This window comes from Bacteroides ovatus (assembly GCF_001314995.1).
GTDB classification, from domain to species: Bacteria; Bacteroidota; Bacteroidia; order Bacteroidales; family Bacteroidaceae; genus Bacteroides; species Bacteroides ovatus.
In genome coordinates this window covers 1,153,428-1,211,098 of the sequence record NZ_CP012938.1, presented here as the reverse complement: position 1 = coordinate 1,211,098, position 57,671 = coordinate 1,153,428, and the positions used below count along the sequence as shown (strand labels likewise).

Genomic DNA, 57,671 nt, shown 5'->3' with positions numbered 1-57,671 from the left:
TGGAATTGAATTTTCCTGTTCCCAGGAAAAGACGGGAGTTAAATTCGCGTCCCGCAATTACTAACTTTTCCATTCTATATATATTATAAATTAAATTACTGATTGTACATCATTGCTTTACGCATGATTCAGGATTCTATGTGTTTCTTCTACCGGATTATCCGCTCCGAGAATGGTTCCCGACAGGGCTATCCCGTTTACTCCTGTGTGAAGTATGGCAGGAATATCCTCATAAGTGATTCCTCCAATCGCTACTACGGGGATTTCGATATTCGCCTCTTTCATCTGTGAAAGGATGGAGGAATAGCCTTTCAATCCCAGTACAGGGCTTAAATTCTTTTTGGTGGTAGTAAACCGGAAAGGACCGATGCCAAGATAATCGGCACCGGCACGATAGTGCTGTACAACATCTTCGAATGTATTTGCAGTGCCGCCGATAATGAAAGCCTCTCCAAGAATTTGGCGGGCCTGGTCGATAGGCATATCCTTTTTGCCCAGATGCACACCGTCCACTTCCAGCTTTCGCGCCAGTTCAACGTGATCGTCCAGAACCAGGATTGCTTCGTGCTCTTTACAAAGCGGTTTCAGTTGCAGGGCTACTGCCTCCACTTCTTCGAGAGGAGCCTCTTTCATGCGTAGTTGGATCCATTTGCACCCGCCTTCGAGTGCCATACGTGCCGATTCGAGGTACGAGTACCGTTCGGTCTGATGCGTGATAAATTGTAGACTGACCATTCCCTTATCCTCCGCAAGCAGCTTTGATAATCACCAGGTTATCGTTCTCATGCAATATGAAACCCTCCCATTCGGTACGGGGAATCATTTTGTTGTTTACGGCGATAGCAATGCCTTGAACCGGAAGTTCGAGCTGTGCTGTCAGTTGTGTAAGGGTAGAGTCGGGAGTAATTTCCACCTCTTTGTTGTTCACTTGTACTTTCATTGTCCTATCAGAATAAATAAGTTGAAAGTAAATACAAAGAGCGTGCTTGAATGGAAAGGCGATAAGAAGAAACACAATCCCTACGTCAGTACTAACTGCCTCAGGTTCCTAGGGTATAATCTCAGCCCCTCATGGGGCACCCCTTTGTCTTTACGGGGGCAAAGTAAGTGAAAAAGAAACAGAAAAACACTAAATCAGTCGATTTTTTTTCATTTTTCTGTTGATTCCTGTTTTTTGATAGGATGAGAAAAGATAAATCGGGCACCATTTTTGTAATTCTTGTCAATCCAGATATCACCTCCCATATATTGGATGGTCAGTTTGCAGATAGCCAGTCCCAATCCTGTACCCTGTACGAACTCATTCAGCTTTTCGAAACGTTGGAATACCAGCTCCTGTTTATCTTCGGGAATTCCGGTGCCGGTATCAGTTACCGAGAACAGCATACATTGCTTTTCTTCGTCCACTTCATAATCCAGCGTAATGCTTCCTCCGGCAGGAGTGAATTTCAAGGCGTTGTTCAGCAGATTGATAATAATCTGTTGCAGGCGCAAGGGATCTGTGTAGAGCATGTAAGGCTCTTTAGGCATTTGCAGTTTGATGTCTACATCCATTGTCTTGTTCCGGTTGGTCAGGGTAATCATATTCTGGCAATGGTTCACCAGCTCACACCATTCATATTTGAATTGTAGCTTTCCTGATTCCAGGCGTGATATATCCAGTACATCACTAATCAGTTGGAGCAGCAGATTAGAGTTGGTCTGGACAATATCTGCGTATTCTTTCAGTTCGTTATTCTGCTCTACCGAACCGATAATCAGGCTGGAGAAACCGACAATAGCATTTAGCGGAGTTCGTATCTCGTGGCTCATATTCGAAACAAAGGCACTTTTCAGCTGATTAGCTTCTTCGGCGCGCTCTTTAGCATCACGCAATTCGACTTCAGACTCTTCCAGCTTCTTTTTATCTTCCCGTAGTTGTTTCGTAGTTCTTTCAAGGTGATTCTTCAGGATTTTAGTCCGGTAATAGTAATACAGCGAAATCATTAGACTTCCTACTAATACGAGAAATATAATCAGGATGAATTGTACTTCTGTCTTATAGGCCACAAAGAACGGGATGGGCTGATTGATTACCATTGAGTTAACAGGTAACTTCTTGTTTCCAAATCCCCATTCCTTTAGTTTCTTCGCATCAAATTTATATCTGTTGGGTAAGATATTGATGCTGCTGATACCCGTTTCCTTTTGGTCTAAAAAGCGGTAAGCATATTCTCCCATGCTTTTTCCCACTCCTTCATATTGCGGGACATATCCTCCGATAGCCCAGTAACCTATTGCGGTAGAAGTCATGCTGAACATAGGCAGGAGAGGATTGGCTTTGGAAAAAGCATAAACGGAGTTATTCATGTAAGTAATACCCCGGTTATCGATTCTCCAGATGCCAAGCAACATGACTGTGTTTCTGGGAAGATTGCGCAATTGACTGGCAGCCATATCGAGTGTATGGATGCGGCCATCGACGTAGGTGATAGACAACTGTGGGAAATGTTGCAGGTTTTTCTTGAACCATGCCAGTTCGGCAAGTCCGTTGTATGTGTTATCCGATACAAATACAAGGTGTTCTGTTTCCGGATAGAAATCCTGTATCATTTCAATATCTTTTTTAATGTCATATTCGTATGTGCTACAATATCTTACGTTGTATTCCTTCATGCGTTCCATTAAGTTAATGCTTTCGGGATTATAGCTTCGGATGTCGGTCGAATCCTCCGGAATACGTATTCCGTTGCGTGACGCCATTGCACAGAAAACAGGAAGCTGCTTGTACTTTTCATCTTCGAGATGAAGGAAACTGCTCCATGCTTCACCACCCAGGAGAATAACTAATTTGGCTTTCGGATGTTTGTCGAGAATATCAGTTAATGTTTTTTTCCATTGATGCGCCTGCATTAAGTCTGTTGCATTCATATTTTCTACCATGGTCGAATATCTTCCTCCCAATTGGGTGTAGGTTTCTACAAATGTGCTGATGTTATCGTAGGTATATTTAGTGTCAGAATTATAAGAGGTGATAAACAGGATTTCTTCCTCAGATTCTTCTGTGGTGGCAGCATTGCCGAAAAGGGGGAGGAAAAGGAGTACAGCAATGGAGACAATAAATCGTATTTTTTTTCTTTTATACAGTATCATAATTGTTTGTTATGTTGTTTTATGAGTTGCAAAAATACAACTAATGCATCTGATATACAATAAAAGTCTGTTTCTTTTTAATCTGTAAAAAAGGTCGCTGTGAAAAACACAACGACCTTTTCCATAAGTATAGTTTAGCTTGTAAATTTGATTACATTCTTTTTTCAACCACATCCCAGTCGATGATATCCCACAGGGCGTTTACGTGGTCGGCACGGCGGTTCTGGTAATCCAGATAATAGGAGTGTTCCCAAACGTCAAATCCAAGAAGTGGTTTCAAACCGGCACGTACCGGATTGCTGCCGTTCCCCTCTTTAGTGATTTTCAGTTTACCGTCTTTATCTACGGATAGCCAAGCCCATCCTGAACCAAACAATCCGACTGCTGCTGCATTGAATTCTTTCTTGAAGTTTTCAAAGCTGCCAAAGTCACGTTTGATGGCTTCTCCCAGTTTACCGGCCGGTTCTTTCTTCGAAGGTTTCGGGGCAAATTGCAGGAAGTACAGGTTGTGGTTCAATACTTGTCCGGCGTTATTGAATATAGCTCCATCCGGTGCGGCTGCAACGATTTCTTCTACCGTTTTACCTTCATATTCTGTTCCGGGCACGAGGCTATTCAGATTATTTACATACGTTTGTAGATGTTTTCCGTAATGGAAATCTATTGTTTGCTGACTGATTACAGGTTCCAACGCATTGTTAGCGTAAGGAAGTTTAGGCATTTCGTAAGTCATGGTCATCATAATTAAAGACATTAATATAGTATTCATAATGTTACAAGTTTTAATCGGCTTGTTATACTATAATAACAGAAGCCCTTTGCAAAATGTTCACAGCATCTTACTTTATTTGTAAATGTACTGTATACGTTCCACTTCTTTCGGATGCTCACGGTCGGTCCGGCAGATCCATTGGCCCGTATTATCATATTCATAATAAGAATTGCTATCGATCTGGTTTCCGTATTTATCGTACAGGCAGGTCAGGCATCCCGATGTTTTCTGGTTATTGCCTAAAATCCGTTGGTAAACGATTTGTGTCAGATAACCGTATTTATCGTATTCATAAGCATCTTTTTGTGAAATAATCTGATCCGAAGAATTTGCAAAAAGCAGGTTTTGATGTTGGGATGAAATCAATCTGCCTTTATCATCATATTTGTTTGCGGTGTACGCCTGAAGTTCTCCATTCTTATTATACTCTTTGGTTTCGGTCAATAACCCCTGTTTATTATAGGAACTTATGATGACTCTTCCATCTGTATACTTGAGCGAATCACTCTCGATACTTCCGTCCGTACCTATACGGCGTGTCCGTCGGTAGAGATCCGTTTTGGTTTTCGGATTCGTTTGCACTTCAAAGATGCAGTGACCTTGCGGATCGTATAATCTGTTCGTTTGTATTTCATTGCTTGGCTGACCGTTCTTTACGGTAAGCGACAATGTAGAAATGAGCTGCCCCTTATCATCATACGAATAAGTGGTCGAGGTATTTCCCGTACTGTCATTTTCCGCAGACTTAATCAATCGTCCTCCATTATAGTATTTCACAGAAGTAGGAGTGGATATGATTGTTTGCAGAATAAACGGTGTCCGTAGTGCATTGGCCTGGTCACGAAATTCCTTATACCTGTGTGTGCAAAGAAAATCCTGCAGCATACTCAAAGATTCGGAATTGACAATGGCAGCTTTTAAAAGCTCAAAATCAGCTTTTTCACTAAGATATTCAAGGTCGTCCAGATGAGTACGTGCTGTAGAAGTCAGGTAAGGTGATTGCTTATACTCGTCAATAATCTGCCGGATGTCTGTTGCGTTTCCTTTCTCCCGGAGGCTGTCGATCCCTTGAAACAGAAAATCATCGTATAACGCGCGGACTTCCGGAAGGAATGGACGCGTATCTTTATCCGTGAAGAATTTCTGCATGTTGGCGTTATCAAAAAATGCCTTGAAATTCGCTGATGTCGGATTACTCTTTACAATCTGGTAAAGCCGTTTGTTTTCCGCAGTGTTGATTTGAGAGATAAATTTGCCGTTCGGATATTCCGTGATGTACGTTTGATAAATATTCAGCGTAGGTGTTTTCAGCATACCTTCCAGTAAAGCCATTTCACGGATGTCCCGCACCTTTTGCAAGATGGCAGAATCTCCCGGATAACCGCTTGACTGGATACTGTCCATCAACGTCTTGCTAAAAGGAATTTGATCTTTCGAAGCATCCAGAATGGAGATAACGGCCAGTTCTGCTTTGTTTTGTACGTTGGAAAGTTGTATTTTCTCTTCTTCACAGATATTGGGAAAATAAGCTTTCGTTGCCCTTTCGTAGCATCCGAAATAGTTGGTGGCAGCCTGTTCGCTTTGCTCGTTCCACAATCCGTTGAGCACATCCAATAATGCCAGTTCCTCGGCATAATAGGTTTGTGTCTCGTCATCTATCTTATCACGGTTTTTCTGCCATTTGTCGGCGTCATTATCGTTCAGATACCTTAGCAGCTTTTCCAGGCGGCTCTGCTTTTGTGCCATTGCCTGTGGAATGCAGGCGACCAGAAACAAACTCAAAATAATCGATAAAAATATACTTCTTTTCATTGCTTTTTGGTGTTAGGTTAAAATAGTTAGTGATGAAAATTCATAAAAATACCTTCATTCTCGAATGAATATTATACTTTTGTATTGAGAACAAATTTGAATGCCAAGGGTTTGTTAAAAATCCACATTGTTTTTATAATGCTGTTATGAATACCAATTATATAGATGAATTGAACGAGAGTCAGTGTGCTGCAGTGACTTATAATGACGGTCCTTCGCTGGTGATAGCCGGTGCAGGTTCGGGGAAGACGCGCGTATTGACTTATAAAATCGCTTACTTGCTGGAACAGGAGAACGGCTACAATCCGTGGAATATCCTTGCACTGACCTTTACGAATAAGGCGGCGCGCGAGATGAAAGAGCGTATTGCGCGTCAGGTAGGTATGGAACGGGCACGTTATTTGTGGATGGGGACTTTCCATTCCATCTTCTCACGGATTCTTCGTGCCGAAGCAACATTTATAGGGTTCACTTCCCAGTTCACCATCTATGATACGGCTGATAGTAAGAGCCTGCTTCGTTCCATAATCAAAGAGATGGGGTTGGACGAGAAAACTTATAAACCGGGAGTGGTACAAGCGCGTATCTCCAATGCCAAGAATCATCTGGTCACTCCCACGGGGTATGCTGCCAATAAAGAGGCTTACGAAGGAGATATGGCTGCCAAGATGCCTGCTATCCGTGATATCTATACTCGTTATTGGGACAGATGCCGTCAGGCGGGAGCGATGGATTTTGATGATTTATTGGTATATACCTATATTCTGTTTCGTGACTTTCCAGAAGTGCTGGCACGTTATCGCGATCAGTTCCGTTATGTATTGGTGGACGAGTATCAGGATACGAATTATGTGCAGCATAGCATTGTTCTGCAACTGACTAAAGAAAATCAACGGGTCTGTGTAGTGGGAGACGATGCGCAAAGTATCTATTCTTTCCGTGGGGCGGATATTGACAATATTCTCTATTTTACAAAAATCTACCCCAATACGAAAGTTTTTAAACTGGAGCAGAATTATCGTTCCACACAAACCATTGTTTGTGCTGCCAATAGCTTGATTGAGAAGAATGAACGCCAGATACGGAAAGCCGTGTTTTCGGAGAAAGAAAAGGGGGAACCTATCGGCGTATTTCAGGCGTATAGCGATGTGGAAGAGGGAGATATTGTAGCTAATAAGATTGCAGAGCTACGACGGGAGTATCGCTACGGATATGCTGATTTTGCCATCCTGTATCGTACGAATGCACAAAGCCGTATTTTTGAAGAGGCTCTTCGGAAACGGAGTATACCTTATAAGATTTACGGAGGACTTTCGTTCTACCAGCGAAAAGAGATAAAAGATGTGATTGCTTATTTCCGTTTGGTAGTGAATCCGAATGATGAAGAAGCATTCAAGCGAATCATTAATTATCCGGCTCGTGGTATTGGAGATACGACAGTCGGGAAGATTATATCGGCGGCTACCGATCATGGCGTAAGTCTTTGGGCGGCACTCTGCGAACCATTGAGTTACGGACTGGATATAAATAAAGGAACGCATGCAAAACTGCAAGGCTTTCGTGAATTGATAGAAGGTTTCATTGTCGATCAGGCAGATAAGAACGCTTATGAAATAGGAACGAATATCATCCGTCAGTCCGGCATTATCAACGATGTCTGTCAGGACACATCCCCCGAGAACCTAAGCCGTAAGGAAAATATAGAAGAGTTGGTGAATGGAATGAATGACTTCTGCGCTTTGCGGCAGGAGGAGGGTAACCCGAATGTGTCTCTTACCGATTTCCTTTCGGAGATTGCATTGCTTACCGATCAGGATTCCGACAAGGCGGATGATGGGGAAAAGATAACGTTGATGACAGTTCATTCGGCTAAAGGATTGGAGTTTAAGAATGTATTTGTGGTCGGTCTGGAAGAAAACCTGTTTCCCAGTGGGATGGTAGGAGATTCTCCCCGGGCACTGGAAGAAGAACGTCGTTTGTTCTATGTAGCTATTACTCGTGCGGAGGAACATTGTTATCTGTCTTTTGCCAAAACCCGTTTCCGTTATGGAAAGATGGAATTTGGAAGCCCCAGTCGTTTCTTGCGTGATATCGATGTTCATTACTTGCAACTGCCGCATGAGGCAGGAGTGAGCCGTGCTGTCGATGAAGGTGCAGGACGTTTCCGTAGAGAGATTGAAGGAGGATTCACCCGTTCAGCTTCTCCGTCGCGTGCCCCTTTCGGAAGTACATCTTCCGAACAGCGTGAACGTCCGAAAGCACAGATCATTGCTCCCAGCGTACCGAGGAATTTGAAGAAAGTTAGTACTGTTAGCCCAAGTAGCGGTGCACAGGCAACCTCTTTCACTTCAGCATCGGTAGCAGGAGTACAGGCCGGACAGATGATAGAGCACGAACGTTTCGGATTGGGTGAAGTGATTAAAGTAGAAGGAACGGGAGACAATGCGAAAGCAACTATTCATTTTAAAAATGCGGGAGACAAACAACTATTATTACGTTTCGCTCGTTTTAAAGTGGTAGAATAAATAATAACACTAAATAGAGAGACTCATGAAGAAACAACTAACAGTAATTTTGCTTTCCGCTTTGATTTTGAGTGGATGTGCGTCGGGGCGTATGGGAAATCCGGGAGCTATCATGGCAGGTGCTTCTATCGGAGGTAGTCTGGGAAGTTCGATAGGCGGACTTATCGGAGATAATAATCATGGCTGGAGGGGCGGTTACCGTGGTTCTGCTATTGGGAATATTGTGGGAACCATTGCCGGTGCGGCTATTGGAAACGCGTTGACGGCGCCGAGACAAGAGCAAATAGAGGAAGATGCGTATATTCCTGAAGTGAGGGAAGTCCGTGTGCAAAAATATAAGAAGCAGCCGGTGCAGCAGCCTATTTCTCAACTGAAGTTGCGCAAGATCCGTTTTATAGATGATAATCGCAGTCATGTGATTGATGCGGGAGAAAATAGCAAGATAATTTTTGAGATTATGAATGAAGGGAGAAATCCTGTTTATAATGTAGTTCCTGTGGTAGAAACGGTGGGGAAGGTGAAGCATCTCGGCATTTCTCCTTCTGTGATGGTGGAGGAAATTCTTCCGGGTGAAGGCATCCGTTATACCGCTTCCATTCACGCAGGTGAAAAATTGAAAGACGGTGAAGTGACATTCCGTGTCGCAGTGGCGGACGAGAATGGAGTGATTTGTGATTCGCAAGAATTTACCCTGCCTACACAGCGCGGAAACTAGAAATAACAGCCCGAATATCCGGTTTAAACATAGTGACGGTATATGCCTGGAATAGTGACGCTATCCTAAGCATATACCGTCACTATGTTGGTGGGATAGCGTCACTCTTTTCGGAGTATCTTTTTCTTTTCATAAGCAGTGCTGACTCACTTTTTCTGCAATAATATTATTTCTGTCATGATGTATAATTATTAGGGCATCTATTAGTATCATGAAATCGTAATATTATTATCTTTGTTGGTAAATGATAAAAACCTGAAAAACAGGAGGAAAAAGATAATGAATAAATTTTATTTTATCTTATTGTTGTGTTTGTTTTCATCCTGTAGGATAAACAAGACAAACCATGTAGAAACATGCAAAACTGAAAATGACAGTACAGAACAGTTCTATGACCAGTCGGAGGGTATGGAAATATTGGATACACTGGGTAAGGTTTATGGTAATGAACCTCATATAGCCGGGTTGTCTTTGGAAACTCCCAACTGCCCCGACTTTATTGAAGGTATCTATTTTGATAAAGCTACTCTTGTTTTTCAGGTCACAGGAGATACAGTCAAAGCACGGCAGATATTGGAAAAGGCTTCCGGAAGTAAGAATTTCAGGCTGGAACTTATGGGTGGTAGTAATTACTCGCAAACCCAGTTGCTCGCTATCCAGAAGGAGTTAAATAAGAAAATGGAAGAGTCGGGATATGAGAATATAAAAAGGAATGTAACGGGATATGGTGTAGGATTGCGACATATAGAAATCCGTCTGATTGTGAATACTCCCGAAAAACAAAAAGAATTCCGGGAGAAGATTATGGACTCGCCTGCTTTTCAATTTAGTGGTGTGACAGAGCCGATTATCAATCAAAAAGTGGGTGTGAACCATATAAACGGTATTTATATCCGTCCCGAATATCCGGTTTATTCTACAGCTGCAGAACAGGTAACATTCATTCTCAATAACTACAGCGGTGGAACAATAGAATGTGGAGAACGTTATTATGTTACTTTTGAAGATGAAAAGGGGATCTGGTGGGAATTGCCTATGAATACCGCTTTTGTTAGCATAGCTTATGTTATACAGGATAAGAGAGAACGGGAGATGAGGGCTTCGCTTTATCCGGATGTGCATCCGAATAAAGCCGGACGTTACCGTTATTTTTACGAGGTGACCATCAACAGGAAACCTGTCTTGATGATGGCTGAATTTAGATTGTCGGACAATGAGAAGGAATGGAAAGAGGCAAAAAGAACGCCTTTACCCGAAGGATTGTTGACAATGAAGCAGGACAACACTCATCAGACGGTTGGGGAACAGGTGGAAGAACTGGTTTATGATATGGTGGAGGTTATGCCGGAATTTCCAGGAGGTGTACGCGCTATGCTTGATTTCATTAAGAAGAATATTCAGTATCCGGAAATAGCTCGCAAAAATGGCATACAGGGGAGGGTGATTGTAGGAGTTGTGGTTGATAAGAATGGCTCTGTAACCAATCTGACTATCCTCAAAAGCATTGATCCTTATTTGGATAAAGAAGCTATCCGTGTTATCAGGCTTATGCCGAAGTGGAAACCGGGGACACAGATGGATAAACCGGTGAAGGTTAAATATGCTATTCCCGTAAGTTTTAAACTTGCCGATTAAAGATAACAAATTCCGGAGATAAAACTAGGTTGGAGAAGTTGCTTTCATACCGAAATAAGACTATACCTAAAACCATACCTAAAGCTATGCTTTAGCATCTGTAAAGCGTAGCTTTATCTAATCTAAAGCTACGCTTTTCATAGTCTTACCAATTATTTCCGGCGTTACTGCTATTGACCAGCATCTCTACCCGCTGTCTGTATGTATTTGCTCCTTCAGCGATATTCTTTCCCGCATCCGCTGTTCCCATTCCATAAACAACGATAGGAGTCTGCCACACCATACCTGAATGGATAGCACTGCCCTGATAAGGGCGTAAAAGTTCGTCCATAGTGAAACCATTCCTTCCTCCGCTGCGGTAAGCATCGAATTCAGATCCGGTAGTTGTTACCACTGTCAGCGGTTTACCGGCGACTGCCGGAGTCTTGGATAGGAAAGTAAAGACTTCATCCTGCCATTTCTTTAGTAATGACGGTGCAGACATCCAATAGAAAGGAAACTGATAGATCACAGCAGAGGCATCAGAGATGATTTTACTCCATTCGTCTACATTGAAAGCGATGTCAGGCGATAATTCGTAAAGGTTGAATACGGCTACTCCTTCAATGTCACCAACGGCATCAATTAATGCCTTGTTTGCTTGAGATCCTTTCATGTTTGGATGTGCCAGCAGGATCACTACTTTTCTTAAATCTTTATTCATATTCAATCAGGTATTTAGGATGATATAACTACTTATAGATTATAAAGGTGTAAAAATAAGAAAAAGTTCGCGAAAACCAATATCTTAATTAAAAATAAAACAATCCCTCTTTGCTTTTGAATTTGTATTTTTGCATCCACGTTCGTAAGGCGTTATTTTAGATAATAATTTATATATGATAGATTTTAATCAGTTCCCTTCTCCTTGTTACATCATGGAAGAAGAGCTTTTAAGAAAGAACCTGTGTTTGATAAAAAGCGTGGCCGACAGGGCGGGAGTGGAGATTATTCTTGCTTTCAAGTCATTTGCCATGTGGCGCTCTTTCCCCATATTCCGTGAATATATAGATCATTCTACGGCAAGTTCGGTGTATGAAGCCCGTTTGGCATTGGAAGAGTTCGGCAGCAAGGCGCATACATATTCTCCTGCTTATACGGAACAGGATTTCCCGGAAATCATGCGTTGCAGCAGTCATATCACATTCAACTCAATGCAGCAGTTTGAACGCTTCTATCCGATGGTGGTTGCAGAAGGAAGTGGCATCTCTTGTGGTATCCGCGTAAATCCTGAATATTCGGAAGTGGAAACCGAACTTTATAATCCATGTGCACCCGGCACACGTTTTGGGATAACAGCCGATTTGTTGCCCGAAGCATTACCGCAAGGTATTGAAGGCTTTCATTGTCATTGTCACTGTGAATCTTCTTCTTATGAGCTGGAACGTACATTGGAACATCTTGAAGCTAAATTTGCCCATTGGTTTCCACAGATTAAATGGTTGAATCTGGGTGGTGGACACCTGATGACTCGTAAGGATTATGATACCGAACATTTGATAAGACTGTTGCAAGGATTAAAAGCACGCTATCCTCATTTGCGCATTATCCTGGAGCCCGGTTCGGCCTTTACCTGGCAGACGGGAGTGCTGACTTCCGAAGTGGTGGATATTGTGGAAAGTCGTGGTATCAAGACGGCTATTTTGAATGTTAGTTTCACTTGCCACATGCCGGATTGTCTGGAGATGCCATATCAACCTGCCGTGCGTGGTGCAGAGATGGGAAATGAAGGAAAATATATTTATCGTCTCGGAGGAAATTCCTGTTTGAGCGGTGATTATATGGGACTGTGGAGCTTCGATCACGAGTTGCAAATCGGAGAGCGTATCGTGTTCGAAGATATGATTCATTATACGATGGTCAAGACAAATATGTTTAACGGAATTCATCATCCTGCCATTGCCATTTGGACAAAAGAGGGGAAAGCTGAAATATACAAGCAATTTTCTTATGAAGATTATCGTGACCGAATGAGTTGATAATCAAAATGATTGTTTTGCGGTAGGTGCAAAGTGAACAGATTTCTGTGAAAAAAGTAGGCAGAATGTTTGCATGTTTACGGAAAATCCCTACCTTTGCAACCGCAAACGAAAAAATGCGGAAATAGCTCAGTTGGTAGAGCATAACCTTGCCAAGGTTAGGGTCGCGAGTTCGAGTCTCGTTTTCCGCTCATGTTTCTTTGAAATGTTGGAACAATAATCTTTGCCCAGGTGGCGGAATTGGTAGACGCGCACGTTTCAGGTGCGTGTGTCGAGAGGCATGCAGGTTCGAGTCCTGTTCTGGGCACAAAGGTTAAACTTTAAAATTATGGAGAGGTGGCGGAATTGGTAGACGCGCTACTTTGAGGTGGTAGTGACAGAAATGTTGTGGGAGTTCGAGTCTCCTCCTCTTCACAGTTTATGAAAGTGAAATGCGGAAATAGCTCAGTTGGTAGAGCATAACCTTGCCAAGGTTAGGGTCGCGAGTTCGAGTCTCGTTTTCCGCTCTTGTTTCTTTGAAATAATGGAACTAAGTTTTGCCCAGGTGGCGGAATTGGTAGACGCGCACGTTTCAGGTGCGTGTGTCGAGAGGCATGCAGGTTCGAGTCCTGTTCTGGGCACCCATCTTTCAGATTTCTGAATGACGAAATTTAGTTTGCGGAAATAGCTCAGTTGGTAGAGCATAACCTTGCCAAGGTTAGGGTCGCGAGTTCGAGTCTCGTTTTCCGCTCCATATAAGATGAGGTTGTCAGTCGATAAGATTGGCAACCTTTTTTTGTATAATATTGGAAGTTTACCGGACGATTGTATCGATAGATTGAACGGAAAAGCGTAATTTTGCAAACGAAAAAATCAATGTACTCCCCCCAAAAAAGAGCGTCATTGATTCACACAGACCTTTAATTAATTTAACTATTTGTGATATGTTAACACAGATTATTAATGCACGCATCCTCACCCCGCAAGGCTGGTTGAAGGATGGGTCAGTTCTTATTCGTGACAATAAAATTCTGGAAGTAACCAATTGTGACCTTGCAATTATCGGAGCCAAACTGATTGATGCCAAAGGAATGTATATTGTTCCGGGAGGTGTAGAAATCCATGTTCACGGTGGCGGTGGAAGAGACTTTATGGAAGGCACCGAAGAGGCTTTCCGGACAGCAATCAAAGCTCATATGCAGCATGGCACTACCAGTATTTTTCCTACTCTTTCTTCTTCTACCATTCCAATGATCCGTGCAGCCGCGGAAACTACAGAGAAAATGATGGCGGAGCCTAATAGCCCTGTGCTCGGGCTTCATCTGGAAGGACATTATTTCAATATGGCGATGGCAGGTGGACAGATTCCCGAAAATATCAAAGATCCCGATCCCGAAGAATATATTCCGTTGCTGGAAGAAACTCATTGTATCAAACGTTGGGATGCCGCACCGGAACTTCCCGGAGCCATGCAATTTGGTAAATATATCACAGCGAAAGGGGTGTTGGCTTCGGTAGGACATACCCAGGCAGAATTTGAGGATATACAGACAGCCTATGAGGCGGGATATACGCATGCCACTCATTTTTATAATGCAATGCCGGGATTCCATAAACGGAAAGAGTACAAGTATGAAGGTACGGTAGAAAGTATTTATCTGATTGATGATATGACAGTGGAAGTGGTGGCAGACGGTATTCATGTGCCTCCAACAATCTTGCGCCTTGTTTACAAGATAAAAGGAGTGGAACGCACTTGTCTGATAACGGATGCATTGGCTTGTGCCGCCAGTGATAGTCAGGTGGCTTTTGATCCGCGTGTGATTATCGAGGACGGAGTATGTAAGCTGGCAGACCATTCAGCACTGGCGGGAAGTATTGCAACGATGGATCGACTGATTCGTACCATGGTGCAGAAGGCGGAAATACCTTTGGAGGATGCCGTGAGAATGGCCTCCGAAACTCCTGCCCGGATTATGGGAGTACTCGACCGTAAAGGAACGCTGGAGCGTGGCAAGGATGCCGATATAATTGCTTTAGACAGAGACTTGAATGTGAGAGCTGTATGGGCGATGGGAGAACTGGTAGAAGGCACCAATAAACTGTTTTAAATCTAATAAATAACGAAAACTATGTTGACTCAAATAATAAATGGAAGAATATTGACCCCGCAAGGCTGGTTGAAAGATGGTTCCGTATTGATTTGTGATGGAAAAATATTAGAGGTGACCAACAGTGATTTGGCGGTTATCGGTGCAACGGTTATTGATGCCAGAGGGATGACGATTGTGCCCGGATTTGTAAGTATGCATGCACATGGAGGTGGCGGACATGATTATACGGAAGCAACGGAAGAAGCATTCCGCACGGCAACTACTGCACATCTGAAACATGGTGCTACCGGGATATTTCCTACATTATCATCTACCTCGTTCGAAAGAATCTACCAGGCAGTTGATGTCTGTGAAAACCTGATGAAAGAGAAGGATTCTCCTGTTCTTGGCCTGCATATCGAAGGTCCTTACTTGAATCCGAAGATGGCGGGAACACAGTATGACGGTTTTCTGAAAACTCCGGATGAAAATGAATATATTCCTTTATTGGCGCGTACGTCTTGTATCAGACGTTGGGATATTAGTCCCGAACTACCCGGTGCACATGATTTTGCAAAGTATACCCGTTCGAAAGGAATTATGACTGCTGTTACACATACCGAAGCCGAATATGATGAAATTAAAGCTGCATTTGCAGTAGGATTTTCTCACGCCGCTCATTTCTATAATGCGATGCCGGGTTTCCATAAACGCCGTGAATATAAATATGAGGGTACAGTGGAAAGTGTGTATCTGACGGATGGAATGACCGTGGAAGTGATTGCGGATGGCATTCACTTGCCTGCCACTATCCTGAAACTAGTTTATAAGTTGAAAGGCGTGGAGAATACCTGTCTTGTTACCGATGCTTTGGCGTATGCTGCTTATGAAGGGAATGAACCGATTGATCCTCGCTATATCATAGAGGACGGCGTATGTAAGATGGCAGATCATTCTGCATTGGCCGGTAGCCTGGCTACGATGGATGTATTGGTTCACACCATGGTAAAGAAAGCCAATATTCCTTTGGAAGATGCTGTGCGTATGGCTTCTGAAACTCCTGCCCGTTTAATTGGAGTGAGTGACCGGAAAGGGGCGTTGGCAAAGGGAAAGGATGCTGATATTGTGATTCTTGATAAGGAACTGAATGTACGATGTGTATGGTCGATGGGAAAGATTGTTCCGGGAACTGATATTCTGTTGCATAAAGAATAGTTGAAATAATCTCCAAAGAGGAGGGTCATAATGAATAATAAAACGCAGATTAACGCAAATTATCGCAGATTATTTCATTTATATTGATATATTAATCAATGACTTATAAAATTATTTCTGCGATAATTCGCGTTAATCTGCGTTTTGACACACTCCCTATTATAAAAGCCAATGTTCTGTATGATATCAAAAGTCCGGCAGTTTATCATCATCAGAAGTATCCCGGACTTTTAATGTATTTTTATTCTGAAAGTAAACTGGTTTCTATCAGTTCTTTCAATTGGTTTTTATTCATTGTACCTAATTTCATTGTCGGTTTGCCGTTCAGCGGGCAAAGTAGCAGGTTGGGAATGGTGCGGATTTTAAATGCACTTTCCAATTCCGGCTCCTGATCGACATCTACTTTATAAATATCTAATTTCCCTTCGTATTCTTTAGCTAGTTGGTCTAATATAGGCGATAAAGCTTTGCAATAGACGCACCACGGGGCATGAAAATCGACCAGGCAAGGTTTATTCCCTTTGAAGTTCCAGTTATCAGGATAAGATTGATAATCAGCTACCTTCTCTACAAAACTATCTTTGGTTAAATCTATTATTTTCATATATTCTATTTTTAATGGTTCATTTCATTTTCTCTACTGCAAAGATAGGGGAGTTGGGATAAAAGAAGGATAGCCATTTTTCCTGTTGTGTTTACAATTCTTCCTTCTATGGCTGTTTTCTAATCAAATTCTAATCTGATATGAGAGGCTTATAATGACTTTTTCCCGTCTCTCCGGTTACAGATTTGTAATTTTGCCGCGACAACTACAATAAGGTAATAAAGATAAATATAGTAATGAACAGAGTATTTCTAATTTCTTTTTTTCTTCTGCTGACAGGAGGAATATGCGCGCAACAGGCTACCACAGGAACATTAACGCTGAAAGAGGCGGAACAACGTTTTCTGGAACGTAACTTATCGCTGATAGCCGAACGGTACAACATTGATATGGCACAGGCACAAGTGCTGCAAGCCAAATTATTTGAGAATCCGGTAATCTCGTTAGAACAGAATGTTTATAACCGCCTGAACGGAAAGTATTTTGACTTTGGTAAGGAGGGCGAAATGGTTGTGGGAATTGAACAGGTAATTCGTCTTGCCGGACAACGGAATAAGCAGGTGAAACTGGAGAAAATCAACAAGGAAATAGCAGAATATCAGTTTGAAGAGGTGATGAGAACACTTCGTCAGGAGCTGAATGAGAAGTTTGTACAAGTCTATTTTCTCTCGAAATCCATATCCATTTATGAGAAGGAAGTGAATTCTCTGCAAGAGTTACTTGCCGGAATGAAACTGCAACAGGAGAAAGGAAATATTTCATTGATGGAAATGTCCCGTCTGGAATCTATGTTGTTCTCTTTGAAGAAAGAGAAGAATGAACGGGAAAACGAGTTGTTGACCCTTAGAGGGGAACTTAATGTCTTGTTAAATCTTCCGGGAGACACGATGGTTGAGTTATCACTGGATGAAGAGGTGTTGAAGCAATTGGATTTGTCTCAACTATCGTTCGCCGACTTGAAAGCGATGGTGAATGAACGGCCGGATCTCAAGATTGCCCGGAGTACGGTCAGTGCTTCCCGTGCAAATCTGAAATTGCAGAAATCAATGGCATTTCCGGAATTTTCGGTGAATGGTAGTTATGACCGTGCCGGAAACTTTATCAATAACTATTTTGCAATAGGAGTGAGCTTGTCAGTACCTATTTTCAACCGCAACCAGGGAAATGTGAAAGCTGCCCGTTTTAGTATCCAGCAGGCAGGAGCGGAACAGGAAAATGCGGCTAACCGTGCGGATATGGAGCTTTATACCGCTTATGCTTCACTGGATAAAGCAGTTCAGCTTTATCAATCTACCAATATGGAACTGGAACGTAACTTTGAAAAATTGATTGCGGGAGTGAATGAAAACTTTAAGAAACGAAATATCAGTTTATTGGAGTTTATCGATTACTATGACAGCTATAAAGAAACTTGTATTCAGTTGCATGAAATAAAGAAAGATGTTTTCCTGGCGATGGAAAACCTGAATACAACTATCGGACAAACTATATTGAACTACTAATATTCATAAATTATCAAAGACTATGAACTGGAATAAATTCCTTCCTTGCATATTGCTTACTACCGTATTGGGAGCATGCTCCGGTAAAGGAGAACAAACGAATGTTGAACCGGCTGCCTTATGCCTGACAGATAGCTTGTTGAGAATTGTATCTGTCGATACGGTTCACGTTCAAGAGGTGATTGACGAACTGACATTGAACGGGCGGGTCACTTTTAATGAGAATCAGGTGGCACATGTATATCCGATGTTTGGAGGTACGGTAACAGAATTGAAGGCTGAAATAGGAGACTTTGTTCGTAAGGGAGATGTGTTGGCAGTCATCCGCAGTGGAGAAGTGGCAGATTATGAAAAGCAATTGAAAGAGGCGGAACAACAATTATTGCTGGCACGCAGAAATATGGATGCTACGCAGGATATGTATGCTTCCGGCATGGCTTCGGATAAAGATGTACTTCAGGCGAAGCAGGAGTTGACAAGTGCCGAAGCCGAAGAAAGAAGAATAAAGGATGTTTTCTCTATTTATAATTTCTCCGGAAATGCTTATTATCAGCTGAAATCTCCCGTTTCGGGGTTTATTGTGGAGAAACAAATCAGCAGGGATATGCAGTTGCGTCCGGATCAGAGTGAAGTGCTGTTCACGATTTCGGGGTTGTCAGACGTATGGGTGATGGCGGATGTGTATGAAAGCGATATCAGTAAGGTTTCCGAAGGTGCCTCCGTACGCATTTCTACGTTGGCTTATCCGGATAAGATGTTTGCCGGTACGATTGATAAGGTGTATCATTTGTTGAATAGTGAAAGTAAAACGATGAATGTCCGCATCAAATTGAAGAATGAAGAATATTTGTTGAAACCGGGGATGTTTACGAATGTAAGTGTGAAATGTAAAGCGGATGGAACTTCCATGCCTCGTATTGATGCTCATGCACTGGTATTTGAAGGAGGAAAGAATTATGTGGTCGTGGTGGAGCCGGATCAGCGTTTGCAGGTGAAAGAGGTGGATGTGTACAAGCAGTTGAGCAAGGAGTGCTATATCCGTTCGGGACTTTCCGAGGGAGACAGAGTGCTGAATAATAATGTATTGTTGGTATATAATGCGTTGAATGCAGATTAAAAACAGAAAATAGTATGCACAAATTCATAGATAATATAGTGGCTTTCTCGCTGAAAAATAAATTCTTTATTTTCTTCTGTACAGCGATTGCCGTTATAGCCGGAGCTGTTTCCTTTAAACATACTCCGATAGATGCTTTCCCGGATGTGACGAATACGAAAGTGACGATTATCACGCAATGGCCGGGACGTAGTGCCGAAGAGGTAGAGAAGTTTATCACCATTCCTGTTGAGATTGCGATGAATCCCGTTCAGAAGAAAACGGATATTCGTTCCACCACTCTTTTCGGGCTTTCTGTCATCAATGTAATGTTTGAAGATCGTGTCGATGATTTCACCGCACGTCAACAGGTATATAATTTATTGAATGATGCCGACCTTCCGGACGGGGTAACTCCGGAAGTACAACCTCTGTATGGACCAACGGGGGAAATATTCCGTTATACGCTTCGTAGTGACAAGCGCAGTGTGCGGGAACTGAAAACGATTCAGGATTGGGTGATCGAACGTAATCTCCGTTCGGTATCCGGCGTAGCGGATATTGTGAGCTTCGGCGGGGAGGTGAAGACGTTTGAGGTAAGTGTGAATCCTCACCAGTTGATTAATTATGGCATTACCTCTTTGGAACTGTATGATGCGATAGCTAAAAGTAATATCAATGTAGGAGGAGATGTTATCACTAAAAGTTCGCAAGCTTATGTGGTTCGTGGAATCGGTTTGATTAACGATCTGGATGAATTGAGAAATATCGTAGTGAAAAACATCAATGGCACTCCGATTCTGGTGAAGAATCTTGCCGATGTACACGAATCCTGTCTGCCTCGTTTGGGACAAGTGGGCCGAATGGATGAAAATGATGTTGTACAGGGGATTGTAGTCATGCGGAAAGGAGAGAATCCGGGTGAGGTGATTGCCAACCTGAAAGATAAAATAGAAGACTTGAATCAGAATGTGCTTCCGAAAGATGTGAAGATAGTGGCATTCTATGACCGGGAGGACTTGGTGAATCTGGCGGTAAAGACTGTGACGCATAACCTGATTGAAGGAATATTATTGGTTACGTTTATTGTATTGATCTTTATGGCAGATTGGCGGACTACCGTGATTGTTGCTGTCGTTATCCCATTAGCCCTTTTGTTCGCATTTATCTGTTTACGGGTGATGGGAATGTCCGCCAATCTGCTTTCTATGGGAGCCATAGACTTCGGTATTATTATTGATGGGGCCGTGGTGATGGTGGAAGGAGTGTTTGTGGCTTTGGACAAGAAAGCGAGGGAAGTGGGGATGCCGGCTTTTAATGTGATGTCTAAAATGGGCTTGATCCGTCACACGGCAAAAGACAAGGCAAAAGCGGTTTTCTTCTCCAAATTGATTATCATCACTGCATTGATTCCTATCTTCTCTTTCCAGAAGGTAGAAGGAAAGATGTTCTCTCCTTTGGCATACACGTTGGGCTTTGCACTGTTGGGAGCTTTGATCTTTACATTGACATTGGTTCCGGTGATGTCTTCCATGTTACTGAAAAAGAATGTTCGTGAGAAAAATAACCGTTTTGTCCATTTTATCAATGTGAAGTGTTCGGCTCTTTTTGATTTATTCTATGCGCACAGGAAGCTGACTATCGGAATGGCAACCGTAATAGCAGGTGTCGGATTATGGCTTTTCTCTTTCCTGGGTACGGAGTTCCTTCCGCAGTTGAATGAGGGATCTATCTATATTCGTGCTACCTTGCCACAGAGCATTTCGTTGGATGAATCGGTGACTCTTGCCAATAAAATGAGAAAGAAACTATTAACGTTTCCGGAAGTGCGGCAAGTGCTGTCGCAAACCGGACGACCGAATGACGGTACAGATGCTACCGGATTCTATAATATCGAGTTCCACGTTGATATTTATCCCGAAAAGGAATGGGAGAGTAAGTTGACAAAACTGGAACTGATTGATAAGATGCAGGATGATTTATCCATTTATCCCGGTATTGACTTCAATTTCTCACAACCGATTACCGATAATGTGGAGGAAGCAGCTTCCGGTGTGAAAGGATCTATTGCGGTGAAAGTGTTTGGTAAAGATTTGTATGAGTCGGAGAAATATGCGGTTCAGATAGAGAAAATCCTGGGTACGGTTCAAGGGATTGAAGACTTGGGTGTGATTCGGAACATCGGTCAGCCGGAGCTTCGTATAGAGTTGAATGAACGCCAATTGGCGCGTTATGGCGTTGCTAAGGAAGATATGCAATCAATTATCGAAATGGCTATTGGCGGAAAATCGGCTTCACTGTTGTATGAGGATGAGCGGAAGTTTAATATCATGGTAAGATACAGCGAACAATTCCGTCAGAATGAAGAGGAGATAGGTAAGATATTGGTTCCGGCGATGGATGGAACGATGGTACCTATCAAAGAATTGGCAGATATAACGACGATTACGGGACCGTTATTGATATTCCGTGATAATCACGCTCGTTTCTGTGCTGTGAAATTCTCGGTGAGAGGTCGTGATATGGGTACGGCAGTTGCCGAGGCGCAGAAAAAGGTGAATGCTTCCGTACATTTGCCGGCAGGCTATTCTCTGAAATGGACGGGCGATTTTGAGAACCAGCAACGTGCCACGAAACGTCTGGCACAGGTTGTCCCTATCAGTATTGCTATCATTTTTATCATCCTGTTTATTCTATTCTCTAATGCGCGGGATGCGGGACTGGTATTGCTGAATGTACCGTTCGCTGCCGTGGGTGGTATTGTGGCTCTTCTGATAACGCAGTTCAACTTCTCCATTTCTGCCGGTATCGGTTTTATTGCCTTGTTTGGTATTTGTATTCAGAACGGGGTGATTATGATTTCCGATATAAAGGCGAATCTAAAACTCGGCTCGCCCTTGGAGAAAGCCACTAAGGAAGGAGTGCGCTCGCGTATCCGCCCTGTGATTATGACAGCGGCAATGGCAGCTATCGGTTTGATGCCCGCTGCCATGAGTCATGGAATTGGTTCGGAATCACAACGTCCGTTGGCGATTGTCATTATCGGCGGATTGATAGGAGCGACTTTCTTTGCCTTGTTTGTCTTTCCTCTTATTGTGGAAGTGGTATATGAACGAATGTTATATGATAAAAACGGAAAGTTATTGCAAAGACGTATTTAGTTCATTTCTATTCTGTGGAAAAAACGTTCATAGATTAAATTTGTAGTTTTCAGTAGGTAGAGAGAGAAAGGGATAAAAGAAGGGTGATTAAAAAATCACCCGTACTTTTGTTCCTTTTTCTATTTCTGAAGATATATCCAGCTTTGCATGATAAGCAGAAATGATTTTCAGGGTCAGGCTAAGTCCGATGCCTTGTCCGGCATAGTCCCGGGTATTACTGCCCCGATAGAAAGACTGGAATATGTGTTCTATTTCTTCTTGTGGAATACCGATTCCCCGGTCTTCTATATCAAGAATGACTTGTTGTTGCTCCCGGTAGAGAGTCACATTTACTTCTTTATCAGAATATTTGCAGGCGTTATCTATTATATTTTTTAATGCTATCTTCAACAGATATGGATTGGCTTTTACAGTCATCTGCGGGTCTGTCTCTTCCAAATGAAGATGGATTCTCTCATCAGAAGCTGTCAACTCTTTTAATATATCGGCCAAAATAATCTCTTCAATATTGTTTTTCAGGAGTTCTTCTTCTTGTCGTGAAAGAAAAAGAAGATGCCGGATCAGGCTGGATAACCGTTTGCTTTCCGAAGAAATTCGTTGGAGGGATTCAATGTATTCTCCCGTGCTTCTTTCTTTCAGCAGACTGATTTCACATTCTCCCTGAATGGCAGTAATCGGATTGTTCAACTCATGTGAAGCGTGACTGACAAAGGATTTTTCTGCCTTGAATGCACTGTCCAGACGGTCGAGCATGCTATTTAATGTCTTTATCATGTCCTCCAGTTCGTCATTATTACCAGTGGTCTTTAATCGGCGGTTCAGACTGTTGGCACGTATTCTTTTCAATTCCTTTAGTATGTGTTGCAGGGGAACCAGAATACGGCCGGAATATATTTTTCCGATAAAAAAGATCAGGACGGAACTGGCTAAGATGAGAAATATGGAAAGCAACAATAGGTGTTCCTTGATTTCTGTTCCGTAGGCATTCCGGGACATGACGAGTACGATAAAGTTTCCTTCATTATCCGGATAATAAAGGGCGGCTCCCAGTTGATCCTTATATTTGAAGGAGAAAGGGATGCTGTCCTGTCCTGCCAGCAGAAGAGCCTGCTGGTGTTGTGTGAGGTATTTATTCAGCGTATCATGCACTTCGGAGAGACTGTCCATATTTAAAAGAATCTCATGGGCTTCGGGCAGGAGTTCGTCATATTTGCGCTGGATAATCTGGTAGCTCTGTTCGTCTACTTCATCTTTTTCCCAATGCTTCTGTGCGGTCAGGTAGGCTTTTTCACGCAGGTAAGAAGCATAAAGTTTATTGATGTACTGCGTACTGAAAATATAAAATACAGCAATGATGATGACAGTGGTCAGTACACTGATTAATGTATAGAAGAGAGCTATTTTAGAACCTATTTTCATAGCCGGGATTAGTGTTGGTGAGTTTAAGTATTCATGATATATCCTAATCCTACGACTGTATGGATCAGCTTTTTATCAAAGTCACGATCAATCTTTACCCGGAGATAGTTTACGTAAACATCTACGATATTGGTATTGGTATCAAAATTCTTGTCCCATACATCTTTGAGCAGAGTGATACGTGAGAGGGCAACCCCTTGATGAGTCATGAAATATTCGAGCAGGCGGTATTCTTTAACAGTAAGGTCGATGTCTATGTCACCCCTTTTGGCTTTTCGGGTATTGCAGTCCAATATCAGGTTATCGCAAGTCAATAGATTGGAAGGGACTTCTTTGTTGCGTCTCAACAGGGCTTTGATGCGTGCTTCCAGTTCCTGGAAACTAAAAGGTTTGACGAGATAATCATCTGCTCCCGCATCCAGTCCTTTGACGATGTCTTCGGTTGTTCCTAAAGCTGTCAGCATGATTACCGGGATTTGATACCCGAACATTTGGCGATAAAGTCGGCAAAGCTCCAAACCATTTATTTTAGGCATGATAATGTCCAGTATTAAAAGGTCGAAAGGTTCGTCCTGAAGGATTTTCCAACCCGTATTCCCGTCATGGCAGACGGTTACCGAATGCCCGAATTCTTTTAATCCCCGTTCGATGAAAGAGGCGATATTAATTTCATCTTCAACCAATAGTATCTTTGCCATAATTCAGATTGTTTATGTGCAAAGATACTTTTTTCCTGGCATCCGGAGAAAGAAATCCGCCCTACATTTAAGTGTTTCTTCTTTTTGAGTTGTACTATATACAAACAATAGATATGCTATGAAAATAAATTATGTCATTGGAGCTTTTCTGTGTGTGCTGGGATGTTACGGGTGTAGCAGTCCGAAAACAGAAGTGAAATCGCCGGACGGTCATATCAAAATGGCTTTAACAGTAGACGACAACGGCAAACCGCTGTATAACGTTTTAGTAGGTGACTCATTGTTGATTGAAAATTCGACATTGGGATTTACGGAGAAAAACGGTATCGACCTGGGCGGAGGATTTCAGATAAAAAACACGACTTTCGACAGTAAAGATGAAACATGGACGCAACCATGGGGTGAAAATAAAACCAATAGAAATCATTATAATGAGATGGCGGTAAATTTGGTCAATAAAGATCAGGTGGAGTTAACTCTCCGTTTCCGTGTGTTTGATGATGGGGTAGGGTTCCGTTATGAATATAATGTGCCCGCAGCGGATTCCCTATTGATTACGGATGAACTGACAACTTTCCGTTTTCGCCAAGACGGTACATCATGGTCCATTCCTGCCAGTGCCGAAACTTATGAATTGCTTTATGCGCAACGTCCCATTTCCGAGGTGGAGACAGCCAATACTCCTTTCACTTTTAAAACTGCCGATGGTGTCTACGGAAGTATTCATGAAGCGGCATTGTACGATTTCTCGGAAATGACTTTGAAGCAGGCAGGAAACTATACGTTGAAAGCTGAACTTGCTCCATGGCCTGATGGTGTGAAAGTGCGTAAAGGTAATCATTTCACTACTTCCTGGCGTACTATTCAGATTGTTCCGGATGCCGTTAGTCTGATTAATTCGGCTATGATTTTAAATCTGAATGAACCAAGTAAAATAGAAACGACCGATTGGATTCGTCCGATGAAATATGTAGGTGTATGGTGGGGGATGCATCTCGGCGTAGAAACCTGGAAGATGGATGAACGTCATGGAGCCACTACTGTCAATGCCAAGAAATACATTGATTTTGCCGCTGCCAATCAGATTGAAGGCGTTTTGTTTGAAGGTTGGAATGAAGGCTGGGAAAGCTGGGGTGGTATGCAAAACTTTGACTTTACGAAACCGTATGCTGACTTTGACATTGATGAAGTGGTTCGTTATGCAAAGGAAAAAGGAGTTGAAGTTATCGGCCATCACGAGACCGGAGGGAATATTCCCAACTATGAGCGCCAGATGGATCATGCTATGCAATGGTACACAGACCACGGTATCCATGTCCTTAAGACAGGATATGCGGGAGCTTTCCCGAATGGTTATCTTCATCACAGCCAATATGGGGTCAACCACTATCAGAAAGTGGTGGAAACAGCTGCCCGTCACAAAATGACGCTGGATGCGCACGAACCTATTAAAGATACCGGTATCCGTCGTACATGGCCTAATATGATGACACGTGAAGGAGTGAGAGGGATGGAATGGAATGCATGGAGCGAAGGAAATCCTCCGTCTCATCATGTCATGTTGCCGTTCACCCGTATGCTGTCCGGTCCGCTGGATTATACACCGGGTACGTTTGATATTTTGTTTCTGAACACCAAAGATTCTCCCCGTCGCCAGAAATGGAACGATCAGGATAAAGGAAACAGCCGTGTGAATACAACATTGGCGAAACAGCTTGCTAACTGGGTGATTTTGTATTCTCCCTTGCAGATGGCATCTGATATGATTGAAAATTATGAAGGCCATCCGGCTTTCCAGTTCTTCCGCGATTTCGATCCGGATTGTGACGAATCGAAAGCATTGGCAGGAGAACCGGGGGAATTTGTAGCCATCGTGCGTAAAGCAAAAGGCAACTATTTCTTGGGAGCGGCAACGAACGAGAAACCCCGTACACTGGAAATAAAACTGGATTTCCTGGAACCGGGCAAACAGTATAAAGCTGTCATCTATGCGGATGGAGAGAATGCGGATTGGAAATCAAATCCTACGGATTACCGGATAACGGAACAAACGGTTACTTCTGAAAATACGTTGAACATACGAATGGCTGCCGGAGGCGGACAGGCTATTTCATTTATGGCACTTTAAAAAGATCGATTGATTATAAAGTTAGACTGTTAATAATGGAAATAGGATTCGTTTTTAGGTAGGAAGATAGAAAAATAGGTAGTATAAATAAAGTTAGTTAGAGGTTAGAAAAAACGGTGGACAGTGTTGAGGCTGTTCACCGTTTTTATTATTAAGCATGTTCTCATTATCAGTTTATATAATCCGTGCCTAATACTATGAGAATTATTGCAAGGATACTCATTGTGTTATCCGGGATAATTATCCCTTTGCTTCCTGATACATAAAGCGCTTGATTGACTTTTTCGCAGTCTTTTCAAATTCTTCAAAATGGATTTTAATCTTGCTTATTTGAGAATAGTTAGGAAGCTGTTGATTCAATTCGATACGGTTTTGCTCCATTACTTTCTGAATATCCGTCTGCTGCAATCCATGAGCGAAAGCATCGTCGAAATCCGGGTAGATCAGGGCTACCAGTTTTTCGTGCTGTAAGACGATCAGTGACTCCGAAACATACGGCATGTTGTTCAGCTTGCTTTCAATTTCTTCGGGATAGATATTCTGTCCGCTAGAGGTGAGAAGCAGGTTCTTACTACGTCCGCGGACTGTCACATAACCCTCTTCATCCAACGTACCGAGGTCACCGGTATGCAGCCAACCGTTAGCATCAATAATTTGCGCCGTAGCTTCCGGATTTTTATAATATCCCAGCATCATATTCATTCCTCTGCATACGATTTCTCCGGCATGTGTTTTCGGGTCCGGTGAGTCAATACGGACTTCCATTCGGCTGGTTGCCTTTCCGCAGGAAGCAAGTTTCAGTGTTTCCCAACGGCTGGAACAAATAATCGGACCACATTCCGTCATACCGTAAGCGATGGTGTAGGGGAACCCTATCTTTTTAAGGAAAGCCTCTACTTCCGCATTGAAAGGAGCACCTCCGATAATAATCTCGTCAAAGTTTCCACCGAAGATTTCCATGGCAGCCTGTCGTGCCAGCGATTTGATTTTATCGTTCACAATAGGCACTTTCAGCAATAACTTGCCGATTTTGCTGTCTACTTTAGGAAGAATATCTTTCTTGATAATCTTTTCCACAATCAACGGTACACAAGAAATCACTTTGGGTTTGATTTCGGAGAAAGATTGGGAAATGATTTTCGGAGACGGCATACGCGTCAGGAAATAGATGTGTGCACCTGCAGAGAATCCGTAAAGGAAATCATATACCATACCGAACACGTGTCCCATAGGCAACATGGAAACGATATGATCTCCTGGTTTAACGGGAAGCATTTCGAAGCAGTAAGCCACGTTTGACCAAAGACTGCGATAGGGGAGCATCACTCCTTTAGAGTAACCCGTGGTACCGGAAGTATAGTTGATGATAGCTAGTTCTTCCGGACGATCTTTCCGGTAACAAATATGTTCCGGGCGAAAGTTCTTGGGATACTGTTGACCGTAAATAGCGTTCCGGTGTTCAAAAGCGTAAGTGAGTTTTTCGTTTCGGGACACTAATGCCGAGAAATCAGCCAGCGAAGCGATGCCCTCTAACAAAGGCATGGCATCTTCATTCAGGTTCTCCCATGCCTGGTCGCCGACGAAAAGTAATTTGGCTTCGGAATGGTTGACGATATTATGAATATTATCTGCCTTGAATTCATGCAAAATGGGAACAATAACAGCTCCGTAAGTGATAGTCGCCAGGAAAGTAACTGCCCAGTGAGCACTGTTACGTCCGCAAACGGCTATTTTATCTCCCGGCTGGATGCCGGCACTTTCCAAGACGATGTGAAATTTAGCGATTTTACGCGCTACATCCTTATATTGGAGGGTAATTCCTTTATAGTCAGTTAAGGCATCTTTGTCCCAGTTTTTGATGATGCTTTGCTCAATATAATCAATGAACTGATGTTCTTGTTCCATTCGATTTTTGCACATTTAGTTTAAAACTGCGCAAAATTAATACTTCGTAGATGTAAACCGAATTTTAAATTCAAGTTTTACGGTTAATTAACGGAGGGGGAGCGAACAATTTTATCAGCCGGATAAAGGTCATTCGTGTTTCTTCCTTAGAACTAGTTCATTGGCCTATATAAAACATTTCGTCTCCACGCATGAAGATGAAACGAATATCTTGCAAAGGCAAGAGGTTTCATGCGTGGAGACGAATCAGTTATAGTGTACTGAATAACTCTTTTCAGATGTTATTCTGAATCAGTATCTTCTTCTTTGGATTTTTCGGAAATAAGTAATAGTTTATCTCCTTCGTGCAGTTTCAGTGTTCCGTTGGGAATCAGGAACTCATCTCCGCGCTTCACGATCATTACCAGCGTGCCTTTCGGAAGATTCATATCTTTCAATGTGTCTGCTTCTTCCAGCATACTTTTGGTGATAGTCATGTCACTAAGATCAGAGTCTATTTCTTCCGGAAGTTCCACTCCGAAGTCGTTACCGGTTTTTTCCAGCGGTTTGGAAAGATTCAAAATCCGGGCGACGAAAGAAATGGTTGTTCCCTGTACGACCAATGAGACAATGGTAATAAAGAATACAATGTTGAAAATGAGGTTCGAACCTTCTACGCCCGCCACTACCGGATAGGTAGCAAAGATGATAGGAACTGCACCGCGTAATCCTACCCAAGATACGAAAATACGTGATTTCATCGTGATTTTCCGGAATGGAAGCAGACAAAGGAACACGCTTAACGGGCGCCCGATAATAATCATGAAAACACCAATCAACAATGCCACGGCAGCTACTTCGAGCATTTCGTGCGGGTTGACAAGCAATCCCAGGCAAAGGAACATGATGATTTGCGACAACCAGGTCAGTCCGTCCATAAAGGTGTAGATATCCTTACGGTGCATGATTTTATTGTTTCCCACCATGATACCGGCGATATATACGGCAAGGTATCCGTTACCTTTCAGTAAATCGGTGATGGAGAAAGTGAAAAACACAAATGCCAGTAATAAGATGGGATACAAGGCTTGATTATCAATATTGAGCTTATTTAACATCCGGATAGCTAGCTTTCCAAGTACATATCCGGCAGCCGCGCCGACGATAAACTGGATGACGAAAGAGCCTACGATAGCTCCGACTCCCATACCTGACGATTGAATAAACTGTATCAGGACAATGGTAAGCATATAGGCCATCGGGTCATTACTTCCGCTCTCCAGTTCCAGCATGGGACGAAGGTTGTGTTTCAAGTTCATCTTCTGTGAACGGAGAATGGCGAACACCGAAGCCGAATCCGTAGATGACATGGTGGAGGCCAAAAGCAGGGAAGTAGTGATAGGTAAATAAATATTTGACCAGCTCATACCTGATATCCACCAGATAAAGAGTCCGGTGAAAAGAGCTGTAAGTAGTACTCCGACAGTGGAAAGCACGATACCGGGACCTAGAATAGGTTTGATTTCTCTGAATTTCGTATCCATACCTCCCGAGAAAAGGATAATACTAAGGGCCACCATACCGATAAATTGGGCGTCTTTCGCGTCGTGGAACTGCAGGCCGAGGCCGTCACTTCCAAACAACATTCCTACTACGAGGAACAATAATAAGGTAGGTACTCCAAAGCGGTATCCGGTTTTTCCAACAACGATGCTGACGAAAAGTAAGATAGAACCGATAAGTAGGGTGTTTTCTGCTGTAAATATCATAGGCAATATATTATAAAGTTATAAAATTGTCGTATTAATTCTCACCGTGCGAAGTTACACATTATTAACAACAAATAAAAACTCTTTTTGGATGTATTTTTGTGAAAAAAGGGAGTTAAATTGTCTAAAAAGACTAATTTTGCAAAGAATAATCTACATTATACTTATGGATTCAAATAATCTTACACCTTTGAGGAAAGGGGTGGTGGGGGTACAATTCTTGTTTGTAGCTTTCGGTGCTACGGTACTCGTACCGTTATTGGTAGGGCTTGACCCTTCTACAGCTCTGTTTACAGCAGGTATTGGTACGCTTATCTTTCATGCGGTTACGCGTGGAAAGGTTCCTGTCTTTCTGGGGAGTAGTTTCGCATTTATTGCGCCTATCATTAAAGCGACAGAACTTTATGGGTTGCCCGGCACCTTATCCGGCATGGTTGGAGTAGCATTAGTTTACTTTGTGATGAGTGCGCTTGTCAAATGGCAGGGAGTGAGGGTGATTGAGCGGCTGTTTCCTCCTGTTGTCATAGGACCTGTCATCATTCTGATAGGTTTGTCACTGGCGGGAACAGGAGTGAATATGGCAAAAGAGAACTGGGTACTGGCACTGCTTTCGTTGGTTACCGCAGTCGTTGTTTCAATGAAAGCCAAAGGGCTTTTGAAACTGATTCCTATCTTCTGTGGAATTGTAGTAGGGTATCTGGCTGCATGGCTTTTCTACGATTTGGATTTGTCCGGTGTCAGGGATGCTGCCTGGATTGGATTGCCGCAGTTTGTCTTTCCTAAATTCTCATGGGAACCTGTGTTGTTTATGATTCCGGTAGCCATTGCTCCGGTGATAGAACATATTGGTGATATTTATGTCGTTAATACGGTCACCGGAAAAGATTTCGTGAAAGATCCGGGGTTGCACCGCACCTTATTGGGTGATGGTCTGGCCTGTTTCTGTGCCGGATTGCTGGGTGGGCCTCCTGTGACTACCTATTCGGAAGTGACAGGAGCCATGTCACTGACAAAGATTACTAATCCGCAAGTGATCCGAATAGCTGCCATTTCCGCTATCTTATTCTCCGTTATCGGTAAAATCAGTGCATTATTAAGATCCATTCCAAGTGCGGTACTGGGCGGCATCATGTTATTGCTTTTCGGAACGATTGCTTGTGCGGGTATTGGTAATCTTGTGAATAATTGCATTGATTTGAGCCGTACCAGAAATATAATCATTGTATCTTTGACACTGACTGTCGGCATTGGTGGCGCTGCTTTTAATTGGGGCGATTTTTCATTGTCCGGCATTGGACTGGCAGCTTTGGTGGGAGTAGTTCTCAATTTAATATTACCCAGAGAGGATTGAAATTCTATTCAAAAAAACATCCACTATGCGGGAGTAAATGCAGGACTCCTGATTAAGCAGGAGTCCTTCTAATATAGAAAAAAAGATAGTGACGGTATATGATGGAAATAGTGACGGTATGGTTGTTGTATACCGTCACTATCCTTATCAAATACCGTCACTATTTTGTAGAAGAGAATCTGCTTGTAAAATACCCTTCTGTTTCCTTATCATTTATGATAGAAACTTCACAATATCTTCATCCACTGTACTGATACCTCCGATCCCGAATTGTTCGATCAATACGTTCCTGACATTCGGTGAAAGGAAAGCGGGAAGTGTAGGACCCAAATGAATGTGTTTCACTCCCAAAGCCAGTAATGCCAATAAAACAATGACCGCCTTTTGTTCGTACCAAGCGATGTTGTATACGATAGGCAACTGATTCACATCATCCAATCCGAAGATTTCTTTCAGTTTTAAAGCGATGACGGCCAATGAGTAACTGTCGTTACATTGTCCTGCATCCAACACTCTCGGAATGCCGTTGATATCACCTAAAGCCAGTTTATTATATCTGTACTTGGCACAACCGGCAGTAAGAATCACGGTGTCACCAGGTAATTTTTGAGCAAATTCCGTATAGTATTCACGGCTCTTCATACGTCCGTCGCATCCTGCCATTACAAAGAATTTACGGATAGCTCCGCTTTTCACGGCGTCCACCACTTTATCTGCCAGGGCTGTCACCTGTGCATGAGCGAATCCTCCGATAATCGTTCCGTTTTCAATGGCTACCGGTGGCTGACATTGTTTAGCATGAGCAATCAGTGCAGAAAAATCTTTCGGTTTTCCGTCTTTACGTTCGGGGATGTAATGTGCCCCGTCCAAGCCGCAGGCTCCTGTGATGTAAATACGATCCTTGTAGCTGGCATTTGCACGTGGCGGAACGATACAGTTACTTGTGAACAAGATAGGACCGTTGAAACTTTCAAATTCCTCTTTCTGCTTCCACCAGGCGTTTCCGTAGTTTCCTGCCAGATGCTTGTACTTCTTTAGTTGAGGATAATAATGTGCAGGCAACATTTCGCTGTGAGTATATACATCTACTCCTGTACCCTCTGTTTGTTCCAATAACTCTTCCAGGTCTTTCAAGTCATGTCCGCTGATTAATATACCCGGATTATTGCGTACACCGAGACTCACTTGTGAGATTTCCGGATTTCCGTAGCTGCTGGTATTCGCTTTATCCAGCTGTGCCATTGCCGATACTCCATACTTTCCTGTTTCCAAAGTCAGCTGAACCAGTTCTTCCACTGTAATATCATTGCGGGTCAGTTCAGACAAGGCATGTTGCATGAAAGCAAATATTTCCGGTGACTCGTAGCCCAGGTTATGCGCATGCTCTACGTAGGCAGCCATTCCTTTCAGGCCATAGTGTACAAGTTCTTTCAGTGAGCGGATATCCTCGTTGGGAGTGCGAAGCACACCGACCGTTTTTGATTTCTCTTCAAACTCATCTTCGTTTCCATCCCAAAGACATTCGTCAGGAGCATTTTCGATCTTTATCTTGTTGCCAAGTTCTTTTTTCAGTTTCAGTCCTTCTTTGATTTTTTCAGTGATAGCCACTTTATCAAAATTGGCGTTGGTGATGGTAATGAACAAAGCATCATAGATAAATTTGTCTGCTTGTTCGGAAGGATGTCCATCTTTACGCAGATGTTCGTTGTAGACAGCAATTCCACGTACTACGAAGAGTAGTAAGTCTTGCAGGTTAGCCACTTCAGACGTTTTACCGCACACACCTTTCAAGGTACAACCGGTACCCATTGCGGTTTCTTGACATTGATAACAGAACATACTCATAACTTTTACGTTTTTAATTAGTCCAATATTTTATTTATTGAACGCAAAAGTAGAGGAAAAGTTTCAGGTGATTCTGTAACCAATGTTACAACAATGAATATTTTTTATCTAAAACACTCATTATTCGATTCATAAATCTTTAAACTGCTCTTATTATTGAATAAGCCGTACCAGTTGTTCTTTCTGTAAAATAGTGATATGCTTGCGATCGGCTATTAATAATCCATCTTCCTGCATGTGTGCCAGTTCGCGGGCGAGGGAAGGACGGGATACTCCGAAATAATCACTCAATTCCTGTTGTGAACGGTCGAGGGTGATATGCGTCTGTTGTTGCTGTTTGTATAATCGGAGCAAGTACGAAGCAAGTTTCTGACGAATCGTTTTAAACGACATAAAGAAAAGCTTATCCGATAAAGTCCGTGCATAATTGGCAGAAAGATTCATATAGTTTTCCAAAAACTGCTCGTTTTTACGGAATAACCTCAATACACTTGATTTAGGAAGTTCGATAACCTCTGTCGGTTCGTTGGCAGTCACTTCCACCGGATAGCGGTTCTCCTCACCGAACAGAAATAGAGGGGCAATCGCTCTTGGAGCAGCGATGTCTTCCACTTTGATAAGACGCCCCGAATAATCAATCATCTCTCCACGTACGCTTCCTTTGGTCAGGATGACGAGGCGATTGCACACAGCTCCCTGTTGAGCCAGGATTTCCCCTTTCTTATAAGAACGTGTATGGAAACTGATCTCTTCCAGATCGGCAAAAAGTCTTTCCGGAGTGATCCCTCGGAATAAGGGGTTGTTGACGAGTGCAGGTATCATATATCAATAGTTATTTGAATTTTAAAATAAACGTTGTTTCTTTCTCCCGCAGCAAAGTGAGACTCCCGCCCGAAAGGCGCATGATCTGTCGTGAAATACTAAGCCCGATTCCGCTACCATTTTCTTTGGTGGTGAAGAAAGGAATAAAGATATGCTCTGCTATTTCCGACGGGATTTCGGGACCGTTGTTTTTGATCTCGATCCATATTTCTTCCATATCATTGCAATAAGCCCGAAGTTCGATTCTACCATCCGGTTGGCTTCCGATTGCCTGAATGGCATTCTTTAGAAGATTGATAACCACTTGGGCGATGAGGTTTTCATCCGCATACAGAATTAAGTCCGCAGGAGAAATCTCCGTGTGGAAACAAATGGTGTCACACGGATTCTGATGGCGGGCAAGTTCAATCATCCTTTCTATGAATGCTTTCACATAGAACAATGACGGTTCCGGTGCAGGTATGCGTGTAAACTGCCGGTAAGATTCTACAAAAGAGAGCAAGCCTTTTCCTGTGGTGCTGATGGTCTGCAACCCGTGACTGATCTCTTCATCTTTACCCTCGGACATGGAAAGAAGAGTGTCACAAAGAGAAGTGATAGGCGTGACCGAATTCATGATTTCGTGCGTCAGAACCCGTGTCAGGCGAATCCATGAATCTATTTCCTTTTCATCAAGTTCGGTATTGATATCATTCAGAGCCAGGATACGCAGATGTTCTTTGCGTACATTGATTTCCGATACACGTATGGATAGATTAACGGTTCCCCGTTCGTTGTGAAATATCACTTGCAGCTTGTCTCCGGGACGGCAGTTCTCTATTTTTTCCATGAGCGTAGTGTCTACTTTACTCAACTGATGGATATGCGTGAATATATTCAGCCCCAAAAGACGGAGTGCTTCCTTGTTCTTCTGATAAACAGCCCCATTGTCATTGAGTACCAGCAATCCTGTACTGACAAAATCCAGAATCAGCTCGTAATATTTCTCTTGCTGGGCGGTTTCCGCTTTTACATTATATAAGATGTGTCCCACCCGGTTGAGTGCCCGGTTGATCTTAAGGCTTTCGGGAGTACCGTTTTCTTCGGGAAAATGAAAAGTGTTATCATTATTTTCAAGCGCGTTAATCATGAAAAGCACCTGCTTGGTGTGAAGCTGGTACAGGCGGATTTGCCAGATGATGCTAAGTACCAGCAGACAAAGACTAACCCCCAACCAACCGTATGACTGATGAATACCGAACCAGACAGTCGATATACAGAAAAGTACAGTCAGTAAAACTCTGAACCAGTACCGAATCACCAGTTGTTGGATCTGTGAGCTCATAATCCGAATTTTTTCATCTTGTTATAGAGTGTCTGCCGGGTTATTCCCAGTTGAGCGGCCACTGCTGATAGATTTCCCGCACAGGCATCGAACGCTTTCCGTATCATCTGCACTTCCATTTCTTCCAGGGTGGAGATACTCTGTTCCTGAATGGCTATCCGTGGTACGGATAATTGGAATAATTCAGCGGGAATCAGCGGACTGTCATTGATGATAACCGCCTTTTCGATGACGTGCTCCAATTCGCGGATATTACCATACCAGGGATGCGCAGTCAATTTATCCTTTGCTTCGGGAGTGAACTTCATCAACGACTTGTCATATTGCTTGCAGAAGTGAACCATAAATCGTTCGGCCAATGGGATAATATCCTCTTTCCGTTCGCGCAGGGGAGGAATTTCCACATGAATGGTATTGATGCGGTAGAGCAAGTCTTCCCGGAATTCGCCTTTCGCTACCATCTCCTGCAGGTTCCGGTTCGTGGCACATATCAGTCGGATATCAATAGGAATTGGCGTGTTACTTCCCACTTTCACAATGCTTCGCCGTTGGATGGCGGTTAGTAGCTTTGCTTGCAGATGGTAGGGCAAGTTTCCTATTTCGTCGAGAAACAGCGTACTCTTTTCGGCAGCCTCGAACTTACCTGTCCGGTCGGTGTGTGCATCAGTGAACGACCCTTTTATATGTCCGAAAAGCTCACTCTCGAATAAAGATTCGGTGATGGTTCCCATATCCACAGCAATCATTTCTTTATATTTGCGGTTGGAAAGCGCATGGATTTCCCGTGCCAGCATCTCTTTTCCCGTTCCGTTTTCACCCGTTATCAAGAGGTTGGCATCGGTGACGGCAACCTTTTTAATCAAAGCCCGTAGTTGTTGCATAACCTTGCTTTCTCCCCAGTACATAGGCGAGTGAACAGGCTTTTCTTTACTTGCCGTTTTCCTATCGTTGTGCGTAGAGGTTGCTGCAGTTTGCAGCGTTTCCACCAGTTTCTGGTTGTCCCAGGGTTTGACGATAAAGTCCGTTGCTCCTTCTTTAATACCCCGGATAGCCAGTTCAATATCGGCATAAGCCGTAAAAAGTACGACCGGAAGATCCGGACGTACTTTTTTTATTTCATGTAACCAGAATAATCCCTCATTGCCGGTATTGATGCCCGATGTGAAATTCATGTCCAGCAATACCACTTCCGGCATTTCCTCCCGCAGGACGCTCGTCAGGGTGACAGGCGAGGAGAGTGCAACGACCTTTGAAAAATAACTTTTTAAAAGGATTTGTATGGCAGTCAGCACCCCTTTATTGTCGTCTACAATGATGATTGTTCCAGATTTACTCATTTTCGTTCAAGTTTGTAAAGCGCAAACTTACGAAAAAAGGATGTGATAATTCAAGAATCGTAATTCAAAATTGATTTTATCCCCCTTGTATCTCCAATCATAACCACTGGAACTTCAATCCGAATGATAAACTAAGGTAGTCACGTGGACGGAGATAACTATTGTTTACCGCACTAATCACATAAAGGTCACACGTACTTATTTCATAGAAAAAGGTTACAGACTTGGCCATAAATCTACGTTGCGGGTCAATGTCATAGGTCAGGCGTTGTCCCATAAAGACATGGAAACGCACTTTGCTTGAGAAACCATAATACCCTTTCGGATAACGTTCCGGTTCGTTCACCCAGAACTGATTTCCAAATACGGTATTCACATAAAGACCACAGGCAAGAGGCTCTGTCGAGAATCCTTTTCCAATATTAATGCTCCAGGGCATATAGTTCTGCTTGAGCGTCATGGTCACTTTTGCTTTCTTCGAAGAATATTTCGGAATGAATCCGAGCAATACATCCGTTTCCCACTGATTACGTTTTCCATAATCCCATCCTGTACCGAAAGAGAGCAATCCCATATTTCCGGCATATTGTATTTTGGAATGAGTCGGGATAATCCGTTCCCAGTTTCTGCGGAAACGGTGAACCCGATTATCGTAGCGGGTATGTTTGGTGTGCTTCGGTGTGGCAGGCAACACGGAGTCCGCTTTGATAATGGTGAATGAAGACTCCCCGTTACGAAAGGTGATAATTGAATCATCCTTGATGATAAAACGGAGCGAATCATCCTTGTAGTTGTTGATGATTGTATCCCTCTTGCAGGTAGCAGACATCAGACCGGGAAGCAGGAGAAGCACGGACAGTACTCCCGCGCGTAAGATATAATTAGTATTTAACCAGCTCATATTCGTATTTTTCCGGAGTTATTGTAAATACCAGATAAGTACGGTAATCCATACAATCACTGGTAACATAATGTATCCCATCATCAAAAATCACATCGTCCTGATGGTGATGGGTATGGGCGGCCGTGCAGAACTGTACTCCTGCATACTGTTTGACATAGTGTTGGAATACTTTTGCCACATTATCATTGAACACATCCGTATAGGGACGCGCGTGCATACAAATGACCGTTTTTTCAAACTCATCCCGCCTGTTCGTTATCTCATTTTCCATAAAGGTAAAGTCCGGTACAGGTTCGGAGTAATCATACTCCAAAGCGTTGGTATTCAGGCAGACAAACTTCACATCTCCTGCGATGAAAGAGAAGTTTGTGGGGCCGAATACAGCCTTGTAGGTTTCCGCTCCCGTTCCCAGACAGTCATGATTTCCGATCAGAGCCACATAAGGCACATGAAGTCCGTTCATGATATCCCTTTGCCAAAGAAATTCCTTAGTCAGTCCGAAGTCACTCATATCCCCTCCGTGGATAACGAAGTCAATATCATTTCGTTGATTGATTGCTTTTACAAAATCTTCCGTTTCGTCATACCATCGTTGTGAGTCGCCCATTGTCACGAACCGTATCGTAGTTTTACCCTGGCAATTTGCTTCTATTCTTTCCATATTGTGGGCGTTGACCTCTGTTTCTCCGCTGATGCGGACGTCATACGGATGATAGTCTATCATACCGCATCCCGAAAGGAACAGGCACGAAAACAGTGCATATAAATTCTTCCTCTTCATCATTACTTTAATAGTTTAGAAAACTAGATGCAAAGATAAAGTTTTCTATCGGGATGGACAATCTCCCCATGGATAATAGAGACTGTTGGAACAATTTAAAGGAGAAATGGAATAGTCTCCCGGTTGTCTAAAAATTAGACGGTACTGTCTAATTTTTAGACAATATTCAGAAAGGTTGAAATGATAAACACTTGATAATGAATTGTTATTCTTTTTTGGCATGCTTTCTGCATTCTTGAAAATAGAAAAAACAGAAATAAAATATAATATGAAACAAATCTATTATGTGATCCGTACTTTATTGCGGGGGCATGGTTCCAACGTTATCAAAATCCTCTCTTTGGCGTTGGGGCTGACGATGAGCATCCTGTTGTTTGCCCGCGTGGCTTTCGAACAGAGCTTTGACAAATGCTTCAAAGATTATGATAACCTGTATCAGATCTTCTCCGTCTTTTCCGCCAATGGCCAAACCTTTGAGCCGCAGGAAATGAACTGCGGACCGGTGGCGGGTGCCATACAGGAGAACTTTCCTAAAGAAGTGGAAGCAGCCACCAGCTATTGTGTCTGGATGAGTGCCCCTCTTTATTATGGAAGTGTCCGTTTTGAAGCTAACAAAGTGACAGCCGATTCACTATTCTTTCAAACTATGGGTATCGATGTTTTGAGCGGTGTTCCGGAAAAAGAACTGATGCAGAAAGATGTTGTCTTTCTTAGTGACCGGTTGGCGCGTAAGATGTTCGACCAAGAAAACCCGATAGGCAAAGTAATCTCCTATAATAAAGAAATAGAACTGACAGTGAAAGGCACGTACGCCGACATACCCGAAAATGCTACCGTCAGACCGGATGCAGTGATTTCTCTGCCTACCGTATGGAGCCGTGGATGGGGAAACTACTCCTGGAGGGGAGGCGATAGCTGGATCGCATTTATCCGTTTTCGTCCCGGAGCAGACAAATCCGTGGTGAATGCACGGTTGAATGACCTGATAAAGAAATATCGTCCTGCGGAAGACCAGAAAGTGGTAGGTTATACCGCTTTTGTAAAGCCGATCCGTGATGTATACAGGGAAGAACCGGACGTGAAGCGGATGCGGAACATCATGTCTATCTTGGGAATAATCATCCTTTTTATCGCTACCTTGAACTACGTACTGATCTCCATCTCTTCACTCTCATACCGTGCCAAAGCCATCGGCGTACATAAGTGTAGCGGTGCAGGCAGCGGCAAAATCCTGGGAATGTTCCTATTGGAAACAGCTATCATTATTCTCTTCGCCTTGCTATTGATGGGATTAATCTTACTGAACTTCCGCGACTTTATAGAAGACACAACCGCCGTTGAACTCGGAGCCCTGTTCTCTTTAGACCGTCTTTGGGTACCCCTGCTGACGGTAGCTATCCTGTTCCTCATAGGAGGAGCACTGCCCGGACGCATCTTTGCCAGAATCCCCGTTTCACAAGTCTTCCGCCGCTACACAGAAGGAAAAAAAGGATGGAAACGCCCGCTATTATTCGTGCAGTTTGCCGGCGTAGCTTTCATCTGCGGATTGATGTATGTGGTGATGCTGCAATACTACTATGTCTTGAACAAAGACCTGGGATACAATCCGAAGCGCGTTGTCGTAGCCAATACTGATTTCGGCAATAAAGAAAACCAGGACTATGCCCTGACTTTCTTCCGTGGCCTGCCTTATGTAGAGTCCGTGTCCAGTGCCGATTCCCATCCCGTCTATAGTTATAGTGGAACGATGATTCAGGATGAAAGTGGACAATCACTTTTCTCCTCCCGTTTTTGCGAAATGATGGAAGACTATCCAAAGATGATGGGTATGGTGATGAAGGAGGGGCGTATGCCACGGAATGAAAACGAAGTAGCCATCAATGAAACATACGGCGAATGGATGCATTGGGGAACAGAGCTATTGAACCGTACTGTCTATAATTCAGGCTACGTATGTAAAGTAGTGGGAGTGATTAAAGACTTCCGGATCGGTAATTTCACCAACCCGCAAGCACCCTTCATCCTGATGAGTACCAAGAATTTCGGAAACTGTGTTCATGTCCGGCTGAAAGAACCTTTTGCAGAGAATCTTCAGAAACTGAATAAAGTATCGGCAGACGCTTTCCCCGATAAAACGGTCGATTTCCGTTCGATGGAGCAGATGATAAAAGAGAGTTATAACTCCATCCGCGTCTTCAGCAATGCTACCATACTGGCGGCGGTTACCATGTTCTTTGTGATGATGATGGGATTGATAGGCTACACAACCGATGAAGTCCGCCGCCGTTCCAAAGAGATTGCCATACGTAAAGTCAATGGTGCCGAAGCCTCCGGCATTCTGGAAATGTTGGTGAAAGATGTGCTCTATGTAGCCGTTGCAGCCGTTGTGATCGGTGTAGCGGCATCATGGTACGTCAATGATATGTGGATGGATATGTTTGCCGAGCACGTGCCTGTCAGTTGGGCGGCGTATGTACTGATAGCGATTGTAAATCTTCTCGTTATCGTAGCCTGCGTACTTTGGAAATCGTGGCGGATTGCCAATGAAAATCCGGTGAATAGCCTTAAAAGTGAATAATTAAAAACATAAATAAAAAGAGTATGATTGAAATAAACAACATCAGTAAAGTATTCCGTACTTCCGAAGTAGAGACAGTTGCCTTGAATCACGTAAACCTTGAAGTAAAAGAGGGAGAGTTTGTAGCCATTATGGGCCCCTCCGGTTGTGGTAAATCCACTTTGTTGAATATTCTGGGTTTGCTCGATAACCCCACCGAAGGTTCCTACCGCTTGATGGGTGAAGAAGTGGGCGGATTGAAAGAGAAAGAACGTACCCATGTGCGTAAGGGCAAACTCGGATTCGTATTCCAGAGCTTTAACCTGATCGACGAGCTGAATGTTTACGAGAATGTAGAACTTCCTCTGACATACCTGGGCTTTAAAGCATCCGAACGCCGCCGCATGGTAGAAGACATTCTGAAACGGATGAACATCAGCCATCGTGCCAAACACTTTCCGCAACAACTTTCCGGTGGTCAGCAACAACGTGTCGCCATTGCCCGTGCCGTAGTGACCAACCCGAAACTGATTCTCGCCGATGAGCCGACCGGTAACCTCGACTCAAAGAATGGGGCAGAAGTGATGAACCTGTTGACCGAACTGAATAAAGAAGGAACAACCATCATCATGGTGACACACTCACAACACGACGCATCCTTTGCCCATCGTACAGTTCATTTGTTCGACGGCAGCCTGGTAGCCAGTGTGATAGCATAAACCAGATCAGAAGCAAGTATGAGACAAATCTATTATAGCATACGTACATTACTGCATGAGCGTACTTTGAATATCGTAAGAGTGCTCTCCCTTTCTTTAGGACTAACAGTTGGCATCTTGCTTTTCTCGCAAATAGCTTTTGAGATGAGCTATGAGAAATGTTACCCGGAAGCGGAGAATCTGATAATGGCGAGAATAGCGGCACAGAATATGACGACCGGCGAAGTGCAGGGTGATGACGGAATGAATTATGACTATACCGTCTGTGATCCGGTAGCTTTTACCTTGGCGCAGGATATGCCTGAAGAAATAGAATCAGCCACCTGTGTACTTCCTTCCCAGTTTTATCATATTTATAAGGAAGACAAACTGCTGTCAAAAGCAAATTACATGATGGTCGACACCTGTTTCTTTGAAACGATGGGTATACCCGTACTAAAAGGGAACGCGAAAGATCTCATCATCTCGAATAGCATATTTGTATCAGAACATTTTGCCCGTGAAACATTCGGTAGCGCAGACCCTATTGGGAAAACCCTTTCGGCCGACAAGCAGTTGGAGCTCACAATTCGCGGCGTCTATAAAGACATACCCGAAAATTCGATGCTCTCCCGTGACTTTGTGATTACCATCCACCGCGATGGTCGCTATGCGAGTGGTAACGGTTGGAATGGGAATGATATCTTTTATGCCTTTGCACGCTTGCGTCATGCGTCGGATATAGACAAGGTGAACAGCAAAATTCAACAAGTAATGGCAAAATACAGCCCCTTGCAATGGGATGACTGGAAGTTGGAATACAGCGTTGTTCCTCTTTCGAAACGCCATCTGGATTCTGCCGATACCCAGAAACGTTTGATGATATTCGGCTTCCTCGGCTTTTCAGTGTTTTTTGTAGCCATCATGAATTATATGTTGATTTCAATAGCCACTATCAGTCGTCGTGCAAAAAGCGTAGGAGTGCATAAATGCAGTGGAGCCAGTTCCGGAAACATCTTTGGCATGTTTCTGGCAGAAACCGGAGTATTGGTTCTACTATCCGTCCTGTTTAGCTTCCTGTTGATAATCAACATGGGCGAATTGATCGAAGACCTGTTGGGAACCAGCCTTGCCTCACTGTTTGCCTGGGACATCATTTGGATACCCTTGCTCACTGTAGTAGTCCTTTTCCTCCTGGCAGGAGGCATACCGGGAAAACTGTTCTCACGTATTCCCGTCACGCAGGTATTCCGGCACTATACGGATGGAAAAAGAGGATGGAAACGTTCATTACTATTTGTCCAGTTCACGGGTACCTCCTTTGTACTCGGATTATTGCTGGTTACCCTGTTACAATATTCTCACCTGATGAATGGAGATATGGGAATCAAGATTCCGGGACTGGTAGAAGCCGAAACCTGGATGTCCGGCGAAACAGTAGAACATGTAAAAGACGAGTTGCTCCGCCAACCGATGGTGGACGGGGTATCGGCATCCACACACAGCGTACTGGGAGAATATTGGACACGTGGATTGATTGGTAACGACGGCAAACGCATTGCCACCCTTAATTTCAATATGTGCGACTATGATTATCCGAATGTGATGGGAATCAGAATAACAGAAGGCACTACCATCAAGAAAAAAGGCGATCTATTGGTAAATAAAGAACTCGTTCGTTTGATGAAATGGACCGATGGTGCCGTAGGAAAATCAGTGAGTGGGGTAGAAGGTACCATCGTGGGAGTGTTTGATGATATTCGTAATAGAAGTTTCTATTCCAGTCAGTCTCCTATCGTATTGATTGCCGATAAAGAATCGGCCAATCACACCATCAATGTTCGTCTAAAAGAACCCTATGACGAGAACCTGAAACGCTTGAACGAATGTGTGGCAAAAACATTCCCGAATGTAGCCCTGAACTTCAATTCAGTAGACAGCATGATTCGCGAAGGCTATAAGAGCGTATACCGTTTCCGTAACGCAGTCTGGATTTCGTCCTGCTTCATCCTGCTTATTGTCATCACGGGATTGATTGGCTATGTGAATGGAGAAACTCAACGCCGCAGCAAGGAAATAGCCATACGCAAAGTGAATGGGGCAGAGGCCTCCGGCATCCTGAAACTATTGATATACGACATTCTGAATATCTCCGTAATCTCTGTGCTGATAGGTACTGCCGCTTCCTATTTTACAGGCCAAATATGGTTGGAACAGTTTAGCGAACGAATTGATATGGATCTGTTACTTTTTATAGGAATAGCCCTGCTGGTACTATTGGTTATCGTGGCTTGCGTGGTAGTGAAAGCCTGGCACGTTGCCAATGAAAACCCCGTAAAGAGCATCAAAGCAGAATAAAGAATAAAAACCAACAGGCGGAGTAAAGCAGTTAATGCTTTATTCCGCTACCGTTTCCGGATGTTGTTTAGACACTTTCTTAATGTAAATCATCAGACTGACAACCGCCGTAATAAACGCCAATGCATCCGATACCGGCATACTAATCCAGATACCTTCCAATCCCCACCAGTTGGGAAAGAGCAGCAAGCAAGGCAAAAGATAAAGCAACTGTCGCGTCAGCGAAAGGAAAATACTTATTTTAGCCTTCCCGATACTTTGGAAGAAGTTACCAATCACAATCTGCGCCCCTACAAACGGGAACATCAATACAGCCAGCCGGATACCGTCTACGGCCAAATCAATCAATTCATCGCTATCCGTGAAAAGAGCCGATACGGCATGAGGGAAGAACTCGCAGATAATAAACCCGCTACTGGTAATCACGACCCCGGAGATAATCCCCAGTCGCAATGTCTGTTTCACACGGTCTATCTTCTGTGCTCCGAAGTTATACCCCACAATAGGCTGCATACCCATCGTCAGACCTAACACAATCATCACATAAAGCGTCAGCAAACGGTTAATAATCCCATAAGCACCAATCGCCATATCGCCCCCGTAATTTTGCAGACTGTTATTGATGATAATCACAATGGCACACGCACACACATTCATCAGGAAAGGAGACATACCGATGGCGAAGATACTCTCCACAATCCTCCGTTTCATCTTCCAGATATTCCCCTCAAAATGCACCGTACTGTCTTTCTTGACAAAATGGCTCACCACCCACACCATACCGATCAACTGTGAAATCACCGTTGCCGTAGCAGCTCCCCTCATTCCCCATTCAAAGTGGAAAATAAAGATAGGAGCGAGGATAATGTTCGCTACCACCGTCACCATCGAAGTCAACATCGCCTTTTTCGGGTATCCGGTAGCACGCATCACGTTGTTCAACCCAATCATCGTATAAGTGATAGGAGTACCCAATAAGATCACCTGCATAAAGCTCCGCGCATAAGGAAGCGTCTCGCTACTGGCCCCGAAGAAAACCAATATATCATCCAGGAAGATGAAAGACAAAATACCAAAGAAGAACGAATTAGTGATACAGAGCATCAACGTGTGTGACAAGATTTCCGTAGCCCCCTTCATGTCCTTTTGCCCCAGACGGATAGACGCCAGCGTAGAACCGCCCGCCGATACCAATGTACAGAAAGCCACCACCAGATTCATCAGCGGAAAGCTGATGGCTAGTCCGGCAATCGCCATTGGGCCTACACCATGTCCGATGAAGATACTATCAATAATATTATAGATAGAAGTAATCGTCATTCCGATAATTGCAGGAATGGAATATTGTAACAGCAATTTGCCGATACTTTCTTTGCCTAAGATATGTGGGTCGTTCTTGCTCATGCGCTAGTAGATTTTGTTGGATAAAAACGTATGTTACGTTTTTTTTAGCTTTGCAAAGGTACGAATTATTTGCCTGATTCGATGATTATTCGGAACTTTGCAACGACGGATACACAAGGTTTAACGTTTAGGTAAAAAGAAAGTTTATATATGAATACAACGAAAACGATTGCGGCACTCTTCGATTTTGATGGTGTCATTATGGATACAGAAACGCAGTACACAGTCTTCTGGGACGAGCAGGGACGGAAATATCTGAATGAAGAAGATTTCGGCCGCCGTATTAAGGGACAGACATTATTGCAAATCTATGAAAAGTATTTCTCGGACCAACCCGAAGCCCAGCTTGAAATAAGCGCCGAACTCTACGTTTACGAGCAAAAGATGTCCTACGAATACATCCCCGGAGTAGAAGCCTTTATAGCCGATCTTCGCCGTAACGGTGCAAAGATAGCCGTAGTCACCAGCTCCAACGAAGAGAAGATGGCTAACGTCTACAATGCCCACCCCGAATTTAAAGGAATGGTAGACCGCATCCTGACCGGAGAGATGTTTGCCCGTTCCAAACCGGCTCCCGACTGCTTCCTGCTCGGGATGGAAATCTTTGAAGCCACCCCCGAAAACACCTACGTCTTTGAAGATTCTTTCCACGGCCTGCAAGCCGGAATGACTTCCGGGGCAACAGTGATCGGACTTGCCACCACCAATACACGTGAAGCCATCACTGGCAAAGCACATTATATAATAGACGACTTCACCGGCATGACCTACGACAAGCTCCTGATCCTGCATCGTTAAGAGAAAGAATAAATCCGAAACGCATTATTGCACTTGATAAATCGCTTCCTTATATTGTTAAGGAGCTTTTATTATACCTCACAGAATCCTTCCAACCGCCTCCCCAGCTATCCAAGCGAGGTGTTTGAAAGGATTTTTTGCATTTCCTTCTCTGTTATGAATTAAATGTTATAACTTTGCCGCGATTTTTGAAGGCGCTTGACGTCGTTTTAATTTTTAATCATTAATTTTTAATTTAAAAAGACATGGCTGGTTATATATCAGATGACTCAAGAAAGGTGACTACTCATCGCCTGGTTGAAATGAAACAGAGAGGTGAAAAAATATCTATGCTGACTGCTTATGATTACACAATGGCACAGATTGTAGACGGTGCGGGAATGGACGTAATCCTGGTAGGCGACTCCGCTTCCAATGTAATGGCAGGTAATGTGACAACACTTCCTATCACACTCGACCAAATGATCTATCATGCCAAATCCGTGGTACGCGGCGTGAAACGTGCGATGGTAGTGGTTGATATGCCTTTCGGATCCTATCAGGGCAACGAGATGGAAGGACTTGCTTCTGCCATCCGTATCATGAAAGAAAGCCACGCTGACGCTTTGAAGCTCGAAGGTGGTGAAGAAATCATAGACACGGTGAGACGCATCGTATGTGCTGGCATTCCGGTAATGGGACATCTGGGACTCATGCCTCAATCCATCAATAAATACGGCACCTATACCGTGCGTGCCAAAGACGACGCCGAAGCCGAAAAACTGATTCGCGACGCCCATCTATTAGAAGAAGCAGGCTGTTTTGCCATTGTACTCGAAAAGATTCCCGCAACCCTTGCCGAACGCGTAGCATCCGAACTGACCATACCTATTATCGGTATCGGTGCCGGTGGCCACGTAGACGGTCAAGTATTGGTGATTCAGGACATGCTTGGCATGAACAACGGATTCCGTCCGCGTTTCTTGCGTCGTTATGCTGACTTGTACACGGTGATGACCGATGCCATCAGCCGTTACGTTTCTGACGTGAAGAATTGCTACTTCCCCAACGAGAAGGAACAATATTAAATATAGTATATGGCAGTTAAATTGTGGACAGTTCATTTTATGCGGATATGTGTAGCTAATTTGCTGTTGTTTATATCCTTGTATGTGTTATTTCCGGTGCTTTCCGTAGAGATGGCCGACCGTCTCGGAGTGCCGGCTGCACAGACAGGAGTAATCTTTCTCTTTTTCACCTTGGGGATGTTCCTCATCGGTCCTTTCCATGCCTATCTGGTAGATGCATACAAGCGTAAGTACGTCTGTATGTTTGCTGCTGTCCTGATGGTAGTGGCGACCATCGGATACGCCTTTGTCACCAACCTCACAGAACTGATTCTGTTGGGCACCGTGCAAGGGCTTGCCTTTGGCATAGGCACAACAGCCGGCATCACATTGGCCATCGACATCACCAACTCCACACTGCGCAGTGCGGGAAACGTCAGTTTCTCCTGGATGGCACGTATGGGAATGATCGCAGGCATTATCCTCGGAGTATGGCTTTATCAAAGCCAATCCTTCCAAACCCTGCTCACTGTATCTGTCATAACCGGAGCTGTCGGAATCCTCATGTTATCAGGAGTCTACGTACCTTTCCGTGCGCCGATTGTCACCAAACTCTATTCCTTCGACCGCTTCCTATTGCTTCGTGGATGGGTTCCTGCCATCAATCTGATCCTGATAACCTTCATTCCGGGACTGCTGGTTCCCATGGTACACCCTTTCCTAAACGATTTCGTACTCGGAAACACAGGAATCCCCGTACCGTTCTTTGTAGGAACAGCCCTCGGATACATCGTTTCTCTGTTCTTTGCACGTCTGTTTTTCCTGAAAGAGAAAACACTGCGGCTGGTCATTATAGGACTCGGATTGGAAATCGTAGCCATCTCCCTACTGAATACAGACATCTCCATAGGCATTTCCTCCGTACTCTTAGGACTGGGCTTAGGCTTTATCCTGCCGGAATTTCTGGTGATGTTCGTAAAGCTATCCCACCATTGCCAACGCGGAACAGCCAACACCACCCATCTGCTGGCAACCGAAATCGGCATTTCCCTGGGAATCGCTACCGCCTGCTACATGGAATTGGATACAGATAAGATGCTACATACCGGACAGATAGTAGCATCCATTGCTTTACTCTTCTTTGCATTGATTACCTATCCTTATTATATAAAGAAGAAAGTAAGATAGGAGAGTAGCCGGAATTAATTCCGGCTAACTTGTTTTACTCCCTTTATAGTACGTAATTTCTTGATAAGAGCCTCCAAACGTCCCGTATCACCCACCATGACCGTCAGTGTTCCGGAGAACAAACCGTCGTTCGAGTCAATACCGATTGAGCGCAGCGTGATACCATTCTCTTTGGATATAATAGAAGTGATGTTAGTCACGATACCAATATCATCATGCCCTACAACCCGCAGCGTGATAGGATATTGTGTACCTACCGATTTCCCCGCCCAACGAGCCTTCACAATACGATAACCGAAACGTTCGCGCATCTGATTGGCATTCGGACAGTCCGCCCGGTGTATCTTGATACCACCGCTTACCGTAACGAAACCAAACACATCATCCCCGTAAATCGGATTACAACATTTAGCCAACTTGAATTCCAACCCTTTCAGATTCTGATCGATTACCAGAACATCTTCCTTAGACGTCGTTTCCTCTTGTTGCGCAGCCTGCAAGTTATACCCTTCGGCACTGCGATACACAATTTCATCGTGCGTATCACTGTCCCGCTTCTGTTGCTCCACATACTTATCCAGAATCTCGTTAACGTCCAGTCCACCGTCGGCAATCTGCTGATAAAACTCCGTCACATTCTTGAAGCCCAAACGCTTGATGAGGCGCATCATGGTCGCTTCATCATATTCCAACTTACGATTCTTGAATTTCCGTTCCAGCGTCTCCTTGGCAAAAGCGTGCTGGCGTGCCACCATCTCTTTGAGAGCCTGCCTTATCTTGGTGCGCGCTTTGGAAGTCGTCACGATGTTCAGCCAGTCCTGCTTCGGCGTCTGGGTGTTTGAAGTCATGATCTCCACTTGGTCGCCGCTGTTCAGTTTCTGTTTGAGCTGCACATTCTTGCCGTTCACTTTCGCGCCGATACACTTGCATCCCAACTTACTATGGATATGGAAAGCAAAATCCAATACCGTAGCCCCTTTGGCGAGCTTGAACAAATCCCCCTTGGGCGTGAAGACAAACACTTCATCCTCGTAGAGATCCATCTTAAACTGATCCATCACTTTCAGTGAATCGTTGTCTGCATTCTCCAACGCCTCCCGCACAGAAGTCAACCACTCGTCCAGACCCGTTTCACCCTTGATACCTTTATATCTCCAATGAGCGGCCAATCCGCGTTCCGCGATCTCGTCCATGCGGCGGGTACGTATCTGCACTTCCACCCATTTCCCTTCCGGGCCCATCACAGTGATGTGCAACGACTCGTAACCATTACTTTTAGGGATAGAGAGCCAGTCGCGCAGACGTTTCGGGTTCGGCTGGTACATATCCGTAACAATCGAATAAACCTGCCAACATTCCTGCTTCTCCTTAGCCGGGTCCGGTTCCGAATCGAGGATGATACGGATGGCGAACAAGTCATAAATCCCCTCAAAAGGAGTCTTTTGCTTCTGAATCTTGTTCCATATCGAATGAATCGACTTCGTGCGTCCCTTGATGTCGAACTTCAATCCCGCTTCCGACACCTTCCTCTGGATCGGTTCGATAAAAGCAGCGATATACTTGTCGCGGGACGCCTTCGTCTCGTTCAGCTTATCCTTGATAAAATAATACGTTTCCTTCTGCGTATATTTGAGAGACAAATCTTCCAGTTCCGATTTCAGCTTGTACAATCCCAGCTTATGTGCCAGCGGAGCATACAGGTAAGCAGCCTCGTTCGCCACTTTGAGCCGGTCCTCCTCGTTGCCCGTGTCCTTGATTTGGCGCATCACATTCACACGATCCGCAATCATAATCAGGATTACACGCATATCCTCCGCAAAAGAAAGCAGCAGATTACGGAAGTTTTCCGACTCGATAGCCGGACTCTTCGCATACAGCTCGTTCGTTTTCACCAATCCCTTGATGATACTTGCTACGTCATCCCCATATTCGGCGTTCACCTCGTCGATAGACAATACATGCCCCTTCACGATTTCGTGCAACATGATACCGATCAGGCACGAACCTTTCATACCGATTTCCTCGGCAACGATCACTGCCGTTTGTAAATCTCTGATGACGGGATTCATCCCGAAGTTATTGCGTTGCAGACCGTTACACTGGGCCGCTTTGATAAGATGTCTCTTTAACTTTAGGCAATCCTTCCAGGAAATGCTATCTCCTGCAGATTGCAACAAATGCCGGTAGAGTGAAAAAAGCTCCTTTTTTTCCTCTGATGTAAAAAAGTCGTCCATATTCAATCTTGTTAATTCGATGTAAAATTAGTTTTTTTCCCGGTTATTCGGCAAGAAGTAAATAACATTTTGTATTTTTGGGCATCAATTAATAAAATTAGATATTATGATAACGACACAGGACAAAGAGTTGCTTGCCAAGAAAGGCATCACGGAAGAGCAAATTGTAGAACAATTAGCATGCTTCCAGACGGGTTTCCCCTTTTTGAAGCTGGATGCGGCAGCCTCCATCGAAAAGGGAATATTAGCTCCCGATGCAGAAGAACAGAAGGCTTATTTGGCCGCCTGGGATGCATATACCAACACAGATAAGACTGTTGTGAAGTTCGTGCCCGCCTCCGGTGCAGCGAGTCGTATGTTCAAGAACCTGTTCGAGTTCCTGTCTGCCGACTATGACCGACCGACTACCAAGTTCGAACAGACATTCTTCGACGGAATCAAGAATTTTGCTTTCTATGATGACCTGAATGTAGCCTGCCAGCGTATCGACGGAAAAGATATTCCCGGACTGATCGAAGACGGCAACTATAAAGCAGTGGTATCCGCCCTGCTCGAAACAGCCGGACTGAATTACGGCGCACTACCGAAAGGTCTGCTCAAATTCCATAAGTATCCCGAAGGTTCACGCACGCCGATGGAAGAACATCTCGCCGAAGGAGCCTTGTATGCTGCCGGAAAGAGCGGTAAAGTAAACGTGCACTTCACGGTATCTACCGAACACCGTGAACTCTTCAAGAAGCTGGTAGCCGAAAAGGTAGACGAATTTTCCAAACGCTATGGAGTAGACTATTACATCACCTTCTCCGAACAAAAGCCGAGTACCGACACGATTGCCGCCGACATGGACAACCAACCTTTCCGTGACAACGGCAAACTGCTGTTCCGTCCCGGTGGCCACGGCGCACTGATCGAGAACCTGAACGACCTCGATGCAGACATTATCTTCATCAAGAACATCGACAACGTAGTGCCCGACAGACTGAAAGCCGACACCGTTACTTATAAGAAACTGATTGCCGGAGTGCTCGTGACTTTGCAAGAACAAGTATTCGAATACCTTACCCTGCTCGACAGCGGTAAATACACCCACGACCAGATGATGGAAATGCTTCAATTCCTGCAAAAGAAACTCTTCTGCAAGAATCCGGAGACGAAAGACCTCGAAGATTCCGTACTCGCCATCTACCTGAAAAACAAGTTCAACCGCCCGATGCGCGTCTGCGGAATGGTGAAGAACGTAGGCGAACCCGGTGGCGGCCCGTTCCTTGCTTACAACAGCGACGGAACCATCTCCCTGCAAATCCTCGAAAGCTCACAGATCGACATGGACGATCCGGAAAAGAAAGAAATGTTCGAGAAAGGCACACACTTCAATCCGGTAGACCTCGTATGCGCCGTGCGCGATTATAAAGGACATAAGTTCGACCTGGTGAAGTATGTAGATAAAGCAACAGGCTTCATCTCCTACAAATCGAAGAACGGCAAAGACCTGAAAGCTCTCGAACTTCCCGGCTTGTGGAACGGAGCGATGAGCGACTGGAATACCGTCTTTGTAGAAGTGCCACTTTCCACTTTCAACCCGGTAAAAACAGTGAACGACTTGTTGCGTGAGCAACATCAGTAAAGAGTCTGAATTTAGAAACGCAGATTACCGCAAAGGAAATAGGCTAAATCTGCGATAATTTGCGTTAATCTGCGTTTCTCAAATAAAAAAGAGTGTTTAGAATGAATCAGATAGAGAAGATCATCGATATTGCTACTTGGAACAGAAGAGAACATTACGAACATTTCAGTGCTTTTGACGATCCGTTTTTCGGAGTGACCGTTCAGGTAGACTGTACGCGCGCATATCAGGAAGCCAAAACCAAAGGCATATCCTTTTCCCTGTTAGTCCTCCACCGGATAACGACTGCCGCTGCTGCGGTAGAAGAATTCCGTTATCGCATCGAAGGCGATAAGGTGGTGTGCTATGACAGCCTTCTGCCCGAAGCCACCGTAGGCCGTGACGACCATACCTTTTCTTTTGCCGCCTTTGAATACGATCCGGACGAACTCGTTTTTATCCGTCGGGCAAAGGCAGAAATGGAACGTTTGCAAGTCACTACGGGACTCAACAAAGGAGGCACTTTCCATCCCAATGCCATTCATTATTCGGCAGTGCCGTGGCTCTCATTCACCGACATGAAGCACCCCACCAATATGCGTTCGGGCGACAGTGTTCCCAAAATCTCCACCGGAAAGTACTTCCGTGATGGAGAAAGACTGATGATGCCCGTTTCCGTAACCTGCCATCATGGGTTGATGGACGGCTATCATGTGGCACAGTTTATTGAGAAGCTCCATTTGTAACTTCCGTTCTGAAAAGACAAACCAGACTATTATATGAGAGTAAAGATACCCAGATGGGAAATCGCCGTAATCTGTTCCGCTTTGCTTTTCCCCGGCACTTCGCTTAGTGCGCAGGAGGTAGGGCAGGAAGAGAAAGAGGTGAAGGAAATGCGGCAAGACGTAGAACAGCTCCAGCAGGACGTCCGCCAACTTCGTGAAGAAGTGCGGAGATTGCAGGAAGAAATTCATGGCTTCCGGCACAACAGCTTCCCGCAATGCGGAGCCGACACTGTAGCTCCCTACGTTCCCCACCATTTCATTCACCGGTTGGGGATAGAGGCGCGGCCGCAATACGTGTTCCCCACCAATCCTTTCCTGCAAGGCGAGAACGAACGGTGGAAACCCATCCAGAGTTCATTTGCCGCTCATCTGAAATACTCTTTCAAGTTTCGTCCCAACACCTGTGCCGACCGCATCTATGGCGGAGCTTATCAAGGTTTCGGCTTGGCTTTCACCACCTTTGGCGACAAAAAGCAACTGGGTGATCCGATGACGTTCTATGTCTTTCAAGGTGCACGCATTGCCCGTTTCAATCCCCGCCTTTCGCTCAATTACGAGTGGAATTTCGGTATTTCTGCCGGATGGAAACCTTATGACAACGATTACAACTCCTACAACGGAGCCGTAGGCTCACGGGTGAATGCCTACCTCAATGCGGGTATCTACCTTAACTGGTCGCTTTCCCGTTATTTCGACTTTATCATCGGCGGAGACTTCACGCATTTCTCCAACGGCAACACCAAGTTTCCCAATGCAGGTGTCAACACCACCGGAGCGAAAATCGGACTGGTGTACAACTTCAACCGGGAAGAAGCCGACCTCACTAAATCATTGGTTCATCCCTACGTTCCCCGTTTTCCGCGACACGTCAGTTATGACCTTGTGTTGTTCGGCTCGTGGCGTCGCAAAGGCGTCTATGTGGGCGAGAAACAGATTGCATCACCGGGCAGCTATCCCGTAGCGGGGTTCAACTTTGCTCCGATGTACAATCTCAACTATAAGCTGCGCTTTGGAGTTTCGCTGGATGGTGTCTATGACGGTAGTGCCAATGTGTACACCGAAGATGCGCTGGTGGAGTACGATGCAGGCAGTGGTTCCTCTCGTCGTAAATTTCTCGTGCCGGGCATTCAGAATCAGCTTGCGCTCGGACTTTCCGGACGGGCAGAATACGTGATGCCGTTTTTTACCATCGGTGTCGGCTTGGGAACGAATGTACTGGGGCGTGGCGATTTGCGCGGACTGTATCAGGTCTTTGCGTTGAAGATCAACGTCACCCGGAGTTCATTCCTTCACATCGGCTACAATCTTCAGGATTTCCAGACCCCTAATTATCTGATGCTCGGTCTTGGTTTCCGTTTTAATAATAAATATCCTAAAGTACGTCATTAACCCCCAATACGCCATTACCCCCAAATGGAAAATATCATTCGTAAAATCAGGCAAATCTATCCGGTTTCCGACGAAGCACTTCAAGCGCTTCAGGCGAATATGGAATTAAGGTATTATCCCAAAGATACCCGTATCGTTCAGGCAGGCGTCACAGACCGCCTGGTATATTTCATTGAAGAGGGCATCGCCCGTTCCGTATTCCACCACAACGGAGAGGACACCACTACGTGGTTCAGTCAGGAGGGCGACGTCACGTTCGGCATGGATTCGCTCTACTATCAGCAACCATCGGTAGAAAGCGTTGAAACGCTTTCCGATTGCAAAATCTACGTCATCCACATCGACAAGCTGAATGCCCTCTACGAAACATATATCGACATAGCCAACTGGGGAAGAATCCTGCATCAGAATGTGAATAAGGAGCTTAGCCACATGTTTGTGGAGCGCCTCCAACTTTCGCCCAAAGAACGCTACGAACAGTTCAACCGTCGCTATCCCGGATTAATAAACCGAGTGAAGCTGAAATATGTGGCTGCTTTTCTGGGCATTTCCATCTATACCCTTAGTCGGGTACGTGCTAAAAAATAGCGATTAGCAGGGCTTTTTTGCTTTAGAGCAAAGAAACTTCGTAGCGCAAACCGTATCTTTGCCTTCTGAAAATACTAACTTACTAATAGAAAAACAAATGTCGAACATTTCTGCTTCAGCTTTTTCAGACACCAAGGCGCATTATGATCTTCTTGACGGACTTCGCGGTGTGGCGGCTCTTATGGTGATATGGTATCACGTATTCGAGGGCTTCGCTTTTGCCAGTAATAGCGCTATTGAAACTCTGAATCACGGATATTTAGCCGTGGATTTCTTTTTTATCCTTTCGGGTTTTGTGATCGGTTATGCTTACGACGACCGTTGGGGTAAAAGTCTCACCATGAAAGATTTCTTTAAACGCCGATTGATACGTCTTCATCCGATGGTCATTATGGGTGCCGTTCTCGGTGCTATCACGTTCTGTATTCAGGGGAGTGTGCAATGGGACGGGACGCACATAGCTATCTCCATGATAATGTTGTCTCTGCTTTGTACGATCTTCTTCATTCCTGCCATGCCGGGTGTTGGGTACGAAGTTCGTGGCAACGGTGAGATGTTTCCGTTGAATGGTCCTTGCTGGTCATTGTTTTTTGAGTATATCGGCAATATCCTGTATGCGTTGTTCATTCGCCGCTTGTCCAACAAGGCACTGACGGTGTTTGTGGTGTTGCTGGGCGTAGCGTTGGCGGCGTTTGCTGTTTTTAATGTCTCCACTTATGGAAACATAGGAGTGGGCTGGACGCTGGATGGGGTTAACTTTTTGGGCGGTTCCTTGCGTATGCTTTTCCCTTTTTCGTTGGGTATGCTTATGTCGCGCAATTTCAAGCCTATGAAGGTGAAAGGTGCATTTTGGATATGTACTATTGCGCTGATTGCCCTGTTCTCTGTTCCTTATCTGGAAGGGTTGGAGCCGCTTTGCATGAATGGTGTTTATGAAGCGTTTTGCGTGATTGTGGCTTTCCCTATCATTCTGTGGATAGGAGCGTCGGGCACCACCACGGACAAGCAATCGACAAAGATATGTAAGTTTTTGGGAGATATATCTTATCCGGTTTATGTGATACATTATCCGTTGATGTATCTGTTCTATGCATGGCTGATTGAGAATCAACTCTACACGTTAGGTGAAACCTGGCACGTAGCTTTGTGTGTCTTTATTTTGAGTATTATTCTTGCTTATCTGTGTTTGAAGCTGTATGATGAACCAATACGTAAATATTTGGCTAAACGTTTCTTGAGTAAGAAATGACGTTTTCATTTCATGAAGTTAAAAAGAAAAACTCCAGCTAATGTAACTTTATCCGTCACCATAGCTGGAGTTCTTCTTATATAAAATAAGACTTTCTTTATCTGCAAATGAGCTTTCTTCTATGTTTTCATCTTAGAAATGATTAGATGTGATTAACAGAGCTGCTTGCTCATCTTATAATTGGTGAGACACATTTGATTAGCTTTCCGCTTTTGCTCTTCATCGACCTGAAAACCTTGTTTTTCAAAAAATGGTTTTGCCGTGATGCTAACTTCCGATGTTAATCTTTTCGCACCTCTTTCTCGTGCATATGCTTCGAGATGCTTATACAAAGATGTTGCGACACCTTGATGCTGAAAGTCCTTGTGAACGAACAGCGTGTGCATATATCCGTCATCGTTTACAGAGCCAAAGCCTACAATCACGCCTTCTTCATTTTCTGCAACCACATAATGTTGTTCTTCGAAAAGCTCATTCCAGTGTGACGTATCGTCTCCGCACGAAGCCCAATCTGCTACTTCTTCGGCTGTATAATCTTTTCGGTTCACAGTCAGAACTGTATGCTGATATAGCTCTTGCAGTGCTGGAATATCAGACAGGTTTACTTGGCGGATTTTATTCATCTTATCTCTGAATTTCTTGTATTAATGAACTTCTACTTTCTCTGCAATTCTCTTAGCCTTGTCGCGCAACGCATCCAAATCAGAATCAAGCGGAGCATAACAAAGTACCACACCCATACGGCGGTTGACACGTGTAAACGGTTTGCCGAAAATGCGGAGATAAGTATCTTCTTCTTTGGTCACTTCTTCTAGTCCGCGATATTGAGGACGTTCCTGGCTGGCAATCGGGGAAAGGATCACAGCGCTTGCGCCTATCCGTTCTTGTTTGATGCCGGGAATGGGCAGACCGAGTACGGCACGCAGATGCAATTCAAATTCATTCAGGTTTTGTGTGCCCGCCAGTGTCACCATACCTGTGTCATGCGGACGAGGAGAGAGTTCGGAGAAATAGACTCCATTATCATGGCTTAGGAAGAACTCAACTCCCCAAAGTCCTGCACCTGTGAGGGCACGGGTTACTTTCTCCGCCATCTCTTCCGCTTCTTTCAAATGGGCGGGATCAATGTGTGCAGGCTGGAAACTTTCGCGGTAGTCGCCACCTTTCTGCACGTGTCCGATGGGAGGGCAGAAGAGGGTAGGGCCGTTTTTTTGGGTAACGGTGAGCAGGGTGATTTCGCTGTCGAACTTGAT

General features: G+C 44.1%; 44 protein-coding genes, 6 tRNA genes and 1 riboswitch (2 of these 51 cut by a window edge). Of the genes, 28 read left to right on the top strand and 22 right to left on the bottom strand.

What is annotated here, in order from left to right:
* The 6 genes from Bovatus_RS04815 to Bovatus_RS04790 all read right to left on the bottom strand — a co-directional run.
* Positions 1 to 73, bottom strand: the 5' end (the start) of a protein-coding gene (locus Bovatus_RS04815; protein ID WP_004295706.1) for a thiazole synthase. Its footprint begins 701 nt before the window's first position; 73 of the gene's 774 nt are visible here — the first part of the coding sequence; it begins with the start codon at positions 71 to 73; the stop codon falls past the left edge of the window.
* 44 nt (positions 74 to 117) lie between these two features.
* On the bottom strand, positions 118 to 735 hold the full coding sequence (locus tag Bovatus_RS04810) for a thiamine phosphate synthase (protein WP_004295707.1): 618 nt from the start codon (positions 733 to 735) through the stop codon (positions 118 to 120).
* Between the two features lie 4 nt (positions 736 to 739).
* Positions 740 to 940, bottom strand: a complete 201-nt coding sequence (gene thiS / locus Bovatus_RS04805; RefSeq protein WP_004303537.1) for a sulfur carrier protein ThiS — start codon at positions 938 to 940, stop codon at positions 740 to 742.
* Between the two features lie 60 nt (positions 941 to 1,000).
* Positions 1,001 to 1,094: riboswitch (TPP riboswitch) on the bottom strand.
* 55 nt (positions 1,095 to 1,149) lie between these two features.
* On the bottom strand, positions 1,150 to 3,132 hold the full coding sequence (locus tag Bovatus_RS04800; protein ID WP_004295709.1) for a sensor histidine kinase: 1,983 nt from the start codon (positions 3,130 to 3,132) through the stop codon (positions 1,150 to 1,152).
* Positions 3,133 to 3,283: 151 nt separating this feature from the next.
* Entirely contained in the window at positions 3,284 to 3,901 is a 618-nt protein-coding gene (locus Bovatus_RS04795; RefSeq protein WP_004295710.1) for a superoxide dismutase, read from the bottom strand.
* A 75-nt stretch (positions 3,902 to 3,976) separates the two neighbouring features.
* Positions 3,977 to 5,716, bottom strand: coding sequence for a hypothetical protein (locus Bovatus_RS04790; RefSeq protein ID WP_004295711.1), 1,740 nt, complete (start codon positions 5,714 to 5,716; stop codon positions 3,977 to 3,979).
* A gap of 146 nt (positions 5,717 to 5,862) precedes the next feature.
* Here Bovatus_RS04790 and Bovatus_RS04785 point away from each other — a divergent pair, with 146 nt between their 5' ends.
* The 3 genes from Bovatus_RS04785 to Bovatus_RS04775 all read left to right on the top strand — a co-directional run bounded on the left by Bovatus_RS04785 (position 5,863) and on the right by Bovatus_RS04775 (position 10,591).
* Positions 5,863 to 8,241 (top strand): ATP-dependent helicase, encoded by a 2,379-nt coding sequence (locus tag Bovatus_RS04785; protein WP_004295712.1) that lies wholly within the window; start codon positions 5,863 to 5,865, stop codon positions 8,239 to 8,241.
* A gap of 25 nt (positions 8,242 to 8,266) precedes the next feature.
* Positions 8,267 to 8,956 carry a hypothetical protein gene (locus tag Bovatus_RS04780; protein ID WP_004295713.1) on the top strand — a complete coding sequence of 230 codons (690 nt, stop codon included), beginning with the start codon at positions 8,267 to 8,269 and terminating at the stop codon, positions 8,954 to 8,956.
* 279 nt (positions 8,957 to 9,235) lie between these two features.
* Positions 9,236 to 10,591 (top strand): energy transducer TonB, encoded by a 1,356-nt coding sequence (locus Bovatus_RS04775; protein ID WP_004318082.1) that lies wholly within the window; start codon positions 9,236 to 9,238, stop codon positions 10,589 to 10,591.
* Positions 10,592 to 10,736: 145 nt separating this feature from the next.
* On the opposite strand, the gene Bovatus_RS04770 is transcribed toward Bovatus_RS04775, so the two are convergent.
* Positions 10,737 to 11,294, bottom strand: coding sequence for an NAD(P)H-dependent oxidoreductase (locus Bovatus_RS04770; RefSeq protein ID WP_004295716.1), 558 nt, complete (start codon positions 11,292 to 11,294; stop codon positions 10,737 to 10,739).
* Between the two features lie 175 nt (positions 11,295 to 11,469).
* Between Bovatus_RS04770 and nspC the strand changes: the two genes are divergently transcribed.
* The 9 genes from nspC (at position 11,470) to nagA (Bovatus_RS04725) (ending at position 15,896) form a co-directional block, all read left to right on the top strand.
* Positions 11,470 to 12,609 carry a carboxynorspermidine decarboxylase gene (gene nspC / locus Bovatus_RS04765; protein WP_004295718.1) on the top strand — a complete coding sequence of 380 codons (1,140 nt, stop codon included), beginning with the start codon at positions 11,470 to 11,472 and terminating at the stop codon, positions 12,607 to 12,609.
* A gap of 118 nt (positions 12,610 to 12,727) precedes the next feature.
* Positions 12,728 to 12,800, top strand: a tRNA-Gly gene (locus Bovatus_RS04760).
* A gap of 34 nt (positions 12,801 to 12,834) precedes the next feature.
* Positions 12,835 to 12,916, top strand: a tRNA-Leu gene (locus tag Bovatus_RS04755).
* 23 nt (positions 12,917 to 12,939) lie between these two features.
* Positions 12,940 to 13,023: transfer RNA gene (locus Bovatus_RS04750), tRNA-Leu, on the top strand.
* A gap of 19 nt (positions 13,024 to 13,042) precedes the next feature.
* Positions 13,043 to 13,115, top strand: a tRNA-Gly gene (locus Bovatus_RS04745).
* 32 nt (positions 13,116 to 13,147) lie between these two features.
* A tRNA-Leu gene (locus Bovatus_RS04740) sits at positions 13,148 to 13,229 on the top strand.
* Between the two features lie 37 nt (positions 13,230 to 13,266).
* Positions 13,267 to 13,342: transfer RNA gene (locus Bovatus_RS04735), tRNA-Gly, on the top strand.
* Positions 13,343 to 13,532: 190 nt separating this feature from the next.
* On the top strand, positions 13,533 to 14,699 hold the full coding sequence (nagA, locus tag Bovatus_RS04730) for an N-acetylglucosamine-6-phosphate deacetylase (RefSeq protein WP_004295719.1): 1,167 nt from the start codon (positions 13,533 to 13,535) through the stop codon (positions 14,697 to 14,699).
* 21 nt (positions 14,700 to 14,720) lie between these two features.
* A complete protein-coding gene (gene nagA, locus Bovatus_RS04725) occupies positions 14,721 to 15,896 on the top strand; it encodes an N-acetylglucosamine-6-phosphate deacetylase (protein ID WP_004295720.1) in 1,176 nt (391 codons plus the stop codon).
* 241 nt (positions 15,897 to 16,137) lie between these two features.
* On the opposite strand, the gene Bovatus_RS04720 is transcribed toward nagA (Bovatus_RS04725), so the two are convergent.
* Positions 16,138 to 16,500 (bottom strand): thioredoxin family protein, encoded by a 363-nt coding sequence (locus tag Bovatus_RS04720; RefSeq protein ID WP_004295721.1) that lies wholly within the window; start codon positions 16,498 to 16,500, stop codon positions 16,138 to 16,140.
* Positions 16,501 to 16,736: 236 nt separating this feature from the next.
* Here Bovatus_RS04720 and Bovatus_RS04715 point away from each other — a divergent pair, with 236 nt between their 5' ends.
* Genes Bovatus_RS04715 through Bovatus_RS04705 form a run of 3 tightly spaced genes read left to right on the top strand, consistent with a single transcriptional unit; the run spans position 16,737 to position 22,259 of the window.
* A complete protein-coding gene (locus Bovatus_RS04715) occupies positions 16,737 to 18,002 on the top strand; it encodes a TolC family protein (RefSeq protein WP_004295722.1) in 1,266 nt (421 codons plus the stop codon).
* Between the two features lie 22 nt (positions 18,003 to 18,024).
* A complete protein-coding gene (locus Bovatus_RS04710) occupies positions 18,025 to 19,119 on the top strand; it encodes an efflux RND transporter periplasmic adaptor subunit (protein ID WP_004295723.1) in 1,095 nt (364 codons plus the stop codon).
* A gap of 14 nt (positions 19,120 to 19,133) precedes the next feature.
* Positions 19,134 to 22,259 carry an efflux RND transporter permease subunit gene (locus Bovatus_RS04705; protein ID WP_004295724.1) on the top strand — a complete coding sequence of 1,042 codons (3,126 nt, stop codon included), beginning with the start codon at positions 19,134 to 19,136 and terminating at the stop codon, positions 22,257 to 22,259.
* Between the two features lie 87 nt (positions 22,260 to 22,346).
* On the opposite strand, the gene Bovatus_RS04700 is transcribed toward Bovatus_RS04705, so the two are convergent.
* Positions 22,347 to 23,678 carry a sensor histidine kinase gene (locus tag Bovatus_RS04700; RefSeq protein ID WP_004295725.1) on the bottom strand — a complete coding sequence of 444 codons (1,332 nt, stop codon included), beginning with the start codon at positions 23,676 to 23,678 and terminating at the stop codon, positions 22,347 to 22,349.
* A gap of 23 nt (positions 23,679 to 23,701) precedes the next feature.
* Entirely contained in the window at positions 23,702 to 24,376 is a 675-nt protein-coding gene (locus Bovatus_RS04695) for a response regulator transcription factor (protein ID WP_004295726.1), read from the bottom strand.
* Positions 24,377 to 24,494: 118 nt separating this feature from the next.
* Here Bovatus_RS04695 and Bovatus_RS04690 point away from each other — a divergent pair, with 118 nt between their 5' ends.
* A complete protein-coding gene (locus tag Bovatus_RS04690; protein WP_004295727.1) occupies positions 24,495 to 26,504 on the top strand; it encodes a glycoside hydrolase family 97 protein in 2,010 nt (669 codons plus the stop codon).
* A gap of 240 nt (positions 26,505 to 26,744) precedes the next feature.
* Here the strand turns inward: Bovatus_RS04690 and Bovatus_RS04685 are convergent, their stop codons facing one another.
* Positions 26,745 to 28,409, bottom strand: coding sequence for a long-chain fatty acid--CoA ligase (locus tag Bovatus_RS04685; RefSeq protein ID WP_004295728.1), 1,665 nt, complete (start codon positions 28,407 to 28,409; stop codon positions 26,745 to 26,747).
* Positions 28,410 to 28,690: 281 nt separating this feature from the next.
* Complete coding sequence (locus Bovatus_RS04680; RefSeq protein WP_004295729.1) at positions 28,691 to 30,157, bottom strand: potassium/proton antiporter; 1,467 nt, start codon at positions 30,155 to 30,157, stop codon at positions 28,691 to 28,693.
* Between the two features lie 166 nt (positions 30,158 to 30,323).
* Here Bovatus_RS04680 and Bovatus_RS04675 point away from each other — a divergent pair, with 166 nt between their 5' ends.
* Entirely contained in the window at positions 30,324 to 31,508 is a 1,185-nt protein-coding gene (locus tag Bovatus_RS04675; RefSeq protein ID WP_008777334.1) for a uracil-xanthine permease family protein, read from the top strand.
* A gap of 213 nt (positions 31,509 to 31,721) precedes the next feature.
* On the opposite strand, the gene hcp is transcribed toward Bovatus_RS04675, so the two are convergent.
* The 6 genes from hcp to Bovatus_RS04645 all read right to left on the bottom strand — a co-directional run bounded on the left by hcp (position 31,722) and on the right by Bovatus_RS04645 (position 38,521).
* Positions 31,722 to 33,353: a hydroxylamine reductase gene (gene hcp, locus Bovatus_RS04670; RefSeq protein WP_004295731.1), complete on the bottom strand. Its 1,632-nt coding sequence runs from the start codon at positions 33,351 to 33,353 to the stop codon at positions 31,722 to 31,724.
* 153 nt (positions 33,354 to 33,506) lie between these two features.
* Positions 33,507 to 34,175: a Crp/Fnr family transcriptional regulator gene (locus Bovatus_RS04665; protein ID WP_004295732.1), complete on the bottom strand. Its 669-nt coding sequence runs from the start codon at positions 34,173 to 34,175 to the stop codon at positions 33,507 to 33,509.
* 10 nt (positions 34,176 to 34,185) lie between these two features.
* Positions 34,186 to 35,499 (bottom strand): sensor histidine kinase, encoded by a 1,314-nt coding sequence (locus Bovatus_RS04660; RefSeq protein ID WP_004295733.1) that lies wholly within the window; start codon positions 35,497 to 35,499, stop codon positions 34,186 to 34,188.
* The gene (locus Bovatus_RS04655; protein WP_004295734.1) at positions 35,496 to 36,836 is read right to left on the bottom strand and encodes a sigma-54-dependent transcriptional regulator; all 1,341 of its coding nucleotides are present in this window, start codon (positions 36,834 to 36,836) and stop codon (positions 35,496 to 35,498) included. Before Bovatus_RS04655 ends, Bovatus_RS04660 begins: the two co-directional genes overlap by 4 nt.
* Positions 36,837 to 36,933: 97 nt before the next feature.
* Positions 36,934 to 37,737, bottom strand: a complete 804-nt coding sequence (locus tag Bovatus_RS04650) for a hypothetical protein (protein ID WP_004295735.1) — start codon at positions 37,735 to 37,737, stop codon at positions 36,934 to 36,936.
* Entirely contained in the window at positions 37,718 to 38,521 is an 804-nt protein-coding gene (locus Bovatus_RS04645; protein WP_052587814.1) for a metallophosphoesterase family protein, read from the bottom strand. Before Bovatus_RS04645 ends, Bovatus_RS04650 begins: the two co-directional genes overlap by 20 nt.
* A gap of 268 nt (positions 38,522 to 38,789) precedes the next feature.
* Here Bovatus_RS04645 and Bovatus_RS04640 point away from each other — a divergent pair, with 268 nt between their 5' ends.
* The 3 genes from Bovatus_RS04640 to Bovatus_RS04630 are packed head-to-tail and all read left to right on the top strand — an operon-like array spanning position 38,790 to position 44,134.
* Entirely contained in the window at positions 38,790 to 41,099 is a 2,310-nt protein-coding gene (locus Bovatus_RS04640) for an ABC transporter permease (protein ID WP_004318093.1), read from the top strand.
* Between the two features lie 23 nt (positions 41,100 to 41,122).
* On the top strand, positions 41,123 to 41,797 hold the full coding sequence (locus tag Bovatus_RS04635) for an ABC transporter ATP-binding protein (protein WP_004295738.1): 675 nt from the start codon (positions 41,123 to 41,125) through the stop codon (positions 41,795 to 41,797).
* 18 nt (positions 41,798 to 41,815) lie between these two features.
* Entirely contained in the window at positions 41,816 to 44,134 is a 2,319-nt protein-coding gene (locus tag Bovatus_RS04630; protein WP_004295739.1) for an ABC transporter permease, read from the top strand.
* A gap of 39 nt (positions 44,135 to 44,173) precedes the next feature.
* Here Bovatus_RS04630 and Bovatus_RS04625 read toward each other — a convergent pair whose 3' ends face one another.
* Positions 44,174 to 45,538 (bottom strand): MATE family efflux transporter, encoded by a 1,365-nt coding sequence (locus tag Bovatus_RS04625; protein WP_004295740.1) that lies wholly within the window; start codon positions 45,536 to 45,538, stop codon positions 44,174 to 44,176.
* 150 nt (positions 45,539 to 45,688) lie between these two features.
* Between Bovatus_RS04625 and Bovatus_RS04620 the strand changes: the two genes are divergently transcribed.
* The 3 genes from Bovatus_RS04620 (at position 45,689) to Bovatus_RS04610 (ending at position 48,570) form a co-directional block, all read left to right on the top strand.
* Entirely contained in the window at positions 45,689 to 46,336 is a 648-nt protein-coding gene (locus Bovatus_RS04620) for an HAD family hydrolase (RefSeq protein ID WP_004295741.1), read from the top strand.
* A gap of 245 nt (positions 46,337 to 46,581) precedes the next feature.
* A complete protein-coding gene (gene panB / locus Bovatus_RS04615; protein WP_004295743.1) occupies positions 46,582 to 47,403 on the top strand; it encodes a 3-methyl-2-oxobutanoate hydroxymethyltransferase in 822 nt (273 codons plus the stop codon).
* 9 nt (positions 47,404 to 47,412) lie between these two features.
* Positions 47,413 to 48,570, top strand: a complete 1,158-nt coding sequence (locus tag Bovatus_RS04610) for an MFS transporter (protein WP_004295744.1) — start codon at positions 47,413 to 47,415, stop codon at positions 48,568 to 48,570.
* Positions 48,571 to 48,584: 14 nt separating this feature from the next.
* Here the strand turns inward: Bovatus_RS04610 and Bovatus_RS04605 are convergent, their stop codons facing one another.
* A complete protein-coding gene (locus tag Bovatus_RS04605; RefSeq protein WP_004295745.1) occupies positions 48,585 to 50,804 on the bottom strand; it encodes a RelA/SpoT family protein in 2,220 nt (739 codons plus the stop codon).
* A 106-nt stretch (positions 50,805 to 50,910) separates the two neighbouring features.
* Between Bovatus_RS04605 and Bovatus_RS04600 the strand changes: the two genes are divergently transcribed.
* The 5 genes from Bovatus_RS04600 (at position 50,911) to Bovatus_RS04580 (ending at position 56,418) form a co-directional block, all read left to right on the top strand.
* Positions 50,911 to 52,428, top strand: a complete 1,518-nt coding sequence (locus Bovatus_RS04600) for a DUF4301 family protein (RefSeq protein WP_004295746.1) — start codon at positions 50,911 to 50,913, stop codon at positions 52,426 to 52,428.
* Positions 52,429 to 52,529: 101 nt separating this feature from the next.
* Positions 52,530 to 53,153 carry a chloramphenicol acetyltransferase gene (locus Bovatus_RS04595; protein WP_004295747.1) on the top strand — a complete coding sequence of 208 codons (624 nt, stop codon included), beginning with the start codon at positions 52,530 to 52,532 and terminating at the stop codon, positions 53,151 to 53,153.
* 33 nt (positions 53,154 to 53,186) lie between these two features.
* Entirely contained in the window at positions 53,187 to 54,581 is a 1,395-nt protein-coding gene (locus tag Bovatus_RS04590; RefSeq protein ID WP_004295748.1) for an acyloxyacyl hydrolase, read from the top strand.
* A 24-nt stretch (positions 54,582 to 54,605) separates the two neighbouring features.
* Entirely contained in the window at positions 54,606 to 55,169 is a 564-nt protein-coding gene (locus Bovatus_RS04585) for a Crp/Fnr family transcriptional regulator (protein ID WP_004295749.1), read from the top strand.
* A 97-nt stretch (positions 55,170 to 55,266) separates the two neighbouring features.
* Positions 55,267 to 56,418 (top strand): acyltransferase family protein, encoded by a 1,152-nt coding sequence (locus Bovatus_RS04580; RefSeq protein WP_004295750.1) that lies wholly within the window; start codon positions 55,267 to 55,269, stop codon positions 56,416 to 56,418.
* A 152-nt stretch (positions 56,419 to 56,570) separates the two neighbouring features.
* Here Bovatus_RS04580 and Bovatus_RS04575 read toward each other — a convergent pair whose 3' ends face one another.
* Complete coding sequence (locus tag Bovatus_RS04575) at positions 56,571 to 57,041, bottom strand: GNAT family N-acetyltransferase (protein ID WP_004295751.1); 471 nt, start codon at positions 57,039 to 57,041, stop codon at positions 56,571 to 56,573.
* Between the two features lie 21 nt (positions 57,042 to 57,062).
* On the bottom strand, positions 57,063 to 57,671 hold the 3' portion of the coding sequence (gene purT, locus Bovatus_RS04570) for a formate-dependent phosphoribosylglycinamide formyltransferase (RefSeq protein WP_004318094.1). Its footprint extends 558 nt past the window's final position; the window shows 609 of its 1,167 coding nt (coding positions 559-1,167); its start codon lies off the right edge, out of view — the gene reads right to left on this strand; its stop codon occupies positions 57,063 to 57,065.

What these genes read in the sequence shown, in the direction of transcription:
- Bovatus_RS04580 (WP_004295750.1), top strand. Translation starts at nt 55,267, where the DNA reads ATGTCGAACATTTCTGCTTCAGCTTTTTCAGACACCAAGGCGCATTAT.
- Bovatus_RS04680 (WP_004295729.1), bottom strand. Translation starts at nt 30,157, where the DNA reads ATGATATTTACAGCAGAAAACACCCTACTTATCGGTTCTATCTTACTT.
- nagA (WP_004295719.1), top strand. Translation starts at nt 13,533, where the DNA reads ATGTTAACACAGATTATTAATGCACGCATCCTCACCCCGCAAGGCTGG.
- Bovatus_RS04710 (WP_004295723.1), top strand. Translation starts at nt 18,025, where the DNA reads ATGAACTGGAATAAATTCCTTCCTTGCATATTGCTTACTACCGTATTG.
- Bovatus_RS04795 (WP_004295710.1), bottom strand. Translation starts at nt 3,901, where the DNA reads ATGAATACTATATTAATGTCTTTAATTATGATGACCATGACTTACGAA.
- Bovatus_RS04645 (WP_052587814.1), bottom strand. Translation starts at nt 38,521, where the DNA reads ATGAAGAGGAAGAATTTATATGCACTGTTTTCGTGCCTGTTCCTTTCG.
- thiS (WP_004303537.1), bottom strand. Translation starts at nt 940, where the DNA reads ATGAAAGTACAAGTGAACAACAAAGAGGTGGAAATTACTCCCGACTCT.
- Bovatus_RS04675 (WP_008777334.1), top strand. Translation starts at nt 30,324, where the DNA reads ATGGATTCAAATAATCTTACACCTTTGAGGAAAGGGGTGGTGGGGGTA.
- Bovatus_RS04630 (WP_004295739.1), top strand. Translation starts at nt 41,816, where the DNA reads ATGAGACAAATCTATTATAGCATACGTACATTACTGCATGAGCGTACT.
- Bovatus_RS04585 (WP_004295749.1), top strand. Translation starts at nt 54,606, where the DNA reads ATGGAAAATATCATTCGTAAAATCAGGCAAATCTATCCGGTTTCCGAC.
- Bovatus_RS04785 (WP_004295712.1), top strand. Translation starts at nt 5,863, where the DNA reads ATGAATACCAATTATATAGATGAATTGAACGAGAGTCAGTGTGCTGCA.
- Bovatus_RS04790 (WP_004295711.1), bottom strand. Translation starts at nt 5,716, where the DNA reads ATGAAAAGAAGTATATTTTTATCGATTATTTTGAGTTTGTTTCTGGTC.
- Bovatus_RS04620 (WP_004295741.1), top strand. Translation starts at nt 45,689, where the DNA reads ATGAATACAACGAAAACGATTGCGGCACTCTTCGATTTTGATGGTGTC.
- nagA (WP_004295720.1), top strand. Translation starts at nt 14,721, where the DNA reads ATGTTGACTCAAATAATAAATGGAAGAATATTGACCCCGCAAGGCTGG.
- Bovatus_RS04705 (WP_004295724.1), top strand. Translation starts at nt 19,134, where the DNA reads ATGCACAAATTCATAGATAATATAGTGGCTTTCTCGCTGAAAAATAAA.
- nspC (WP_004295718.1), top strand. Translation starts at nt 11,470, where the DNA reads ATGATAGATTTTAATCAGTTCCCTTCTCCTTGTTACATCATGGAAGAA.
- Bovatus_RS04810 (WP_004295707.1), bottom strand. Translation starts at nt 735, where the DNA reads ATGGTCAGTCTACAATTTATCACGCATCAGACCGAACGGTACTCGTAC.
- Bovatus_RS04595 (WP_004295747.1), top strand. Translation starts at nt 52,530, where the DNA reads ATGAATCAGATAGAGAAGATCATCGATATTGCTACTTGGAACAGAAGA.
- Bovatus_RS04590 (WP_004295748.1), top strand. Translation starts at nt 53,187, where the DNA reads ATGAGAGTAAAGATACCCAGATGGGAAATCGCCGTAATCTGTTCCGCT.
- Bovatus_RS04650 (WP_004295735.1), bottom strand. Translation starts at nt 37,737, where the DNA reads ATGAGCTGGTTAAATACTAATTATATCTTACGCGCGGGAGTACTGTCC.
- Bovatus_RS04690 (WP_004295727.1), top strand. Translation starts at nt 24,495, where the DNA reads ATGAAAATAAATTATGTCATTGGAGCTTTTCTGTGTGTGCTGGGATGT.
- Bovatus_RS04640 (WP_004318093.1), top strand. Translation starts at nt 38,790, where the DNA reads ATGAAACAAATCTATTATGTGATCCGTACTTTATTGCGGGGGCATGGT.
- Bovatus_RS04625 (WP_004295740.1), bottom strand. Translation starts at nt 45,538, where the DNA reads ATGAGCAAGAACGACCCACATATCTTAGGCAAAGAAAGTATCGGCAAA.
- Bovatus_RS04635 (WP_004295738.1), top strand. Translation starts at nt 41,123, where the DNA reads ATGATTGAAATAAACAACATCAGTAAAGTATTCCGTACTTCCGAAGTA.
- Bovatus_RS04575 (WP_004295751.1), bottom strand. Translation starts at nt 57,041, where the DNA reads ATGAATAAAATCCGCCAAGTAAACCTGTCTGATATTCCAGCACTGCAA.
- Bovatus_RS04600 (WP_004295746.1), top strand. Translation starts at nt 50,911, where the DNA reads ATGATAACGACACAGGACAAAGAGTTGCTTGCCAAGAAAGGCATCACG.
- Bovatus_RS04610 (WP_004295744.1), top strand. Translation starts at nt 47,413, where the DNA reads ATGGCAGTTAAATTGTGGACAGTTCATTTTATGCGGATATGTGTAGCT.
- Bovatus_RS04800 (WP_004295709.1), bottom strand. Translation starts at nt 3,132, where the DNA reads ATGATACTGTATAAAAGAAAAAAAATACGATTTATTGTCTCCATTGCT.
- Bovatus_RS04700 (WP_004295725.1), bottom strand. Translation starts at nt 23,678, where the DNA reads ATGAAAATAGGTTCTAAAATAGCTCTCTTCTATACATTAATCAGTGTA.
- Bovatus_RS04605 (WP_004295745.1), bottom strand. Translation starts at nt 50,804, where the DNA reads ATGGACGACTTTTTTACATCAGAGGAAAAAAAGGAGCTTTTTTCACTC.
- Bovatus_RS04685 (WP_004295728.1), bottom strand. Translation starts at nt 28,409, where the DNA reads ATGGAACAAGAACATCAGTTCATTGATTATATTGAGCAAAGCATCATC.
- Bovatus_RS04695 (WP_004295726.1), bottom strand. Translation starts at nt 24,376, where the DNA reads ATGGCAAAGATACTATTGGTTGAAGATGAAATTAATATCGCCTCTTTC.
- Bovatus_RS04655 (WP_004295734.1), bottom strand. Translation starts at nt 36,836, where the DNA reads ATGAGTAAATCTGGAACAATCATCATTGTAGACGACAATAAAGGGGTG.
- hcp (WP_004295731.1), bottom strand. Translation starts at nt 33,353, where the DNA reads ATGAGTATGTTCTGTTATCAATGTCAAGAAACCGCAATGGGTACCGGT.
- Bovatus_RS04780 (WP_004295713.1), top strand. Translation starts at nt 8,267, where the DNA reads ATGAAGAAACAACTAACAGTAATTTTGCTTTCCGCTTTGATTTTGAGT.
- panB (WP_004295743.1), top strand. Translation starts at nt 46,582, where the DNA reads ATGGCTGGTTATATATCAGATGACTCAAGAAAGGTGACTACTCATCGC.
- Bovatus_RS04715 (WP_004295722.1), top strand. Translation starts at nt 16,737, where the DNA reads ATGAACAGAGTATTTCTAATTTCTTTTTTTCTTCTGCTGACAGGAGGA.
- Bovatus_RS04770 (WP_004295716.1), bottom strand. Translation starts at nt 11,294, where the DNA reads ATGAATAAAGATTTAAGAAAAGTAGTGATCCTGCTGGCACATCCAAAC.
- Bovatus_RS04775 (WP_004318082.1), top strand. Translation starts at nt 9,236, where the DNA reads ATGAATAAATTTTATTTTATCTTATTGTTGTGTTTGTTTTCATCCTGT.
- Bovatus_RS04660 (WP_004295733.1), bottom strand. Translation starts at nt 35,499, where the DNA reads ATGAGCTCACAGATCCAACAACTGGTGATTCGGTACTGGTTCAGAGTT.
- Bovatus_RS04665 (WP_004295732.1), bottom strand. Translation starts at nt 34,175, where the DNA reads ATGATACCTGCACTCGTCAACAACCCCTTATTCCGAGGGATCACTCCG.
- Bovatus_RS04720 (WP_004295721.1), bottom strand. Translation starts at nt 16,500, where the DNA reads ATGAAAATAATAGATTTAACCAAAGATAGTTTTGTAGAGAAGGTAGCT.